The sequence below is a fragment of the Streptomyces flavotricini genome (assembly GCF_020639365.1).
GTDB lineage: Bacteria > Actinomycetota > Actinomycetes > Streptomycetales > Streptomycetaceae > Streptomyces > Streptomyces flavotricini.
Map to the genome: position 1 here is coordinate 7104211 of NZ_JAINUL010000001.1, position 55603 is coordinate 7159813.

The window sequence follows — 55603 nt, forward strand, 5'->3', positions numbered from 1 at the left end:
GGTACTGCAGGGGGGACCCTGTGGGAGAGTAGGACGCCGCCGAACAATCATTGTGGGAAAGCCCCGCACCTTATGGTGCGGGGCTTTTCTGCGTTCTGGGCCCTGCAGGGTCCTGTAGGGTCATGAGGCATCGTTCGTACGTTCAACAGTGGAGGCCCCCGGGTGGAGGTCCAGGAGACTCGGGTTCAGACGGACCGAATTTTCACCATTCCGAACATCCTGAGCATGGCTCGCCTCGCCGGCGTGCCCCTGTTCCTCTGGCTGATTCTGGAGAAGCACGACGGCTGGGCACTTGCCGTGCTCATGCTCAGCGGGGTCAGTGACTACCTCGACGGGAAGCTGGCGCGCCGCTGGAATCAGATCAGCAACCTCGGCCGGTTGCTGGATCCCGCCGCGGACAGGCTGTACATCCTCTCCACGCTCTTCGGCCTGACCTATCGAGACATTCTGCCGCTGTGGCTCACCGGGGCCCTGGTGGCCCGTGAGCTGATGCTGCTGGTCATGGTCTGGATCCTGCGCCGTCACGGCTATCCGCCGCCGCAGGTCAACTTCCTCGGCAAGGCCGCGACCTTCAACCTGATGTACGCCTTCCCCCTGCTGTTGCTCAGTGACGGTACGGGTTGGTTGGCCTGGATGGGGTCAGTTTTCGGATGGGCGTTCGCCGGATGGGGTACAACCCTCTATTGGTGGGCAGGAATCCTTTACGTGGTGCAAGTCCGCCGGCTTGTGAAGGCGGACGCCACGGCCGATTGAGCTCACTCGGCGTGCGGCTGACGCGGAGGAGTTGCGGAGTCACCGTCCGGGACGGGTGAGGTCGGCGAGAACGTCGTCTCTCAAGGAGGACTCTTCCGACATGAAGGCCGTCGTGATGGCCGGTGGCGAAGGCACTCGTCTTCGCCCCATGACCTCGAGCATGCCCAAGCCGCTCCTGCCGGTGGCCAACCGGCCGATCATGGAGCACGTGCTCAGGCTGCTCAAGCGGCATGGGCTCAGCGAGACCGTTGTTACCGTCCAGTTCTTGGCGTCACTCGTCAAGAACTACTTCGGTGACGGCGAGGAGCTCGGAATGGAGCTCACCTATGCCAACGAGGAGAAGCCACTCGGCACTGCCGGCAGTGTGAAGAACGCCGAGGAGGCGCTGAAGGACGATGCTTTCCTCGTCATTTCCGGCGATGCGCTCACCGACTTCGACCTCACCGATCTCATTCGCTTCCACAAGCAGAAGGGCGCACTCGTCACGGTGTGCCTGACCCGGGTGCCGAACCCACTGGAATTCGGCATCACCATCGTGGACGAGGAAGGCAAGGTCGAGCGCTTCCTCGAAAAGCCGACGTGGGGACAGGTGTTCTCGGACACCGTCAACACCGGTATCTACGTGATGGAGCCCGAGGTCTTCAATTACGTGGACCCGGATGTTCCGGTCGACTGGTCCGGCGATGTCTTCCCGCAGCTGATGAAGGAAGGCCGGCCGATCTACGGCTATGTGGCCGAGGGCTACTGGGAGGACGTCGGCACGCACGAGAGCTACGTCAAGGCGCAGGCCGACGTACTCGAGGGCAAGGTCCAGGTCGAGATGGACGGCTTCGAGATCTCGCCCGGCGTGTGGATCGCCGAAGGCGCCGAGGTGAGCCCCGACGCCGTGCTGCGCGGGCCGCTGTACATCGGGGACTACGCCAAGGTCGAGGCCGGCGTGGAGATCCGCGAGCACACCGTCGTCGGGTCGAACGTCGTCGTGAAGAGCGGGGCCTTCCTGCACAAGGCCGTCATCCACGACAACGTCTACATCGGGCCCCACAGCAATCTGCGCGGCTGCGTCATCGGCAAGAACACCGACATCATGCGGGCCGCCCGGATCGAGGACGGGGCCGTCATCGGTGACGAGTGTCTGGTCGGTGAGGAATCGATCATTCAGGGGAACGTGCGGGTCTACCCCTTCAAGACGATCGAGGCCGGCGCCTTCGTCAACACGTCGGTGATCTGGGAGTCACGCGGTCAGGCGCATCTGTTCGGCGCCCGCGGCGTCACCGGCATCCTGAACGTGGAGATCACCCCCGAGCTGGTGGTCCGGCTCGCCGGCGCGTACGCGACGACCCTGAAGAAGGGCGCCACGGTCACCACGGCCCGTGACCACTCCCGCGGCGCGAGAGCGCTCAAGCGGGCGGTGATCTCGGCGCTGCAGTGCAGCGCGATCAACGTACGCGACCTGGAGAACGTACCGCTGCCGGTGGCGCGGCAGCAGACCGCGCGGGGTACCGCGGGCGGGATCGTGGTGCGGACCTCGCCCGGAGTGCCGGACTCGGTCGACATCATGTTCCTGGACGAGCGGGGAGCGGACCTCTCGCTGCAGCAGCAGCGCAAGCTGGACCGCGTGTACGCGCGGCAGGAGTACCGGCGGGCGTTCCCGGGCGAGATTGGCGACCTGCAGTTCCCGGGCAGCGTCTTCGATGCCTACACGGGTTCCCTGCTGCGGCGGGTGGACACGACCGGCGTCGCCGATTCCGGGCTCAAGGTGGTCGTGGACGCCTCCAACGGCAGTGCCGGACTGGTCCTGCCCAGCCTGCTGGGCCGGCTGGAGGTGGACGCGCTGACGATCAACCCGGGGCTCGACGAGTCCCGGCCGACGGAGACCGCCGAGTCCCGGCGGGCCGGGCTGGTGCGGCTCGGGGAGATCGTCGCCTCGGCGCGGGCCGCCTTCGGGGTCCGGTTCGACCCGGTGGGCGAGCGGATCTCCCTCGTGGACGAGCGCGGCCGGATCATCGAGGACGACCGGGCGCTGCTCGTACTCCTCGACCTGGTGGCCGCGGAGAAGCGCAGCGGCAAGGTGGCGCTGCCGGTGACCACGACCCGGATCGCCGAGCAGGTGGCGGCGTACCACGGGACGCAGGTGGAGTGGACGACGACCTCGCCCGACGATCTGACGCGCGTGGGCCGGGCCGAGAACACGATCTTCGGCGGGGACGGCCGGGGCGGCTACATCGTTCCGGAGTTCAGCAGCGTCTTCGACGGGTCTGCGGCGTTCGTCCAGCTGATCGGACTGGTGGCGCGGACACAGCTCACGCTGAGCCAGATCGATGCGCGCATACCGCGAGCCCATGTACTCAAGCGGGACGTGCCGACTCCGTGGGCGGTGAAGGGGCTCGTCATGCGGCGGGTCGTGGAGGCGGCCGGGGACCGGCAGGTGGACACCACCGACGGTGTGCGGGTGGTCGAGGCCGACGGGCGGTGGGCGCTGGTCCTGCCGGACCCGGCGGAGGCGGTCACGCACCTGTGGGCCGAGGGTCCCGACGACGCGTCCGCGCAGGCGCTGCTGGACGAGTGGGCGGGCGTGGTGGACGGCGCCGGGCACTGAGCGCCCGCAGCTGATGGAACGGTCTCGTCCGGTGGGCGGGGTGCGGCGGACGTCGCTCCCCGTCCACCGGACGGGCGCATTCGGTGCGGGTGGCGCCGACATGCGACGATGAGCGGCATGTCGCAGCCGCCCCACAACCGGAGTTCGGCGCCGGCGCCTCCCGCGCGCCCGGACGCGTCCATGTCGCTGCTGACGCACGTGATGGACCACAGTCTCGACGAGGGCTATGCGGAAGCGTCGGCCCGGCGCGAGGCAGAGGGCACCGCGGGTCTGCCGCGCACCCTGAAGGCCAAGCTGGCGCTCGCCGCCGGGCTCGTGCTCGCGGCCATGGTCGTCACGCTGGGTGCTGCCCAGGCGCGGATAGCCGCACCGGTGCTGGCCAAGGAGCGGCAGGAACTGATCGACCGGGTGCAGCGGGCCGACGAGCACGCCGACGGTCTGGAGCGGGACATCGAGCGGCTGCGGGAGAACGTCGCGAGCCGCCAGCGCGAGGCGCTCAAGCAGCACGGCGGGGACCAGGGGCAGCTCGTGGCGCTGCTGTCCGGTGCGACGGAGGTCCAGGGACCCGGACTGAAGCTGGTCGTGGACGACGCCAAGGGTTCCTCTTCCGGCGGTGGCGGCAAGCCGCGCGAGAACGCCGGGTTCTCGGACACCGGCCGGCTGCGGGACCGGGACATGCAGAAGATCGTCAACGGGCTCTGGCAGTCCGGCGCCGAAGCCATCTCGATCAACGGGCAGCGGTTGACGGCATTGTCGGCGATCCGGGCCGCGGGTGACGCGATACTGGTCGACAACAGGCCGCTGGTGCCGCCGTACGAAGTGCTGGCGGTGGGGGACAAGAAGCGGCTCGGGACCTCGTTCCAGGACTCCGCGGACGGCCAGTACCTGCATGCCCTGCAGGAGAACTACGGGATCCGCGCCACCTTGTCCCCGGCGGACGGGCTGCGGCTGCCGGCCGCGTCGAGCCTGACCGTACGTACAGCTACAGCTACAGCAGAAGAGCCGAAGAAGGGTGCATCGTGATCGCGGTACTGGGCCTGGTGGCCGGAGTGGTGGTCGGGCTTCTGGTCCGGCCCGAAGTGCCGGCCGTCGTCGAGCCTTATCTGCCGATCGCCGTGGTGGCGGCGCTGGACGCGGTGTTCGGGGGCCTGCGCGCGATGCTGGACGGCATCTTCGTCGACAAGGTCTTCGTGGTGTCGTTCCTGTCGAACGTCGTGGTCGCGGCGCTGATCGTCTTCCTCGGTGACAAGCTGGGCGTCGGCTCGCAGCTGTCCACCGGTGTGGTCGTGGTCCTCGGCATCCGCATCTTCTCCAACGCCGCGGCCATCCGCCGGCACGTGTTCCGGGCGTGAGGCCGATGAGTACGAACGACAACCCGCCCGAGGAGCCGATGGGCTCGGAGCTGCCGCCGCAGGACGAGCCGGCGAAGCCCGCCGGGCCGGTGGCGGCAGGCGAAGGAGCCGAGGCGGGCCGGGCAGCCCAGGCCGCGAAGCCCTTCGAGCCCGCGAAGCCCGCCGAAGCCGCGAAGCCCGCCGAGCCCGCGCAGAGCGGTCGGCGGCGGCTGGTGGAGTCGGTGTGGCCGCCGCGCGTGAGCCGGGCCCAACTGATCGTCGCGCTGCTCCTGTTCGTCCTCGGACTGGGCCTGGCCATCCAGGTGCGCTCGAACAGCGACTCCAGCGCGCTGCGCGGGGCCCGTCAGGAGGACCTCGTACGGATCCTCGACGAGCTCGACGGGCGGACCAAGCGCCTGGAGGACGAGAAGCAGCGGCTGGAGGACCAGCGCAAGGAGCTGGAGAGCAGCTCGAACCAGGCCGAGGAGGCCCGTCGGCAGACGATCGAGAAGGAACGGCAACTCGGGATCCTGGCCGGTACGGTGGCGGCGCAGGGGCCGGGCATCACGCTGAAGATCACCGATCCGAAGGGGCAGGTGCAGTCGGACCAGCTGCTGGACACCCTTCAGGAGCTGCGGGCGGCCGGGGCCGAGGCGATCCAGGTCAACGGGGTGCGCATCGTGGCGAGCTCGTTCTTCTCGGACGAGGGCGGCGGGATCGGCATCGACGGTAAGAAGATCACACAGCCTTATGAGTTCAAGGTGATCGGGAAGCCGCAGGATCTGGAGCCCGCCCTGAACATTCCCGGCGGTGTCGTGCAGACGCTGGAGAAGGAACAGGCCACCGTCGCCGTCACACGGTCGGCGAAGATCGTTGTGGATGCCTTGCGGGCTGCGAAGCAGCCTGACTACGCTCGGTCGTCATCGTCGTGACGCGGGACGGAGTGCGGACGGGCTCACGCGGGCTGATGCCTGCGGGGGGTCGGCGCACTGAAGTCGTGCCGCGTGGTGGAAACTGTCTGGTGGTTACGGACGTTGTGAGAATGTCCGGGTCGGCAGGTGTGTGCATTCGGAGTTCGTCCTGCCCCACGGGCGGGTCTGTTTCGTTCAAGGGGAATCGCCCGTGAAGTTGTTTGAGAAGTTGTTCGGCAAGAAGAACCGCGAGGAAAGCGGTGCGCCCAAGCATCGTGCGGGACAGGGAGAAGGGGAAGGGCAGGGGGACCGGCCGCTCTTCCGTGACGAGGTCGCCGGCGCGGGGGATGTTTCGGGCGCGCCGGGCGCGTCGTCTGTTGACCCTGCCGGTTCCGGACGCATAGGTTTTGGTGAACCATCAACCTCAAGTTCGGGTGGAGGGTTTGCCCCCGACCCGTATGCCACCAATGCCTCCGCGGGGCAGCCGCGGCGCGAGGAGCCGTCCATGTCGGCCGAGCAGGTTTGCAGCAGGTGCGGACACCGCAGCGATGCGGCCAGCCGGTTCTGCTCCAACTGCGGCGCGCCGCTGCGGGCGGGCCTGACGCCGGAGCGTGCCTCGGAGACCACGTCCACCATCTCGATCTCGGGCCTCGAGGCCTACGAGGCCGAGGTGTCGGGACAACAGCACGTGTCGTCCTCGCTGTCCCCCGAGGCCCAGGCCGCGGTGGAAGCTCTGCCTCCGGGTTCCGCTCTGCTCATCGTGCGGCGCGGCCCCAACTCCGGCAGCCGCTTCCTCTTGGACGGTGAGCTGACCACGGCGGGCCGGCACCCGCAGAGCGACATCTTCCTGGACGACGTCACGGTCTCCCGGCGGCATGTCGAGTTCCGCAGGAGCCAGGACGGCGGATTCACCGTCGCCGACGTGGGCAGCCTCAACGGCACGTACGTGAACCGTGAGCCGATCGACTCGGTCGCCCTGCACAACGGCGACGAGGTGCAGATCGGCAAGTACCGGCTGGTCTTCTACGCGAGCCTGCGGGGCATCTGACCTCCTCCGGACTCCGTCCGGGGGAAACCCCCAGAGGGAAGGTCCCATGCTGCGTATCCCCACCGGCGGTGCCCCAATGAGCGGCACCGCCGGCAGCGGCTCGGCCGGGCGGCTGGTGAGCATCGGCACGGTGCTCACGCTGCTGCGCGACGAGTTCCCCGAAGTCACGATCTCGAAGATCCGCTTCCTGGAGGCGGAGGGGCTCGTCGAGCCCCGGCGCACGCCTTCCGGATACCGCAAGTTCAGCACCGAGGACGTCGAGCGGCTGGCCCGGATCCTGCGGCTGCAGAGGGACCACTACCTGCCGTTGAAGGTCATCCGCGAACAGCTGGACGCGCTCGCCCGCGGTGAACAGATCCGTATCCCCGCTCCCACGGCGCACGGGGACTCCGTCGATCCCGCGAGCCCATGCGCCGTCTACGGCGAAGTGGGCCGGGAGCGGGCCGCCGCGGCCCGGGTCGGGCGGGCCGAGCTGCTCGCCGCGGCCGAGGTGGAGGAGGCGCAGCTCGCCGAGTGGGAGTCGTACGGGCTGATCGGCGAGGCCCCGGGCGGCGGGTTCGACGCCGAGACGGTCACCGTGGCCCGGCTGGTGGCGGATCTGGGCCGGTTCGGGCTGGAGCCGCGGCACCTGCGCGCCATGAAGGCCGCCGCGGACCGCGAGGCGGGTCTGGTGGAGCAGGTCGTGGCACCGCTTCGGCGGCACCGCAACCCGCAGACGAGGGCGCACGCCGAAGCGACCTTGAAGGAGCTCGCGGGGCTGTCGGTACGGCTCCACGAGGCCTTGGTGCAGACCGCGCTCGGGGTCCGTCTGCACTGACCTCGGGCATCCCCGAGGGGGGCCCGACTACCCAAACCTGCCGGGCAGGTCCTAGGGTTGCTGTGTGAACGAGCTCGACGTTGTGGGTGTCCGGGTGGAAATGCCCTCCAACCAACCGATCGTGCTCCTGCGTGAAGTGGGAGGCGACCGGTACCTCCCCATCTGGATCGGACCAGGGGAGGCGACCGCCATTGCCTTCGCACAGCAGGGCATGGCCCCGGCCCGGCCGCTGACGCACGACCTGTTCAAGGACGTGCTGGAGGCGATCGGCGAGGAGCTCACCGAGGTCCGGATCACGGATCTGCGGGAGGGCGTCTTCTACGCGGAGCTCGTCTTCGCCAGCGGGGTCGAGGTGAGTGCCAGGCCTTCCGACGCCATAGCGCTCGCGCTGCGTACCGGAACGCCGATCTACGGGAGCGACGGCGTGCTGGACGACGCCGGAATCGCCATTCCGGACGAGCAGGAGGACGAGGTGGAGAAGTTCCGCGAGTTCCTCGACCAGATCTCCCCGGAGGACTTCGGTACCGGCCCGCAGTGAGCCGCGGCCGCGCCGCGTGTCCACGGGGAGTATCAGCCCATTCGGTTAGCCTTTCCCCGGCACAGGACACGGGAAACCACTCTCAGGGTGATTATCACTCGGCGTGCCGAGTGTGGCGATCGTTGACGCACCCCTGGTGACTGCCTACCTTCGAGGGGGCAGGTCAAGGACGGAGGGTCGGCGTGAGAGTCACGGGCGACGGTACGACCGGGGGCATCCCCGTGCGGAGTGATGGTGGGCCGTACCCGCTCCACGGCAGCGCGGCGGGTTCCGCGCGCCGTCAGCCGGACGGCCCACCGGTCGCACCGGTGGGCGCGGACACGGCACCCGAGCAGGTCGGCTACCGGGGACCGACCGCGTGCGCCGCGGCGGGCATCACGTACCGCCAGCTCGACTACTGGGCGCGGACCGGGCTGGTGGAGCCCACGGTGCGCCCCGCGTACGGCTCCGGGACGCAGCGGCTCTACAGCTTCCGGGACGTCGTCGTCCTCAAGATCGTCAAGCGCTTCCTGGACACCGGGGTGGCGCTGCAGAACATCCGGACCGCCGTCCAGCACCTGCGCGACCGCGGATTCTCGGACCTCGAGCGCATGACGCTGATGAGCGACGGCGCCACCGTGTACGAGTGCACCTCGCCGGACCAGGTCGTGAGCCTGCTCCAGGGTGGGCAGGGCATCTTCGGCATCGCGGTCGGCGTGGTCTGGCGCGACGTGGAGAACGCGCTGTCACAGCTGCACGGCGAGCGGGTCGACAGCGGCGAGACGGTCGTCGGCCACAACCCGACGGACGAGCTGGCCGCACGGCGCAACCGGGCCGGCTGAGCCCCTTCCCGGCGCGGTCCGAGGGCGCCGGGCCCGGCCCCGGCCGAATGTCAGTGTCATGAGGCAGCATCGGGGCTGTGAGAGCCGCGCCGACCATCCTGCACCTGGACATGGACGCCTTCTACGCCTCCGTGGAGCAGGCGTCGAAGCCGAGCCTGCGCGGGAAGGCCGTGATCGTCGGCGGGCTCGGACCGCGCGGGGTGGTCGCCACCGCCTCGTACGAGGCGCGGCGCTTCGGGGTGCACTCCGCGATGCCGATGGCCCAGGCGCGCCGGCTCTGCCCGAACGGCGCGTACCTCATCCCGCGCTTCCGGCTGTACCAGGCGGTCAGCGAGGTGGTCATGGGGCTGCTTCGGGAGCTCTCCCCGCTGGTGGAGCCCCTCAGCCTGGACGAGGCCTTCGTGGACCTGGAGGCGGGCGGGACCGCCTTCGACTCGAAGAGCGCCCGGGAGACGGGGGAGCGGCTTCGGGCGGACATCCGTGCCGCGACGGGGCTCAGCGGCTCCGTGGGGCTCGCGGGGTCCAAGATGCTGGCCAAGGTGGCGTCCGAGGAGGCCAAGCCGGCCGGGCTGCTGCTGATCGAGCCGGGGACCGAGCGGGAACTGCTCGCCCCGATGTCGGTGCGGACCCTGCCCGGGGTGGGGCCCGTCACGGGGGAGCACCTGCGGCGCGCCGGGATCACCACGGTCGGGGAGCTGGCCGAGGCCGGCGAGGACGAGCTGGTCCGGATGGTCGGGCGCTCGCACGGGGTCGGGCTGTACCGGATGGCGCTGGGGCTGGACGACCGGCCGGTGGTCGCCGAGCGCGACGCGAAGTCCGTCTCGGTGGAGGACACCTTCGACGTGGACCTGCACGACCGGGTGCGGATCCGGACCGAGGTGCAGCGGCTCGCCGACCGGTGCGTGCAGCGGCTGCGGGGCTCGGGGCACTCGGGGCGCACGATCGTGCTGAAGGTGCGGCGCTACGACTTCTCGACCCTGACCCGCTCGGAGACGCTGCGGGGGCCCACCGACGACCCGGCGGTGGTGCGGGAGGCCGCGGCGCGGCTGCTGGAGGGTGTGGACACCACGGGCGGGGTCCGGCTGCTGGGCGTGGGCGTGACGGGTCTGGCCGACTACACGCAGGAGGACCTGTTCGCCCAGTCGATGGCCGCGGAGGCGGAGGCGGCCGCGGGGGCCGCTGCGGAGGGCGCGGCCGCCGAGCCCCATGGTGCCCCCGAGCCCACCGGGCCGGGAGTGGCCGCAGGGCCGGCAGTGCCTGGAGGGCCTGCAGAGGCCGCGGAGCCCGCGGGGTCGACCGGGGAGCCCGGGCCGGCCCCGGAGCGGCGCTGGGCGGCCGGGAGTGACGTACTGCACGCCGTGTACGGGCCCGGGTGGGTGCAGGGCAGCGGGGTAGGGAGGGTGACCGTGCGGTTCGAGCAGCCCGGATCGGCGCCGGGCCGGGTGCGCACCTTCCGGGTGGAGGACCCCGAGCTGGAGCCCTCCGATCCGCTGCCCCTTGTCGGGCAGGACGCTGCGGATACCCCCTAGGTGTATTGATCACGAGCGTTGTTGACACTCGGCAGGTCTTGAACATGACGAAGACCTCCGGTGTGGTGGGAGCTGTCTAGGAACCCATTGCACGACGGAGGTCTTCGTGTCCCACCGTAATGCCCGGCTGACCGTCTTCGGTAGGCGCCTGCTGGTCGAACGGGTCGCATCGGGCCGCCCTGTCGCCCACGTGGCCGCCGAGATGGGCATATCGCGGGCCACTGCCCACAAGTGGATCCGCCGGTGGCGGGCCGAAGGTCCGGCCGGGCTGCACGACCGGTCCAGCCGGCCTCGCACGACACCGCACCGGACCCCGGCCGACGTCGAGGCGAGAGTGTGTGACCTGCGTCGGGCCCGCAAACTGGGCCCCGCCCGCATCGGCCCGGTCCTGGGACTGCCCGCCTCGACCGTCCACCGCATTCTGACCCGGCACGGTCTCAGCCGGCTGTCCTGGCTCGACCGTCCCACCGGGACTGTGATCCGCCGCTACGAACGCGACCGCCCCGGGGAACTCATCCACGTGGACGTGAAGAAGCTCGGCCGGATCCCGGACGGCGGCGGCCACCGCGTCCTGGGCCGCGAAGCGGGCCGTCCCATCCGCGGCATGGGCTTCGACTACATCCACTCTGCCGTCGACGACCACTCCCGCCTCGCCTACAGCGAGATCCACGCGGACGAGAAGGCCGCGACCTGCGCGGACTTCCTGACCCGCGCGGCCGCGTTCTTCCAGGCCCACGGCATCGCCCGCATCGAACGGGTCCTCACCGACAACGCCTGGGCCTACCGCAAGGGCCTGGCCTGGAAGGCCGTCCTGACCGAGCTCGGCGCCAGCGGCAAACTCACCCGCGCCTACCGGCCCCAGACCAACGGCAAAGTCGAACGCTTCAACCGCACCCTCCTGGACGAGTGGGCCTATCTGCGGCCCTACACCTCGAACCATGAGCGGACCGAAGCCCTGACAGACTTCCTCCACACCTACAACCACCACCGCTGCCACACCGCACTGGACGGACACCCGCCGATCAGCCGAGTCAACAACCCTGCGGGTCAATACACCTAGGGGGTGTCGTCCCCGTTCGCCAGGTGGCCGAAGTCCCGCTGGATGTCCGACGGGAGGGAGACGTCCAGTCCGTAGTGGTGGTAGAGCTGCAGCTCCTGTTCGGGGGAGAGGTGGCGGCCCACGCCGAAGTCCGGGGCGTCCTTGATGAGGGAGCGCTCGAAGGGGACCCGCAGGGTGTCGTCGACGACCTCGCTCGGCTCCAGCGGGACGAAGGCGTCCCGGCTGAACAGGCCCGTCCGGACGGCGGCCCATTCGGGCGCGCCCGTGGCATCGTCGAGATAGACCTCGTCGACGGTGCCGATCTTGGTTCCGTTGCGGTCGAACGCCTTGCGGCCGATCAGGCTGCGCGGATCGATGTCGGTCTGCACGGTCCCTCCATATGGTCGCAACTCCTCCGTAATGACTACAGAAGGGCATTTCCGGAGTGCAGGCCACTCGAGGCAGGTGCCGGAACCTCGCTGGTAGGCTGGGTGATGGCTGTTGACCCTGTGCGGGAGAGTCCTCCGAGTGAGTACGACGGAGGCGCCGAAGGAGCAAATCCTCCCCGGAATCTCTCAGGCATACGTACCGCACGTGACGAGGCCACTCTGGAAAGCAGGGGCGGGTACCGGGCGCGCAGTGCCGGTTCCCCTCCTCACCGACGGTGAAAGCCGGAATCCGCGGGCAACCCCCGCGACTCCGGTGAAGCTCTCAGGTTGAGATGACAGAGGGGGAGGCCGTCCGGGTGCCCGCGCCGTGGTGCCCCTCGCAGGTCGTACGACCCAGGAGGCCTCCGTACATGACCGCCAACCGCATTCCGCTCTCCCAGCTGGAGCGAGGCATCCCCTTCGAGCAGCGCCACATCGGCCCGGATGCCGAGGCGCAGGCGAAGATGCTCGCCCACGTGGGCTACGGCTCGCTGGACGAACTGACCGCCGCCGCGGTACCGGATGTGATCAAGACCGCCGAGGCGCTGGACCTGCCCGAGGCGCGGACCGAGGCGGAGGTGCTGGCCGAGCTGCGCTCGCTCGCCGACCGCAACCAGGTCCTGACCCCGATGATCGGTCTCGGCTACTACGGGACCTTCACCCCGCCGGTGATCCTTCGCAACGTCATGGAGAACCCGGCCTGGTACACGGCGTACACGCCGTACCAGCCCGAGATCTCGCAGGGCCGCCTGGAGGCGCTCCTGAACTTCCAGACCGTCGTCGCGGACCTCACCGGCCTGCCGACCTCCGGCGCCTCCCTGCTCGACGAGGGCACCGCGGCCGCCGAGGCCATGACGCTGGCCCGCCGCGTCGGCAGGTCCAAGGGCAACATCTTCCTCGTCGACGCCGACGCGCTGCCGCAGACCATCGCCGTGATCGAGACCCGCGCCGAGCCGATCGGCATCGAGATCGTCGTCGCCGACCTCTCCGAGGGCATCCCGGCCGAGGTCGCCGAGCGGGGTGTCTACGGTGTGCTCCTGCAGTACCCGGGCGCCTCCGGCGCGGTACGGGACATCAAGCCGGTCATCGACCAGGCGCACGGCCTCGGCGCGATCGTCGCCGTCTCCGCCGACCTGCTCGCGCTGACCCTGCTGACTTCCCCGGGCGCGCTCGGCGCGGACATCGCCGTCGGCACCACCCAGCGCTTCGGCGTCCCGATGGGCTTCGGCGGCCCGCACGCCGGCTACATGGCCGTCCAGGACAAGCACGCCCGCTCGCTGCCGGGCCGCCTCGTCGGCGTCTCCGTGGACGCGGACGGCAACAAGGCGTACCGCCTGGCGCTGCAGACCCGCGAGCAGCACATCCGCCGCGAGAAGGCCACCAGCAACATCTGCACCGCGCAGGTGCTGCTCGCCGTCATGGCCGGCATGTACGCCGTCTACCACGGCCCCGACGGCCTGCGGACGATCGCCCGCCGCACCCACCGTTACGCGGCCCTCCTCGCGGCCGGTCTGAAGGCCGGCGGGGTCGAGGTCGTGCACGGCTCGTACTTCGACACCATCACCGCCCGGGTTCCCGGGAAGGCCGCCGAGGTCGCCGCCGCCGCCCGCGAGGGCGGGGTCAACCTGTTCCAGGTCGACGCCGACCACGTCTCCGTCTCCTGCGACGAGACCACGCTGCGCGCCGACGTCGAGGCCGTCTGGGCCGCCTTCGGCGTGAGCGCGGACCTGGAGGCGCTGGACGAGACCACCGCCGACGCGCTGCCCGAGGGCCTGCTGCGCTCGGACGACTACCTGGCGCACCCGGTCTTCCACCAGCACCGCAGCGAGACCGCGATGCTGCGCTACCTGCGCAAGCTGTCGGACAAGGACTACGCGCTGGACCGCGGCATGATCCCGCTGGGCTCCTGCACCATGAAGCTCAACGCGACCACCGAGATGGAGCCGGTCACCTGGCCCGAATTCGGTCAGCTGCACCCGTTCGCCCCGGTCGAGCAGGCCGAGGGGTACCTCACGCTCATCACGGAGCTGGAGGAACGTCTCTGCGAGGTCACCGGCTACGACAAGGTCTCCATCCAGCCGAACGCCGGCTCCCAGGGTGAGCTCGCCGGCCTGCTGGCCGTCCGCGCCTACCACCGGGCCAACGGCGACGAGCAGCGCACCGTCTGCCTCATCCCGTCCTCCGCGCACGGCACCAACGCCGCCAGCGCCGTGATGGCCGGCATGAAGGTCGTCGTCGTCAAGACCGCCGACGACGGCGAGGTGGACGCGGCCGACCTGCGCGCCAAGATCGAGCAGTACCGCGACGAGCTCGCCGTGCTGATGATCACGTACCCGTCGACGCACGGTGTGTTCGAGGAGCACGTCGCCGACATCTGCGCCCAGGTGCACGAGGCCGGCGGGCAGGTCTACGTGGACGGCGCCAACCTCAACGCCCTCGTCGGCCTGGCCAAGCCGGGTCACTTCGGCGGCGACGTCTCGCACCTGAACCTGCACAAGACCTTCTGCATCCCGCACGGCGGCGGCGGCCCGGGCGTCGGCCCGGTCGGTGTCCGGGCGCACCTGGCCCCGTACCTGCCGAACCACCCGCTCCAGCCGACCGCGGGCCCGGAGACGGGTGTCGGGCCGATCTCGGCGGCGCCGTGGGGCTCGGCCGGCATCCTGCCGATCTCCTGGTCCTACGTCCGACTCATGGGCGGCGAGGGCCTCAAGCGCGCCACCCAGGTGGCGGTGCTCGGCGCGAACTACATCGCCAAGCGCCTGGAGCCGCACTACCCGGTGCTCTACACCGGCCCGGGCAACCTGGTCGCGCACGAGTGCATCATCGACCTGCGCCCGCTGTCGAAGGCGACGGGCGTCAGCGTGGACGACATCGCCAAGCGCCTGATCGACTACGGCTTCCACGCGCCGACCATGTCCTTCCCGGTGGCCGGCACGCTGATGATCGAGCCGACGGAGTCCGAGGACCTCGTCGAGATCGACCGTTTCTGCGACGCGATGATCGCCATCCGCGGCGAGATCGACCGGGTCGCGGGCGGCGAGTGGCCGGCGGACGACAACCCGCTCGCCAACTCTCCGCACACCGCGGCGGCGCTGGGCGGCGAGTGGAACCACCCGTACAGCCGCGACGAGGCCGTGTTCCCCGGTGGGGTCACGGCGGCGGAGAAGTACTGGCCGCCGGTGCGCCGCATCGACGGTGCCTTCGGCGACCGCAACCTGGTCTGCTCCTGCCCGCCGCTGGACGAGTACGACAACTGACACATTCGCATGACGTGACGCCATGACGGAGGGGCCGGTCCGGGAGAATCATTCCCGGGCCGGCCCCTCGTCGTTCTCTTCTGCTCCGTTCCCGTTCAGTGCTGTTGCCGACTAGGCCGCCTTCATCACCTGCGCCGCCGCGAGCGGGCGGTGCGGGGCGATGATCTGGCCGTCCGGCAGCAGCTCACCGGTGTCCTCGAAGAGCAGGACGCCGTTGCACAGCAGGCTCCAGCCCTGTTCCGGGTGGTTGGCCAACGGCTTGGCGGCCTCCCGGTCGGCGGAGTCGGCTGACGGGCACGCTGGCTGGTGCTGGCACATGGATGCGTTCTTTCGCTGCGGTGTGGTCTGTGTGCTGCGGCTCGATGCTTTGTTCATGGCCGCCCCCCGTATCAACGTCTTGGTTTGGTCAGGGTCCCAGTGTTGCCCTCCGGAGTTGCGTCCGCAGGGATTTCCCGGCAGCTGTCCTCATAGATTGATGACGCATCACTCGTGCGGGCGGTTCAGGTCAACTCCCCTGTCAATTCGGATGGTTCGGGGGTGGCCCGACTGGGCTAGGCCGAATGGGCAGTATGGACCAGCAGCGTGGAACGCACCTGCTCAGACCCGCCGCGCCGCGGTCCGGACCCCGCTCAGGCGGCCGGCGCGGCCAGCGACGGCGGGACCGGCGGGCTCGACGGAGTGAGCCGGTGCGTCATCACGGGCAGCAGTTCGGACACCGGGTGCGGCCGGTACGGAGCGATGCCGGGCGGGGCCGGAGCCAGCGGAACCAGCAGGTCCGCGGCGGCCGGCAGTCCGGCGGAGGCATCGGCGCCGACCGCCCCGTGCAGCCACAGCGTCAGCATGTACAGCTCCGGTACGGACAGTAGCCGCGGCTGGTAGCTCTTGCCGAGCGATTCCGCCTGGCGCAGGGCGCGTTCGGTGGCCGCGACGTAGGGGCCCTCGAAGAAATGGGAGAAGACCCAGCCGTCCGGCGTCAGCCGGGTGTCCGCGGCGGCGACGTAGCGGTCGCCGCTGCGGATCAGGAACCGCCAGGCGGTCAGCCGGGTGCGGGGCGGGCGGCCCCCCGCTGCCAGCTGGGAGATGTTCAGCCGGTCCAGGACGTGGACGGGCAGCGGCAGTTCGGCGGTCATCGGGCCCTGCAGCGCGCGCAGGGCCGGAGTGTGCGCCTCGTGGACGGCGGTGGGGGAACCGAGTGCCGCGAGGACGCTGCGCAGGGCGGGCGCGGGAGCCGGAGGGACATGCAGCGGCATGGTGGGTCGCCTCTCACTTGGGAGACCTGTGGAACGGGGCAGGTGCGGACGGCGCTGTCGCATTTTGGGGCCAGAGGGGGGCTGAGGGGCAATGGCCGCGCGCCAACTCTCTGCCTCGTTTGCGGAGTTTATACGACATGTGTTCACGCAGTGTTTCGGCTAGCTGTCCCGCCTATTGCCGACAAGGGGCTTACCGGTCCCGCTGACATGGCTTTCATGCCGGTTGCGCGCGAACATGTCGCGCTGACCTCGGAGGTTACCGGATGGGGGCTCGGCTGGAAAGCGTCCATTATCCGGAACCGGCAAAACCCATGCGGGATTTGCATACGACGTCTTGCCAGGTGAATGTGCCATAGCGCCCTTCGGCCAAACCGGCGCGCGCTCCCCGCCACGCACGCCCCCTCGGCGTTATCGATCTCGCCTCCGGGGCATCATCGACCGTACACGCGCGCCTGGGTGGCATGGGCCAGGCGCAATCGAGGAGGGACGCTCCGATGGGGGAGAAGGTCGTGGCGGGCGGATTCGACCTGTCCGATCGGCAGAAGTATCGGAGGAAGCTCCACGAGTGCCTGGAGGGGCTGGAGCGGCTTCTGGCGGAGAAGAGGTTCGATCGACCCAAGAACATGATGGGACTGGAGATCGAGCTGAATCTGGCGGGTTCCGACGGTTTGCCGAGAATGGTGAATGCCCAGGTTCTGGAGCGGATAGCGAGCCAGGATTTCCAGACGGAACTCGGAATGTTCAACCTTGAGGTCAACGTACTTCCGCACCGGCTCGGCGGCCGGGTATTCGACCGGCTCGCCGAGGAACTGAGCGCGGGGCTCGGCTATGCCCACCGGCAGGCCGCGGAGATCGACGCCGGCGTCGTGATGATCGGCATCCTGCCGACGATCACCCGCTCCGACCTGGTCACCGCCAACCTGTCCGCGGTGGACCGCTACTCGCTGCTGAACGAGCAGATCCTGATGATGCGCGGCGAGGACTTCCTGCTCGACATCGACGGGGTCGAGCGGCTCACCTGGAGCACCGGGTCGATCGTGCCGGAGGCCGCCTGCACCTCGGTGCAACTGCACCTGCAGGTCACGCCGGCCCGGTTCGCCGACGTGTGGAACGCGGCGCAGGCGGTGACCGCCGTACAGATAGCCGTCGGCGCCAACTCGCCGTTCCTGTTCGGGCGCGAGCTGTGGCGGGAGTCGCGGCCGCCGCTCTTCACGCAGGCCACCGACACCCGGCCGCCCGAGCTTCAGGCCCAGGGGGTGCGGCCGCGGACCTGGTTCGGGGAGCGCTGGGTGGAGTCGGCGTACGAGCTCTTCGCGGAGAACGTCCGGTACTTCCCGGCGCTGCTGCCCATCTGCGACGAGGAGGAGCCGCTGCGGGTGCTCGCCGAGGGCGGGGTGCCGAGCCTGCAGGAGCTGGTCCTGCACAACGGCACGGTCTACCGGTGGAACCGGCCCGTGTACGGGGTCGCCGACGGGATCCCGCACCTGCGGGTGGAGAACAGGGTGCTGCCGGCCGGGCCGACGGTCGCCGACGTGGTGGCGAACGCCGCCTTCTACTACGGGCTCGTCCGGACGCTCGCCGACGAGCAGCGGCCGGTGTGGACGCGGCTGCCGTTCGCCGAGGCGGAGGCCAACTTCGACGCGGCCTGCCGGTACGGGATCGACGCGCGGCTGCGCTGGCCGCGCCGGGGCCGGGGCGGCGGCCTCGCCAGCGTGTCGGCCGTACGCCTGGTCCTGGACGAGCTGCTGCCGATGGCGGCGGCCGGGCTGGACGCGTGGGGCATCGAGCCCGCCGACCGGGACCACTACCTCGGCATCATCGAGGAGCGCTGTCAGCGGCGGGTCAACGGGGCGACCTGGCAGGTGGACACCTACCACCGGGCGCTCGCGTCCGGAATGGAAAGGGACGAGGCGCTGGCCGCCATCACCCGGCGCTACAGCGAGCTGATGCACAAGGGCGACCCCGTGCACACCTGGCCGGTCGGACTGGCGGACGAGGAGGTGAGCGCGGCGGTTCCGGCGCGCCGCTGAACCGGTGCGGCGCCGCACCGCCGCGGGCCGCCGGCCCGCCGAACCGGCGGCTCCGCCCGTGTTCCGGGTCCGGTGATCCCCTTCCCCCTCAGAAGAGGCAGTATGGGGTGGACGAAGCGGAACGGCGGGACGGGAGTCGGACGTGCGGGCGGATCCGGAGCCGGTGGTCAAGGCGTTGCACGAGGACGGGCGGCGGGGGCTCCTGCGCACCGAGACGCTGCTCGTGCTGGCGCTGTCCCTGGGGGCGAGCGCGGTCTCCTCGCTGATCAGCTTCATCGGCTCGCTGACCAAGCCGGGCGGCCTCAAGGACCAGGCCGCCACGCTCAACGGCTCGTACGCCCCCGGCCGGCCCTGGCTGGACCTGGCCTGGCAGCTCTTCGGCATCGGCACCGCGCTGGTGCCGGTGCTGCTGGTCGCCCACCTGCTGACCCGGGAGGGCGTTCCGGGGCTGCGGGCACTGGGCTTCGACCGCTCCCGGCCCGGCTGGGACCTGGGGCGCGGAGCCCTGGTCGCGGCCGGGATCGGGAGCGCGGGGCTGGCCTTCTACCTGGCGGCGCGGGCGAGCGGCTTCAACCTCACGGTGGTGCCGGAGGCGCTGCCCGACGTGTGGTGGAAGTTCCCGGTACTGATCCTCTCCGCCCTGCAGAACGCGGTGGTGGAGGAGATCATCGTGCTGGCCTACCTGCTGCGGCGGCTCGACCAGCTCGGCTGGTCGCCGACGGCCGCGCTGCTGGCCAGCTCGGTGCTGCGCGGCTCCTACCACCTCTACCAGGGCATCGGCGGCTTCCTCGGCAACATGGTGATGGGCGCCGTCTTCGTCCTCGCCTACCGCCGTTGGGGCCGGGTTGCGCCGCTGGTCGTCGCGCACGCGCTGCTCGACATCGTGGCCTTCGGCGGGTACGCCCTCCTCGCGGGCAAGGTGGGCTGGCTGCCGACCCCGTAGACGGGACCGTGCGTACCCCTACGGGCGGGCCAGCAGTTCGCCGTCGATGACGGTGACCGCGTTGCCGGTCAGGAGCGTACGGTCGCCGGCCAGCCGGACCGCGACGCGGCCGGTGCGCGCCCCGCCCTGGAGGCCGACGAGCGAGGTGCGGCCCAGCCGTGCGGCCCAGAACGGGGCCAGCGCGGTGTGGGCGCTGCCCGTGACGGGGTCCTCGTCGATCCCGAAGGCCGGGAAGAAGCCGCGGGAGACGAAGTCGTACCCGCGCGAGGGGTCCTCGGCGGCCGCGGTGACGATCACTCCGCGGCGGGCGTGGCCGCGCAGAGCGGCGATGTCGGGGGTGAGCTCCCGTACGGCCCGTTCGTCCGCCAGCTCGACGAGCAGGTCGCCGATGTGCTCGGACGTGTCGTGGACGGACCTGATCTCCGCGCCGAGGGCGCCGAGCACGGCGGGCTCAGCCTCCACCGGGGTCAGCGTGGACGTCGGGAAGTCCATCGTGATGGTGCCGTCCTCGGCGGCCCGGGCCGTGAGGACGCCGCACCGCGCGGAGAACCGGATCTGCCCCGTGGCCAGGCCGCTCGTCGCGATCACGTGCGCCGTGGCGAGCGTGGCGTGGCCGCACATGTCGACCTCGGCGGTCGGGGTGAACCAGCGCAGGGCCCAGTCGGCGTCCCCGCCGGGCGGCAGCGGGCGGGCGAAGGCGGTCTCGGAGAGGTTGACCTCGGCGGCGACCTGCCGGAGCCAGGTGTCAGGGGGGAACTCGCCGTCGAGGAGGAGGACCCCGGCGGGATTGCCGCGGAAGGGGCGGTCGGTGAAGGCGTCGACGATTCGGAGGCGCATGGATCGACGGTAGGGCCGCTTCTTGATCGCCGACAAAGGCCAATCGCGGATGACTGGCCTGGTCACGCGCGCGTTCGGTACGAGTTTCCGATATATCGTTGACGCATCGCGATGGGTCAGCGATAGTTGGGGCATCGCAAGAGCGATGACGTGGAACCGAAAGACGAAAGGAGCGCAGTCATGCGTTCACACGGACAGCACGAACACGAGCACGGCCGGGGCCACGGCCACTGCGGGCCCGATCGTCGGGAGGAGTTCAAGGGGCGCCGCGCCGCCTTCGGCCCGTTCGGACCGCCCTTCGGAGGCGGCCCCTGGGGCGGGCGCGGCGGGCGCGGCGGACCGCGCGGACGGGCCCGGCGCGGAGATGTGCGCGCCTCGATCCTGGCGCTGCTGAAGGACCGGCCGATGCACGGCTACGAGATGATCCAGGAGATCGGCGAGCGCAGCGGCGGGGCCTGGAAGCCCAGCCCGGGATCGGTCTACCCGACCCTCCAGCTGCTCGAGGACGAGGGGCTCATCTCCAGCGCGAGCGAGGGCGGCAAGAAGCTGTTCACGCTCACCGACGCCGGCCGCACCGAGGCCGAGTCCGGCTCGGAGGCCCCCTGGGTCGACGCCGGGCGCGGATTCGACTTCGAGGCGATGCACGAGGTCCGCACGGCCGGGATCGGCCTTTTCGAGGCCTTCGGCCAGGTCTTCAAGACCGGCTCGCCCGAGCAGCGCGAGAAGGCCCTCGCGGTCGTCAACGACGCCCGCAAGAAGCTCTACCTGATCCTGGCCGACGAGCACTGAGCCGGCCGGCCGCACGAAACGGCGCGCCCCGCGAGTCCTCTCGCGGGGCGCGCAGCCGTATCCGGGTACCCGCCGGGGGCGGTCGGTCAGGCGATCAGGCCGGCGAGCTTGCGGAGCGACTCGTTCAGGGCGGCGGTGGCCGAGTCCTTGAGCTTGCCCGCCATGAGGGAGACGGCGGCCCCGTTGAACTCCCCGTCGATGCGGACCGTGGTGGCCGCGCCGTCGGGTACGAGGGTGTACCGGGTGAGGATGGCCACGCCCATCGGGCCCTTGCCCGTGATGGCGAAGAGGCGCTCGTCCTCCAGCTCCGAGACGGTCCAGGCGACCTCGGCCGGGAAGCCCATCATCTTCATGTTCTCCACGAAGGTCGCCCCGACCGCGAGGGTCTCGGGTCCGCCCTTGGGGAAATTGGTGTGGGTCATGCTCCACTCGCCGTACGCCGCCCAGTCCGTCAGCTGGGCCCAGACCTTCGCGGCGGACGCCTCGATGCGTGATTCCGCGGTCACTTCGGCCATGCGGCCACCCCTTCTCGTCGGGTACGTGCGGCGGAAGGTAGCCCCGGCGGGCGGAACATTCAATACTGACGACCTGTCAGAAACCATCGGCCCGGTCACTCCCGGTCTCGGATCCGTCTCAACAGGCGTCACGCCTGTGACGGTCCTGACCGGCCCTGCCATGATGGCCGGATGCAAGCGTCAGGGAAGAACGCCGGACTGGGCCTCGCGCTCGTCTCGGCCGTTGCGTTCGGTGGTTCCGGTGTGGCGGCGAAGCCGCTGATCGAGGCGGGTCTGGACCCGCTCCACATGGTCTGGCTCAGGGTGGCCGGGGCGGCACTGGTGCTGTCCCCGCTGGCCTGGCGCCACCGCTGCCTCCTGCTGCGCAAACCCCTGCTGCTCGCCGGCTTCGGCATCGTCGCCGTCGCGGGCGTGCAGGCCTTCTACTTCGCCTCCCTCTCGCGGATCCCGGTCGGCGTGGCCCTGCTGCTGGAGTACCTCGGCCCGGCGCTGCTGCTCGGCTGGATCCGCTTCGTGCAGCGCAAGCCGGTGACCCGGGCCGCCGCGGCCGGCGCCGCCGTCGCCGTCGTGGGGCTGGCCTGCGTGGTGGAGATCTGGTCCGGTCTGAGCCTGGACCCCCTCGGTGTGCTGCTCGGCCTCGCCGCGGCCTGCTGCCAGGCCTTCTACTTCGTCTTCGCCGACCACGGCGCGGACGGCGCGGCCGAGGACGCCGTGCCCGACCCGATCGGCGTGATCGCGTACGGCATGCTCATCGGCGCGCTGGTGATGACGGTGATCGCCCGGCCGTGGCAGATCGACTGGCAGGTGCTGGGCGGGTTCGCCGCGATGGGGGACATGAGGGTGCCCGCGTGGGTCCTGCTCGGCTGGGTGGTGCTGATCGCGACGGTCTTCGCTTACCTGACCGGCGTGGTCTCGGTGCGCAAGCTCTCGCCGCAGGTGGCCGGTGTCGTGGCCTGTCTGGAGGCGGTCGTGGCCACGGTGTTCGCCTGGATCCTGCTGAACGAGCACCTCTCGACCCCGCAGATCATCGGCGGTGCGCTGGTGCTGGGCGGGGCCTTCATCGCGCAGTCGGCAAGGCCCACCCCGCCGGGGGCGGCCGATCCGGAGCCGGTCGTCCTGGACCGCGAGACGACGAAGGCCTAGGGTGGCGATCGTGCATTCGACCGTGCTTCCGCCTCCCGCCGCGTAGCCGCGGGCAGCTGCCCCTGCGAAGAGGATCCGGCCCCGGGGAGTTCCCGGGCGGGTCCGCGTTGCCCGCGAAGCGATGACCTTCCCTTTCATCCTTCACGCATGCGCGGAGCACACACGTGTCGAACCTTTCGCCCGCTTCAGGGCGCAGTCTGCTGTACCTCGTCGTCGCCGGAGCCGCCTGGGGCACCGCCGGGGCGGCCGCCTCCCTCCTCTTCCTGGCCAGTGACCTCGGCCCGCTCGCCCTGTCGTTCTGGCGGTGCGCCGGCGGGCTGGTGGTGCTGCTCGGGGTGCTCGCCGTACGCCGGCCACGGGGCGCGGCGGCCGCCGCCCGGGCCGCGGCGCGGCCTTCGGTGGCCTCGCTCATCGGGACCGGGCTGATGTTCACGCTGTTCCAGTCCGCGTACTTCGGCGCCGTGCGCGAGACGGGCCTGGCGGTCGGCACGGTGGTCACCCTCGGTGCCGGGCCCGTGCTGATCGCGGTCGGGGCGCGGTACTGGATGGGCGAGCGGCTCGGCCGGGGCGGCGCGGCCGCCGTGGCCGGGGCGCTCGCCGGGCTCGCCGTGCTCGTCCTGGGCGGCGGGGGCGGCGGGGGCGGCGAGGTGCGGCCGCTCGGTGTGGGCTGGGCCCTGCTGTCGGCCGCCGGGTACGCCGGGATGACCCTGCGGGCCCGCTGGCTGGGGCGGCGCGGGGCGGGCGGGGATCCGCTGATCACCACCGCCTGGTCGGTCGCGGTGGGCACGGTGTGCCTGCTGCCGCTCGCCGCGGCGGAGGGGCTGGTCCCGCACACCGCCGAGCTCGGGCGGGTGCTGTGGCTGCTGGTCTACGTGGCCACGGTGCCGACGGCGCTGGCGTACGCGCTGTACTTCACCGGGGCCGCCGCGGTGCGGGCCGCGACCGTGTCCGTGATCATGCTGATCGAGCCGGTCAGCGCGGCCGTGATCGCCGTCCTGGTGCTCGGGGAGCGGCTGACCGGTGCCGTGGTGCTGGGCACCGTACTGCTGCTGACCGCGGTGGGTGCGCTGATCGCGGCGGAGGCGGGCAGGACCGGGGACGGCCCTGTGGGCGGGCCGGAGGTCCGGCCCGCCCGTGAGCCGCGTGAGCTAGGTGAGCTAGGTGAGCTGGGTGAGCCGCGCGAGCCGCGTGAGTCCGGTGAGTCTCGCGGGGCTCAGAGCGCTGCGAGGTAGTCCGGGGTGGCGATCCCGGGGGCCAGGTCGTCGGCCGGGATCGGGGTGCCGTGCACCGGCGCGACCGGGACCACGCCCGACCAGTAGGGCAGGCCCATGTCCTCGGGCTCGTCGTTGGGGCCGCCCGTACGGAGCTTCGCCGACACCTCGTTCAGGTCCAGGCGGATCACCGCGGTGGCGGCGAGCTCCTTGGCGTTGGCGGGCCGGGAGTCGGCCGAGCGGCCCGGGACCACGTGGTCGACGAGGGCGTCGAGGGCCATCCGGCGTTCGGCCTCGTCGGTCACCTGGTACGCGGTGCCGTGCACGATCACCGAGCGGTAGTTGATCGAGTGGTGGAAGGCGGACCGCGCCAGCACCAGGCCGTCCACGTGCGTCACGGTCAGGCAGACGGGCAGCCCCGGGTCGGCCTGGCCTGCGGCCAGCAGCGGGCGCGAGCCGGTCGAGCCGTGGACGTAGAGGGTCTCGCCCACCCGCCCGTACAGGGTCGGCAGGACCACCGGGGCGCCGTCGCGGACGAAGCCGAGGTGGCAGACGTAGGCCTGGTCGAGTATCGAGTGCACCGTCTCGCGGTCGTAGCGCGCCCGCTCGCGGGAGCGGCTCGGGACGGTGCGGGCGGTGGGCTCGTAGCCGCCGCCGGTCGTCCCGGTCGCCCCGTCCGTCTCGGGCATCTCTTGCGTGTCGGTCGTGGCGGTCATGGTGCGTTCTCCGTTGTACTAGTGCATACTCGACTTTGTGCTAGGAGAGTATCGGATCACAGGGCGTCGCGCATCGGATATCGCGGCGAGTGTCGAGGCGGGCGTCGGATCGGGCGCGCTGGCTCCCGGAGCGCTGCTGCCTCCGATGCGCGAGCTCGCGGGGGTGCTCGGGGTGAACCCGAACACCGTGGCCGCCGCGTACCGGACGCTGCGCGAGCGCGGGGTCATCGAGACCGACGGCCGGCGCGGCAGCCGGGTCCGGGGCCGGCCGGCGAGCGCCCCGCGCGACGAGCTGCGGGTGGCGGTGCCCCCGGGCGCGCGCGACGTGGCGTCCGGGAATCCGGACGTGCGGCTGCTGCCGGCGCTGGAGGCGGCCCTGGCCGGGGCCGCCCGACGGTACGCGCAGGCGCCCACGCTGTACGGGGACGACCCGGTGGTGCCGGAGCTGGAGAGGCTGGCCCGGGCGGACTTCGACGCCGACGGTGTTCCCGCCGGGCCGGTGGGGGTGACCTCGGGCGCACTGGACGGGATCGAGCGGGTGCTGGCCGCGCACCTGCGGCCGGGGGACGCGGTGGCGATCGAGGATCCGGGCTGGGGGTCCGTACTGGACCTGGCGGCGGCACTCGGGCTGCGGGTGGTCCCGGTGGCGGTGGACGACGACGGACCGGTCGTCTCCGCGGTGGAGCGGGTGCTGGCGGAGGGCGCGCGGGCGCTGCTGGTCACGGCGCGGGCGCAGAACCCGACCGGGGCGGCCGTCGGCGCCGAGCGGGCGGCGCAGCTGCGCGCGGTGCTGGCGCGGCATCCGGAGGTGCTGGTGGTCGACGACGACCACGGCCACGCCATCGTGGACCTTCCGCTGCATTCGCTGGGCGGGGTGACCCGGCACTGGGCGCTGGTCCGGTCCACGGCGAAGGCGTACGGGCCGGACCTGCGGCTGGCGGTGCTGACCGGCGACGCCGTGACCCTGGACCGGGTAAGGGGGCGGCAGCGGCTGGGCCCGGGGTGGGTGAGCCGACTGCTCCAGTACGCGGTGGTCGAGCTGTGGACCGCGGAGGCGGTGGACCGGACGGCGGTCGCGCGCTCCTACGCGGAGCGGCGGGACGCGCTGGTCGCGGCGCTGCGGGAGCGGGGCGTGCCGGCGCACGGGCGCAGCGGGATGAACGTGTGGGTGCCGGTCGCCGACGAGACGGGCGCGGTGACGCGGCTGCTGGCGGCGGGCTGGGCGGTGGCCCCGGGCAGCCGGTTCCGGGTGGATTCGGGGCCGGGCGTGCGGATCACGGTGTCGGGCGTGCAGCCCGGCGAGGTGCCGGGGCTCGCGGCGGCGGTGGCCGCGTCGGTCCGCCGCACGACGGGCGGCCGCTTCGACTGACGTACCCGGCCGCGCAGGACCCTCCCGGATCGCCGCCCGCTTCGCCAGCCTCGAAGGCTCGCCGTGTTGCTGACGCAAACGCACGTACGGGCGAAGTCGGGTCGCTCGGGAACAATCAGGGGGACAGCGTGGACGCAGGACACCCGGCTGGGGCTCCTGGCCTTCGTCGTCGCGATGCTCGACGTCGTGGCGATCCTGCTGGAGCCGTGCACGCCGTGGACCACCAACACGCCCGACGGTTCCGGGCCGATCCTCGGCGACTGCGGGTAGGCGCCCCCGCCCCGCCGGCTACCGCCGGCGGGTCTGGGTCAGGGCCGCGCCCGCCAGGACGATCGCCGCGCCCACCGGGGTGTTCCAGTGGAGCTGTTCGCCGAGGATCAGGACGCCGGCCGTGGTGGCGATGACCGGGATGAAATACGTGACCATCTGGGCCGTGGTCGGGCCGACCTCCGTCACCAGTCCGTACTGCATCTGCAGGGCCATCCCCGTGCCCAGGGCCCCCAGCGCGACCACCGACAGGGTCGGCCAGAGCGGGAAGGAGGCGGGGGCCGAGGTGAACAGGGCGCTGACCACCAGCAGCTGGAGCGTGGAGAGCATCAGCTGCGCGCCGGTCAGCGCCACCGGCGAGCCCGGGACCGAGGCCAGCGTGCGCCGGACGTAGATCCAGCCGACCGGGTACGAGAGCGAGGCGAGCAGGGCGAGCGCGGTGCCCTTGGCGTCGATGCCCGAGAAGCCCTGCCAGGCGCCGAGGACCGTCAGGACGCCGAGGAAGCCCAGGCCCAGGCCGGCGAAGCGGCGGCGCGTGGGCCGGTCCTCGGAGAGGGCCACCAGCGACAGCGCCATGCCCCACAGCGGCGAGGTGGCGTTGCAGATCCCGGCCAGGCTCGACGGGATGCTCAGCTCGGCGTACGAGAACAGCGAGAAGGGGATGGTGTTGAGCAGCAGCGCCGCCACGAACAGGTGGCCCCAGGTGCGGCGGCCCCGGGGGAGCGGCTCGCGGCGGACCAGGAGTACGGCCAGCAGGGCGAGCGCCCCGGACAGCACCCGGCCGAGGGCCACCTGGAACGGGGCGTAGGCCTCGGTGCCCACCTTGATCAGCAGGAAGCTGAAGCCCCAGACCACCGAGAGGACCGCGAAGCGGATCCGCCAGTCCACCCGGGCGGTGCGGGCGGTGGTGACCGGCGGCGAGAGGGTGGGGCCGGTGGTGGGGCGAGGGGTGGCGGGTGCGCTCATGAGGAGAACTCTGCTCTGCTCAACTACGTAGGACAAGCGAGATTTCTTCACAGTGACGGCGTAGCATCGCTTACATGTTGAACCTGGAGCGCCTGCGCACCCTCGACGCCCTCGCCCGCCACGGCTCGGTCAGCGGAGCGGCCGACGGGCTCCACGTCACCACCTCCGCGGTCTCCCAGCAGATGGCGAAGCTGGAGCGGGAGGTCGGCCAGCCGCTGCTGGCCAAGAACGGGCGCGGGGTCCGGCTCACCGACGCCGGACGGCTGCTCGCCGATCACGCCGCCCGGATCATCTCCCAGGTCGAGCTCGCCCAGGCCGACGTGGAGGCCCAGCGTGGCTGCGCCGTCGGCGAGCTGCGGATCGGCGCCTTCCCGACCGCCATGCGCGGGCTGCTGCCCCAGGCGCTGACCGCCCTGCGTGCCGGGCACCCCGAACTGCGCACCCGGGTACGGGAGCAGGAGCCGGAGGACAGCATGGCGGCGGTCGTCCGCGGGGACCTCGACCTGGCGCTGGCCATCGACTGGCACAACAAGCGGATGCCGGTCCCCGCCGAGCTCACGCGGGCGCACCTGCTCGACGACTCCTGCGACATCGCCGTGCCGGCCGGCCACCGGCTGGCCGACCGAGACCGGATCTCGCTGGCCGAGTTCGCCGACGACGACTGGATCTCCTGGAACGAGGGCCAGTTCTGCCACGAGTGGCTCGTGTACACGCTGCGCGGCACCGGCATCGAGCCGCGCATCGCGCACATCGCCGAGGAGCACCACACCCAGCTGGCCTTCGTGGAAGCTGGGCTCGGGGTGTGCGTGGCGCCCAGGCTCGGGCGCGGCCCGGTGCCGGCCGGGGTCCGGCTGCTGCCGGTGAGCGATGCCGTCCGGCGTCACGTGTACGCCGTCTGGCGGGCGGACGCGGACCGGCGGCCCTCGATCCGGGCCGCCGTGGAGGCGCTGGGGCAGGCCGCCACCGCGGTGGAGTAGGAGCCCGGCACGTCAGAGCTTGCGGAAGTCCCAGGAGACGATCGACTCCGGGGTGAGGCGGATCCAGGCGTGGCGGCCGTCGTGCGGCATCTCCTCGAGACCGAAGTTCTTGGCCGGAAAGAGCCGTTCCGCCTCGGTCAGCTCCGGACAGGGCGCGCCCGTGCGCGGGGCCTCGCCCACGAAGACGGCGCTGCCCGAGAGTTCGACCCCGCGCAGTTCGTCGTACGCCTCGCCCGCGTCCACGACCACCGAGATGCGCGGGTCCCCCCGCAGGTCCGACCAGCGCCGGCTGCGCGTGATCGAGTACAGCCACAGCGAGGTGCCGTCCCAGGCGAACCACAGGGCGCCCACGTGCGGACGGCCGTCCGCCGAGACGGTCGCCACCCGGCAGGTGCGCTGCTCGCGCAGGAAGGCGTCCACTTCCGCGTCGGTCATCATGATGCGGCGGCCCCGCCGCTGTGATCCGTCCATCCGTACCGCACCCCTTCACATCTGACTGAGTGTCAGGAATCATGCGGGATCGATCGCCGCCACGCCAGGGGGAGCCATGCCGGAACTCGATCCCGCCACCACCGCGCTGCTCACCGTCGAATGCCAGAACGGCGTCGTCGGCGAGGAGAGTGCCCTGCCCGAACTCGCCAAGGAGGCCCGGGACTCGGGGATGCTGGGGCGGGTGGCCGCGCTGGTCGACGCCGCGCGCGGGGCCGGCGTGCAGGTGCTGCACGCGATCGCCGAGCGGCGGCCGGACGGGCTGGCGGCCAACGACAACGCACGGCTGTTCCGGGCCGCCGGGAAGCTGCCCGTCCGCCAGCTGTCGGGAAGCCGGGCCGTGGAGGTGGCGGCTCCCATCGAGGTGGCCGAAACCGACCTGGTGGTCCGACGGCTGCACGGGCTCTCCCCGATCGCCGGCACCGACGTGGACGCACTCCTGCGCAACCTCGGCATCCGCACCCTCGTCGTTGCCGGGGTCTCCTCGAACATCGCGATCCCGAACACCGTCTTCGACGCCGTGAACCTCGGCTACCGCGTCGTCGTGCCCTCCGACGCCATCGCGGGGGTGCCCACCGCGTACACCGCCGAGGTCATCCGCAACGCCCTGGCGCTCGTCGCGACGATCACCACGGCCGACGCGCTGCTGAGGCAGTGGGCTCGCCCCTGAAAAATGGGGTGTCCCACGGGCCGGCCCCCGTAACCTGGGCGGATGCTGTCCGAAGTGATCGCGACCCGTTACGTCACGCCCTTGCGTGAGGGCGGCTCGCTGCCGGGAATCGTCGAGGCCGACGACCTCGGTACCTACGTCATGAAATTCACCGGAGCCGGCCAGGGGCGCAAGACCCTGGTCGCCGAGGTCGTCTGCGGGCGCCTGGCCCAGCGGCTGGGCCTGCGGGTGCCGCGGCTGGTGCAGATGCAGCTCGACCCCGTGATCGGGCTCGGCGAGCCCGACCAGGAGGTCCAGGAGCTGCTCAAGGCCAGCGGAGGGCTCAACCTCGGGATGGACTACCTGCCCGGGTCGATCGGCTTCGACCCCCTCGCGTACGAGGTGGACCCGGCCGAGGCGGGGCGCGTGGTCTGGTTCGACGCGCTGATCAACAACGTCGACCGGTCCTGGCGCAACCCGAACATGCTGGTCTGGCACGGGGACCTGTGGCTCATCGACCACGGTGCCACCATGATCTGGCACCACAACTGGCCCACCGCCCAGAGCGCCGCGGCCAAGCCGTACAACGCCTCAGACCACGTCCTGGCCCCCTTCGGCCCGGACGTCGCGGCGGCCGCCGCCGCGCTCGCGCCCCTGGTGACGGGGGAACTCCTCGAAGAGGTCGTCGCCGACGTGCCCGACGAGTGGCTGGTCGACGAGCCCGGCTTCGACTCCACCGACGCGCTGCGCCGCGCCTACGTGGACGTGCTGCTGCCGCGCGCGGCCACGATCCACGAGAGGATCTCCATGGAGGCCGAGGTGAAGCCCCGGTCGGGCCCTCCCGGCTGGATCGCCGACCGCCTCGACCCCCGCCCCCGGAAGAACAAGAGCGACAACGAGTGACCAAGCGGGACGTGTTCGAGTACGCGCTGGTGCGCGTGGTGCCCCGGATGGAGCGCGGAGAGTGCTTCAACGCCGGCGTGATCGTCTACTGCCGGGCCCGCTCGTACGTGGCCGCGCGCACCCACCTGGACGAGGCCAAGCTCCTCGCCCTGGACCCGAAGGCCGACGTGGCGGGCGTACGGGCGGCCCTGCGTGCCGTGGCGGGCGTGTGCAGCGGCGGTGAGCGGGCAGGCCAGGCGGCGGGCGACGACGCGGGCCGCCGCTTCCGCTGGCTGATCGCCCCGCGCAGCACGGTGGTGCAGCCCGGCCCGGTGCACACCGGCCTGACGGCCGACCCGGAGGCCGAGGTGGAACGGCTGCTCGATCTGCTGGTCCGCTGATCGTACGGCCATCCGTGCGGTGATCCGCACGGCGGCCGCCACGCCCTGTGGAGCCCTGACACCCAGTGCCGTTGACACCGGGTGCCAGGGCTCCTAGCGTCTCCTCAGCTGAAGCTACTAAGCGGTTGCTCACCCATGGGGAGCCGCTGACGAGGATTCCGAGGGCGAGGAGATCCACCATGTCCACCACCGAGCAGCGCGTCGCGATCGTGACCGGGGCGGCCCGGGGCATCGGCGCGGCCACCGCCGTGCGCCTGGCCGCCGAGGGCCGGGCGGTCGCCGTACTCGATCTCGACGAGGCGGCCTGCAAGGACACCGTCGAGGCGATCACGGCAGCCGGCGGGAAGGCCCTGGCGGTCGGCTGCGACGTCAGCGACGCGGCGCAGGTGGAGGCGGCCGTCGAGCGCGTCGCGAACACCCTGGGTGCGCCGACCATCCTGGTCAACAACGCGGGCGTGCTGCGCGACAACCTGCTCTTCAAGATGAGCGAGAACGACTGGGACACCGTCATGAACGTCCACCTGCGCGGTGCGTTCCTGATGTCGAAGGCCTGTCAGAAGTACATGGTCGAGGCCAAGTTCGGCCGCATCGTCAACCTCTCCAGCAGCTCGGCGCTGGGCAACCGCGGCCAGGTCAACTACTCCGCCGCCAAGGCCGGTCTGCAGGGCTTCACCAAGACCCTGGCCATCGAGCTCGGCAAGTTCGGCGTCACCGCCAACGCCGTCGCCCCCGGCTTCATCGTCACGGAGATGACCGCCCAGACGGCCGCGCGCGTGGGCATGGGCTTCGAGGAGTTCCAAGCCGCCGCGGCCACCCAGATCCCCGTCCAGCGCGTCGGCCGCCCGGACGACATCGCCAACGCGATCGCCTTCTTCACGGGCGAGGCCGCCGGCTTCGTCTCCGGCCAGGTCATGTACGTGGCCGGCGGCCCGCTCAACTGACGAGAGGCAGGCGCAGGTCATGACGGACAACAGCACGGAGCGAGCGGCGGACAGCGGCAAGGTCGCGCTGATCACCGGAGGCAGCCGGGGCATCGGCTACGGCATCGCCGAGGCGCTCGTCGCCCGCGGCGACCGGGTGTGCATCACCGGGCGCAACGAGGACGCCCTGAAGGAGGCCGTCGAGGCGCTCGGCGCGGACCGGGTGATGGGGGTCGCGGGCAAGGCCCACGACGAGGCCCACCAGGCCGTCGCGGTCGAGCGGACGATGGAAGCCTTCGGCCGCGTCGACTTCCTGATCAACAACGCGGGGACCAACCCGGTCTTCGGCCCCATCGCGGACCTGGACCTCGGCGTCGCGCGCAAGGTCTTCGAGACCAACGTGATCTCGGCGCTCGGGTTCGCCCAGCGGACCTGGCACGCCTGGCAGAAGGACAACGGCGGCGCGATCGTGAACATCGCGTCCATCGCCGGCGTCTCCGCCTCGCCCTTCATCGGCGCGTACGGGATGAGCAAGGCCGCCATGGTCAACCTCACCCTCCAGCTCGCGCACGAGATGGCGCCCCGGGTCCGGGTCAACGCGATCGCCCCCGCGGTGGTCAGGACGAAGTTCGCGCAGGCGCTCTACGAAGGCCGGGAGCAGGAGGCCGCGGCGGCCTATCCGCTCGGCCGGCTGGGGCTGCCGGAGGACATCGGCGGAGCGGCGGCTTTTCTTACATCTGCACAAGCGGAATGGATCACTGGCCAAACTCTGATCGTTGACGGGGGAATGTTCCTCAATGCCGGGGTCCACTGATCGATAATCGGACGCATTTGCCTCCCAGGGGGAGGCAAATGCGTACCTAACATGCACGAAATCGGTCAAGTGTCACATGAAACCTGCCCATTGGATTTGTGAGGCACTGCGGTAGGGTCTGCCGCACCCCTGGCTGATCGAGGAGCGTGCACGTGTTCATCCGGACCAGATGCCTGCAGATCACTGCAGCCCTTGCGTCCATATCCCTGCTCGCCGGATGCGGTCTGCTTTCGGACGACAGCAGTGACACCGCGAAGAGAATCGTCGTCGGCACGACGAGCGCCCCGAGCACCCTCGATCCCGCCGCGGCCTGGGACGGTTCCTGGGAGCTGTACCGGAACGTCTACCAGACCCTGCTGGCATTCCCGACGGGCTCCACCAAGCCCCAGCCCGACGCCGCCCAGACCTGCGAGTTCACGGATTCGGCGAACGAGTCGTACCGCTGCACGCTGAAGAAGGGCCTGAAGTTCTCGAACGGCGAGCCGCTCGACGCCAAGGCGGTCAAGCACTCCCTCGACCGGATCCGGACGATCAACTCCCAGACCGGCCCGAAGGACCTCTTCGGCAGCCTGGACAAGATCGAGACCCCGGACGCGCTGACGGTCGTCTTCCACCTGAAGACGCCGGACGCCACCTTCCCCTTCGTCCTCGGCTCGCCGGCCGCCTCACTGGTCGCGCCCAAGGACTACCCGGCCGACAAGGTCCGCGAGGACGGCAAGATCACCGGCTCCGGCCCGTTCGTGCTCGACTCGTACAAGGAGGGCAGCGAGGCGGTCCTGGGCAAGAACGCGTCCTACGACGGCTTCGCGAACCGGCGCAACGACGGCGTGACCATCCGCTACTTCGCGGACTCCACCAAGATGGTCGCCGCGCTCAAGGCCAAGGAGATCGACGCCACCTACCGCGGCCTCTCCGCCCCCGAGATCAAGGACCTGCAGACCCCCGCCGCGCACGCGGAGGGCGTCCAGGTCGTCGAGAACGTCGGCGCCGAGATCCGCTACCTGGTCTTCAACCCCAAGGACCCGCAGGTCGCCAAGTTGCCCGTGCGCCAGGCGATCGCCCAGATCGTCGACCGCGGAGCGATCGTCTCCAAGGTCTACCAGGGCACCGCCGAACCGCTGTACTCGATGGTCCCCAAGGGGGTCGTGGGCCACAAGACGCCGTTCTACGACAAGTACGGCCAGGCCGACGTCAAGAAGGCCCAGAAGCTCCTCAAGGACGCCGGGATCCCCACGCCGGTGGACCTGACCTTCTGGTACACCACCGACCGCTACGGCGCCTCCACCGCCGACGAGTTCACCGAGCTCAAGCGCCAGCTGGACGAGAGCGGCCTCTTCAAGGTCACCCTGCGCGGCCAGCCCTGGAAGGTGTTCCAGGTCGGCTACAAGAACGGCGAGTACCCGGTCTTCGGCCGCGGCTGGTTCCCCGACTTCCCGGACCCGGACAACTTCATCGCGCCGTTCGTCGGCAAGGAGAACGCGGTCGGCACCCCGTACGAGCCCAACGAGATCCTCACCGACCTGCTGCCCAAGTCCCGCCGCGAGAGCGACCGCTCGGCCGGCGTGCGGGAGTTCGAGCAGGCCCAGCAGATCTTCGCCGAGGACGTCCGGCTGCTGCCGCTGTGGCAGGGCAAGCTGTACGTCGCCGCCCGCGAGGACATCGCCGGCGCCGAGCGGGCCCTCGACCCGCAGACCGCCATGCAGATGTGGGAGCTCTACCGCAAGACCAGCTGGTAGCCGGCCCGCCCACCCTGAGCCCGCCGTACCCACGCCGCATCCGCAGGTGCCTCCGGGCGCCCGCGGATGCGGCGTTGTCAGTGGCTCCCGGTAAGTTCTGGACCTGTTGCACGACGCAGTTGCGCGAAACTTGTACCGGAGGTTGTAGACGTGACCCAGATGCTGCCCGAGTCCTGGCTCCCCGTCCTCGGCGAGGAGCTGGAGAAGCCCTACTTCGCCGAGCTCACCGAGTTCGTCGAGAAGGAGCGGGCGAACGGGCCGGTCTACCCGCCCCGCGAGCAGGTCTTCGCCGCCCTGGAAGCCACTCCGTTCGACCAGGTGAAGGTCCTGGTCCTCGGCCAGGACCCCTACCACGGCGCCGGCCAGGGACACGGCCTGTGCTTCTCCGTGCGGCCCGGGGTCAAGACCCCGCCCTCCCTGCGCAACATCTACAAGGAGATGCAGGCGGAGCTGGGCACCCCCATCCCGGACAACGGGTACCTGATGCCGTGGGCCGAGCAGGGCGTCCTGCTGCTCAACGCGGTCCTCACGGTCCGCGAGGCCGAGCCCAACTCGCACAAGGGCAAGGGCTGGGAGAAGTTCACCGACGCGGTGATCCGCGCCGTGGCCGACCGCCCCGACCCGGCCGTCTTCGTCCTGTGGGGCGCCTACGCGCAGAAGAAGCTCCCGCTCATCGACGAGGAGCGGCACGTCGTCGTCAAGGGGGCCCACCCCTCCCCGCTGTCGGCCAAGAAGTTCTTCGGCTCCCGGCCCTTCACGCAGATCAACGAGGCCGTCGCGGCGCAGGGCCATGAGCCGATCGACTGGACGATCCCGGACCTGGGCTGACGTCCCACCGCGCCTCGGCGCCAGAACCGGCGCCTCCGGTTAGCGTCGTGACGATCAGACCGGAGCAGGTCTGGCAGAGCAAGCCGGAGGCCGCCGTGACGGAGCAGCAGGAGGCGTCGGAGGACGCCGTCATGACCAGGATCGGCCAGGCCGTCATCCTGCTGCACGCCGGTGACCGCGAGGAGGCCCGCAACCGGCTCGGCGAGATCTGGAGCGAGATCGGCGAGGACGGCGACACGCTCCACCGCTGCACGCTCGCGCACTACATGGCCGACGCCCAGGACGATCCCGCCGACGAACTGGCCTGGGACCTGCGGGCCCTGACCGCCGCCGACGGGCTCGGGCGAGGGCTGCGGGACGGTCTGCCCGCGCAGCACGAGCCCCATCCGGCGGTGCGCGTGTTCTATCCGTCGCTGCACCTCAACCTGGCCGCCGACTACGTGAAGCTCCAGCGGCCCGATGCGGCCCGGCTGCACCTGGCCCGGGCCCGGGCCGCCACCGGGGCCCTGTCGGACGACGGGTACGGGAACGGCGTACGGGCGGCCATCGCCAGGCTGGAGCGGCGCTTGGCTGCGGAACCGGGCAGGGGGCACCGGCCGTTCCCGGAGCAGCACCCGTAGCGGCCCGGAGGACCGGAAGTCCGGCGGCCGCTCAGCCGTCGTGGACGCCCGCGCAGATACGGGCCTCCGGGCTGTCCGGGTGCCACCGCCCGTGCCGGCGGCCCAGCGCGCACACGTCGGCGGGCCGGACCGGCAGCTCCTTCATCAGCTGGCGCGGAACTCCGGCCTCCGTCCCTGGCCGCTCCGTACGGCCCTTCTCGCCCCCCGGGGCGCGCCGGGAGGGCCGGTGCGGCTCGGGGATGTCCGGCACCGGCGGGACGGCCCGTGAGGCCCCCTCGGCGGCCGCGCCCGACATGCCCGCCGCGCCTGCCGGAGCCTCCGCCCCGCGCGGCGCGGCCGCTGTGCCCCCGACGGGCGCCGCCGACTGCGCGGACCGCCCCGGAACGGCCTTCAGGGCCTCCAGGGCGGGTGCCTGGACCTCCACCGGCACGGCGCCCGGTCCGCCGCGCGGCTCGTGGCGCGGCGGCGCCGCGGTCCCGGGGGCGGCCGCCGGCTGCATCGGGGCGGGTGTCACATTCACGCAGCCGGAGACGGCCGAGACGGCGCAGGCGACTCCGAGCAGCAGTTTCGTCGTGGTTCGCGATGGATGCACTCGCGCAACTCTGCTGTGCGAGGACCCCGTTGCGAAAACCCGGAGCCGAAATTGACCCCGCACGGGTGACGGACATCCCCCGGACACCCGCCCGTCACCTGCGCGCCGCGGTCGGCACGGGGCCGTCGTGCGCCGCGCGTGTGGTCGGCGTGACGCCGGCGCCCGGCCCGGGTCAGTCGCCCGCGTCAGTCGCCCGTGGCGCCGTCGATCTGCTCGCGCAGCAGGTCGGCGTGCCCGTTGTGGCGCGCGTACTCCTCGATCATGTGCGTGTAGACCCAGCGCAGGCTGAACGTCTCGCCGCGGTGGTGGCTCTCGGCATCCGACACCAGGTCCAGGGAACGGCCCGCCGCGGCCTGCCGCGCCAGCTCGACCTCGGTCTGCCAGGTCCGCTCGGCCTCGGCCCAGGTGTCCCCGGGGCCGAAGTGGAAGTCCCCGTCCGGATCCTCCTGCGTGCAGTACAGCTCGGGGAGGTCCTCACCCAGCATGATCTCCCGGAACCAGTACCGCTCCACCTCCGCCATGTGCCGTACGAGGCCCAGCAGGCTCAGTTCGGACGGGGGGAGCGGGGCACGGCCCAGCTGCTCCTCCCCGAGGCCCTCGCACTTCCAGGCGAGCGTGGCGCGGTGGTAGTCGAGCCAGCCGTCCAGCATCTCCCGCTCGTTCGCGGTGGTGGAGGGCTCGGTGCGGTGGGATCCGGTGGTGGTGGTCATGACGCCATCCTCGGCGACCAGAGCCCCCGCCACCAGGGATTAAGCTGCGCAGGTCCCAGAAGGATCTACCTGGAGGTTCCCGGTGAAGGTCGGCGTCATCGGACTCGGCGACATCGCCCAGAAGGCGTACCTGCCCGTCCTCACCGCCCGCCCGGGCGTGGAACTGCACCTGCAGACCCGGACCCCGGCCACGCTGGAGCGGATCGGGGAGAGCCACCACGTCCCGGAGGCGCGTCGCCACACCACCCTCGACGGTCTCCTGGCCGAGCGCCTCGACGCGGCATTCGTCCACGCCCCGACCGCCGTTCACCCCGAGATCGTGACGCGGCTGCTCGAAGCGGGCGTGCCGACGTACGTGGACAAGCCGCTCGCCTACGCGCTCGAGGACTCGCGCGCCCTCGTGGAACTCGCCGAGGCGCGCGGGGTCTCGCTCGCCGTCGGCTTCAACCGCCGCCACGCGCCCGGCTACGCGCAGTGCGCCGAGCACCCGCGCGAACTCATCGTCATGCAGAAGAACCGGGTCGGCCTGCCCGAGGACCCGCGGACCCTCGTCCTCGACGACTTCATCCACGTCGTCGACACCCTGCGCTTCCTGCTCCCCGGCGAGGCCGACCACATCGACGTCCGGGCCCAGGTCCGCGAAGGCCTCATGCACCAGGTCGTCCTGCAGATGTCGGGCCCCGGCTTCACCGCGCTCGGGATCATGAACCGGCTGTCCGGTTCCACCGAGGAGATCCTCGAAGTCTCGGGGCAGGACACCAAGCGGCAGGTCGTCAACCTCGCCGAGATCATCGACCACCGCGGCCAGCCGACCGTGCGGCGCCGCGGGGACTGGGTCCCGGTCGCCCGCCAGCGCGGCATCGAGCAGGTCGTGGACGCCTTCCTGGAGTCCGTCGCGGCGGGCAGGACGCTGAGTGCCCGAGACGCACTGCTCACCCACGAGCTGTGCGAGCGGGTGGTGTCGTCGGCTCTGGAGCAGGCTTCCTGAGCCCGAGCGCCCTGACGCCCTCGACCGCGCAGTACCCCGCCAGCAGCGCCAGACAGGCGCCCACGGGCCAGTCCCCGAAGCGGACGTAGTACGTCGAGCCGCGGGCGAGCGGGACCTCGTACACCTGCGCCGCGCGCGCGGAGGTGGGCAGTGCCGGGCCGATCCGCTCGCCGGACGGGCCGTGCACCTCGCTGATCCCGGTGAGGGTGGCGTGCACCATCGGGCGGCCGTCCTCGGCGGCGCGCAGCGCGGCCAGCGAGGCGTGCTGCGCCGGCGCCCAGCTGTGCTGGAAGCTGGAGGTGGCCGACTGGGCGATCAGCAGGGCGGCCCCGTCACGGGTGAGGCGCCGGCTCATGTCGGGGAAGGCCGACTCGAAGCAGACGAGCGGGCCGATCCGGACTCCGGGCCGCCCCGGCAGGTTCATCAGGACCGGCTCCGCGCCGCTCCGGCGGTCCTCGCCGGCGGCCTTGCCGACCGAGGTGGCCCAGCCGAGCAGCGAGCGGGCCGGTACGTACTCGCCGAAGGGGACCAGGCGCATCTTGTCGTACCGGTCGCCGGTGGGCCCGCCGGGGCCGACGAGGACGGAGCTCTTGTAGATGCCGCCCCCGGGAGTGGCGGCCGCCGCGGCGACCGGGCCCACGGCCGGGCCCACGACGGGGGCCACGGCCGGGCCGGCCGGTCGCCGGGCGTCGACGTTGACCAGCAGTGGCGCCCCGACTTCGGAGGACAGCACGGCCAGGCGCCGGGCCAGGTCCGGGCGCGCGGCCAGGTCCGCCCCGACGCTGCTCTCGCCCCACACCACCAGGTCCACCCGCTGCCCGGCCAAGGTCCGCGTCAGCCGCTCCCCGGCGGTGAAGCGCTGCTCCGCGCTGTTCGGGCCGTCCGCCATCAGGCCGGGTTGTACGACGGCCACGCGCAGCGCGCCCGAGACCTCGGGGCGCGGCACCCACAGCCACACCGCCCCCGTCAGCACCACGCACCCCGTCACCCCGGCCACCGCCGGAACCCGGGCCGCCGGTACGGAGATCAGCAGCACCAGCGCGCAGTTCACCGCCACCACCAGCAGGCTCACCAGCCACACCCCGCCCACTGAAGCGAGCCGCAGGGCGGGCGGCACCTGCCACTGGCTGGCCCCCAGCAGCCCCCACGGCCCGCCGAGGCCCTGCCAGGACCGGGCCAGCTCGGACAGCAGCCAGCCCGCCGGTACGAGGAGCAGCGCGGCCGCGGCGCGTCCCGGATCCGGGACCCCGCCGAGGAACTCCCGCACCAGCAGGGCCCAGGGGATCCACAGCAGCCCCAGCAGGGCCGCCACCGGCAGCAGGAACACGTGCAGGCTGGGGAGCAGCCAGTGGTGGACGGCGATGATGAACCCGGCGCCGCCGAGCCAGCCCTCCAGGGCCGCGCGCCGCCCGGTCGGCGCCGACCTCAGCAGCAGCATCCACGGCACGAGGGCGACGTACGCGAACCACCAGAGCGCGGGGGCGGGGAAGGCGAGGCACGGCAGCGCTCCCGCGGCCACGGCCGCCGCCGCCCGCCGGTACCGGATCCGCTTCGCGACCATGACGCGCCTCCGCCTCCAGTGTGGAACAGGGCCGTCCGGACGGCCTTCCGGGAAAGGTCACCCCGCCTACGCGTTCATGTGCCGCCACTTCTCGCGGACGGTCACGCCGGTGAGCAGCCAGCCGCCGCCGGTCGTGCGGGCGAGGCCGAAGGTGTAGCGGCCGGCGGCCACGAAGTTCGGCGCGGTCACCGTCCCGTCGAACTCCGGCCCGGCGAGCCGCATGGGATTGAGGAAGTCCGCCCGGACCTCGGCCCGGTCGCCGGGCCAGCCGCCCCGGTCCTCCAGCCGGATCAGCCGGTTGACGATCAGGTGCTGGCGCACCGGGAAGAGCCTCATGGTCTCCGCGAGCCAGTCCGCGACCTCCGCTGCCGGGCCCTCGATCCCGCCCGCCGAGCTGTAGTCCGCCCGCCCCTCGGAAGTGAACAGCGCGCGGTACGCCGCCCAGTCGCCGTCGTCCACGGCCACCGCGTACCCCGTTACCACCTCGTCGATCGCCATCCGGTCCATGACCGTGGCGAGGTCCACACGCTGCGTCATCGGGTCAGTGTGGGGGCGCGGGGCGGCGAGGCCAAGGGGCGTGCGCGCTCCGGATCGCCGCACGGTGGATCAGTGACCGGAATGCGCCTCCCGCTGCCGCACCACGACGAGGAACGCGTCGGTGGCCAGGTCCATCACCACCTCGGCGGGCACGCCCTCGCGCATCCGCTCCGCCGCGTACTCCTCGGCGGGCCAGCTTCCCCGCGGACTTCCGGCCGGAAATCGCTCCAGCACCACTCGACCCATGGGACACCCCCTGCTGTTTGCCTTCAGGTCTCTTCAGGTCTCTTCAGGCACAACGACGCGGAGGCCGCCCGGGAACGTTCCCGAGCGGCCTCCGGTTCACGCGAAGCGGTGAGCGGCGGCGGTGTCAGCCGGCCGACTCGGCGGCGAAGGGGCTGAGCACGCCCATGCCGATCAGCACGAACAGCGCGATGCCCAGGGCGATCCGGTAGATCACGAACGGCATGAAGCTCTTGCTGGAGATGAACTTCATGAACCACGCGATGACGGCGTAGCCCACGAAGAACGCGATGACCGTGGCGAAGATCGTCGGGCCCCAGGTGATGTGACCCGGGCTCTCGACCACGTCCTTGATCTCGAACGCGCCCGACGCCAGCACGGCCGGAATGGCGAGCAGGAACGAGTAGCGGGCGGCCGCCTCACGCGTGAAGCCCAGCAGCAGACCGCCGGAGATCGTCGCACCGGAGCGGGAGACGCCCGGGATCAGGGCCATCGCCTGGCACAGACCGAAGATCAGGCCGTCCTTGACGCCCAGTTCCTTGAGCGTCTTGCGCTCGCGGGTGGCGCGGTGCCGTCCGCCCTCCTCGTCACGGGCGGCCAGCCGGTCCGCGATGCCGAGGATGACGCCCATCACGATCAGCGTGGTCGCGGTCAGCCGGAGATCACGGGCAGGGCCGGTGATCTGGTCCTTGAACGCGATGCCGAGGACACCGATCGGGATCGATCCGACGATCACCAGCCAGCCCATCTTGGCGTCCTGGTCCGAGCGCAGCGACGCCGTGAACAGGGAGCGGAACCAGGTGGAGATGATCCGCGCGATGTCCTTGCGGAAGTAGATCAGCACGGCGGCCTCGGTGCCGATCTGCGTGATCGCGGTGAAGGCCGCGCCCGGGTCCTGCCAGCCGGCGAATGCCGCGGTCAGCCGGAGGTGGGCGCTGGAGGAGATCGGGAGGAACTCCGTAAGCCCCTGGACGAGACCGAGGATTAGGGATTCGAACCAGCTCATGTCGGGGTGCGCTCGTCCTTGTGATCGTCGGGCAGTTCGGGTCCGATGCTAGGGCCCGTGGGGAGCGGCACTGACCACAGGGGGGTGCTCGGGCACCGGAGCGTGCGTTTCGCACGCCGGTACGGGCGCCAGCCGGTGCCGTTCGCGCCATCCGACGACCGCGGCCGCGACCGCGGAGACGGTGATGAAGCCGAAGGAGGCGAGGAAGGCGGGGGAGTCCGGAGAGGAGGCGCTCGCGCCCGCGACCACGTACGCGGCGGTGTTCGGGACGACGCCGATGGCCGTGGCGAGGAGGAAGGGCAGCCAGCCGCAGCGGGACACCGCCGCAAGGTAGTTGGCGGCCGCGAAGGGCAGGCCGGGGAAGATCCGGACCGCCAGCATCGAGCGGAAACCGTGCCGGGCCAGCTGGTCGTCCGCCGCCTGGAGCCAGCGGCCGCGCAGCAGCGGCCGTACGGCGTCCCGGCCCAGCAACCGGCCCAGTCCGAAGGCGATACCGGCGCCGATGACGGAGCCGCCGACCGCCGCGACCAGACCGAAGGGGATGCCGAAGACGGCTCCCGCCGCCAGGTTGAGCAGCGGTCGCGGCACCAGGGCCGCGGTGCCCACGCCGTACGCGGCCGCGAACAGCAGCACCGCCGCGCCGACCGGCAGTCCCGGGGGCCAGCCCTCCGAGAGGATGCGCTGGGGCTCGTACAGCACGACGCACACGCCGGCCGCCAGCAGCAGCACGACGAGCAGCGACAGCCGGGTCCACGGCGCGAGGAGGAGGGACATCCGGGGAGACTAGCCGACGAATGCGGCGTCGCGCCGTAATCTGGGCCTCATGCGGCCGAACGACCAGCGACCCCCGAAGGTCCCGCGCAGCGCCCTCGCGGACACCCTCGTCGACCGCCTCACCACCACCTACGCGGCGGCCGCCGACCCGGAGCAGGCCCGGTCCATGGCCGGGTACATGAAGGACGTCGCACCCTTCCTCGGCATCCGCACCCCGCTGCGGCGCGAGCTGTCCAGGGCCGTGACCGGACAGAGCGCCGAACCGGCGGAGGCGGACGTCGCGGCGCTCGTGCTGCGGTGCTGGGAGCTCCCGGAACGCGAGTACCACTACTTCGCGGTGGACTACCTGCGCCGCCACGTCCGGGTCTGCTCCTCCGGCTTCCTGCCGGTGCTGCGGCAGCTGATCGTCACCGTCCCGTGGTGGGACACCGTCGACCTCCTCGCGGCGCACGCGGCCGGTCCCCTCGTGGCCGCAGACCAGCGGCTCACGGCCGTGATGGACGAATGGATCGGCGACGAGGACCTCTGGCTCGCCCGCACCGCCCTCCTCCACCAGCTGCGCTACAAGTCCGCGACGGACACCGGACGGCTCTTCGCGTACTGCCGCCGCCAGAGCGGCCACCCGGACTTCTTCATCCGCAAGGCCATCGGCTGGGCGCTGCGCGAGTACGCGAAGACCGACCCGGACAAGGTCCGCGCCTTCGTCACGACGGAACGCGACCGCCTTTCCCCGCTGTCCGTGCGCGAGGCACTCAAGAACCTCTGACCGCGCGGTAATTCATTCGACGCGGCAGGGGCGGTCCGGCAGGATTCGCGGCATGTCCCGGTACGCCTTCACCTCAGCGCCGTCCGCAGTCGCGGACGCGCCGAAGGCTGCCGCTTTCCCCTTCGAGGCCCTTGACGGCCTCGAAGCCCTCGACGTCTTCGAGGCAACCGCCTTCGCCGCATTCGACGGCGCACGAAGCTGACCCTTCCCGGATCGTCCGGCGGACCCCCCAGGGGGAGGGTCGGTTCGTTCCAGGGGTCCCGTCTCCGGCTTCGCAAGCATTCGGGAAGACATCATGGCCAAGACGGCCTTCGTGCGGACCAAGCCGCACCTGAACATCGGCACCATGGGTCACGTCGACCACGGCAAGACCACCCTCACCGCCGCCATCACCAAGGTCCTCGCCGAGCGCGGCGGCGCCTCCTTCGTGCCCTTCGACCGCATCGACCGGGCCCCCGAGGAGGCCCGCCGCGGCATCACCATCAACCTCACGCACGTCGAGTACGAGACCGACACCCGGCACTACGCCCACGTGGACATGCCCGGGCACGCCGACTACGTCAAGAACATGGTCACCGGCGCCGCCCAGCTCGACGGGGCGATCCTCGTCGTCTCCGCGCTCGACGGGGTCATGCCGCAAACCGCCGAGCACGTGCTCCTGGCCCGCCAAGTCGGCGTCGACCACATCGTCGTCGCCCTCAACAAGGCCGACGCGGGGGACCCCGAGCTCACCGACCTGGTCGAGCTGGAGGTCCGCGAGCTGCTCACCGCCAACGGCTACGGCGGGGACGGCGCTCCGGTCGTACGGGTCTCCGGACTCGGTGCGCTGGAGGGCGACCCGCGCTGGACCGGGGCGATCGAGGCGCTGCTCGACGCCGTGGACACGTACGTGCCGATGCCGGTGCGGTACACGGACGCGCCGTTCCTCCTGCCCGTCGAGAACGTGCTGACCATCACCGGGCGGGGGACCGTCGTGACCGGCGCCGTCGAACGCGGGAGCGTCCGCACGGGAGACCGCGTGAGCGTCCTCGGAGGCGACGGCGAGCCCGTCGAGACCGTGGTGACCGGCCTGGAGACCTTCGGCAAGCCGATGGAGTCCGCCGAGGCCGGGGACAACGTCGCGCTGCTGCTGCGCGGGGTGCCGCGGGACGGCGTACGGCGCGGGCAGGTGGTCGCCGCGCCCGGGAGCGTCGTGCCCAAGCGCCGTTTCAGCGCGCGGGTGTACGTGCTCTCCGCGCGGGAGGGCGGCCGTACGACCCCGGTGGCGTCCGGGTACCGGCCGCAGTTCTACATCCGCACCGCCGACGTGGTGGGGGACGTGGACCTGGGTACGGCCGGGGCGGCCCGGCCGGGGGAGACGGTCGAGATGACCGTCGAGCTCGGACGGGACGTGCCGCTGGAGTCGGGGCTCGGCTTCGCGATCCGCGAGGGCGGGCGGACCGTCGGCGCGGGAACGGTCACGGCCGTGCTCGACTGAAGCGCCGTCCGCGCCGGCGCCGACCTCCTGACGCCCCGCCGTGGTGGCGGCGGTCCGCTTGCGCCAGACTGCCGTCACCACGGGCGTACGAAGAGGGGCGGGCCGGCATGAGCGGCGACACGGCACTGGTGCTGGGCGGCGGGGGACTCACCGGCGTCGGCTGGGAGGCGGGCATCCTGTACGGGCTCGCGGAGGCGGGCGTGGACCTGACCGCCGCCGACCTCGTCGTCGGCACCTCCGCCGGCTCGGTGGTGGGGGCCCAGCTCACCTCCGGGCTGCTCAGCCCGCGGGAGCTGTACGAGCGCCAGCTCGGCGATCCCGCGGGCGAGGTCGCCGCCCGGCTCGGTACCGGGCTCATCGCCCGGTACGCCGTCGCGATGGTGCGCTCGCGGGATCCGAAGGCCTACCGCAGGCGGGTCGGCGCCCTCGCGCTCGCCGCCGACACCGGCGAGGAGGCGGAGCGGCGCAAGGTGCTGGAGGCCCGGCTCGTCTCGCACGCGTGGCCCGGGCGCAGGCTGGTCGTCACCGCCGTCGACGCGCTCACCGGCGAGCTCGCCGCCTTCGACCGGGAGAGCGGGGCCGGGCTGGTCGACGCGGTCTCGGCGAGCTGCGCGGTGCCCGGGGTGTGGCCGCCGGTCACGGTCGGCGGGCGGCGGTTCATCGACGGCGGTATCCGCTCCGCGACCAACGCCGACCTCGCCTCCGGCTGCGCACGGGTGGTGATCCTCGCGCCGATGGCGCTCGGATCCGGACTCGTCCCCTCGCCGGCAGCCCAAGCGGCCCGGCTGCGCGAGGCGGGGGCGCGGGTGCTGCTGATCACCCCGTCCGCGCAGGCCCGCAAGGCCTTCGGGCGCAACGTCCTGGACCCGGCGCGGCGGGACCCGGCGGCGCGGGCCGGATTCGCGCAGGCCGCGGAGCACGCCGCCGAGGCGGCCGCCGTCTGGGCGGGCTGACCCGCCGCCTGCCGGACAATGGTGCGGTGAGCGACGAACAGATCCCGGTCATCCGGGACGTGGGCCAGGGCACTGCCAAACTGATGCCGGACGTGGACCGGGACCGGGCCTGGCTGCTGACCGTCGACGGCGCGCCGCAGTCGTACGTGGACCTCGACGATCCCGGGCACCTGGAATTCGAGTACGTACGCCGGCTCGCGCACGTACTCGACAGCGTGGCGGAGCCGGGGGCCGCGCTGGACCTGCTGCACCTCGGCGGCGGCGCGCTGACGCTGCCCCGCTACGCGGCGGCGACCCGGCCGGGCTCCCGGCAGACGGTCGTGGAGTTCGACGCCGCCCTGGTGGAGCTGGTCGCGGAGCACCTGCCGCTGCCGGCCGCATCGGGTGTCACCGTGCACGCCGCCGACGCGCGGGCCTGGCTGGAGGGCGCCCCCGCGGACAGCGCGGACGTGCTCGTCGCCGACGTGTTCGGCGGCTCGCGGGTGCCGGCGCAGCTGACCTCCGTGGAGTACGCGCGGGAGGCTGCGCGGGTGCTGCGGCCGGGCGGGGTCTACGCGGCGAACCTGGCCGACGGGGCGCCGTTCGACTTCCTGCGGGCCCAGCTCGCCAATTTCGGCGCGGTGTTCGGGGAGCTCGCGCTCGTCGCGGAGCCGGGGGTGCTGCGCGGGAGGCGGTTCGGGAACGCCGTGCTCCTCGCCTCGGACGCGGAGCTGCCGGTGGCCGCGCTGTCCCGGCGGTGCGCCGCGGACGCGTTCGCGGCACGGGTCGAGGACGGCGCGGCCCTGGCCCGGTTCATGAAGGGGGCGGCGCCGGTGGCGGACGCGGACGCCGTCGCTTCGCCCGAGCCGCCGGAGGGCGCGTTCAGCCTGGGCTGACGCCGCTGGACTCGGCCGCCGGGGCGGGAGCGGCGGCGGCCGGGAGCCCGGCGGCCTTCGGCGGAGCGGCCTTGCGGGTCACCCGGCGGACGTCCGGGACGAAGAGGACGGCAGCGGTGCCCAGCACGACCAGCGCGGCGCAGCCCCACAGCGCCGAGGTGCGGCCGAAGGCCGACTCGACCGGGCCGGCCACGGCGGTCGCCAGCGGGAGCATCGACACGGAGCCGAACCAGTCGTACGCGGAGACCCGGGAGAACTTCTCCTCCGGGATCTCCTGGTGCATGGTCGTCATCCAGTTCACGCCGAACACCTCGATGGCGGTCCCGCTGACGAACATCACCGCGCACAGGCCCCACACCGGCAGCGGGACCGCCAGACCCGCCGAGGGGAGGGCCAGCGGGAACACGCACAGGGTGCCGACCAGCAGCAGCCGGCGCGGTTTCCACACCATCATCAGGACGGCGCCGGCGATGGTGCCGATGCCGAAGAAGCCCAGCGCCAGGCCCCACGGGGCCGGCCCGCCCAGCTGGTCCCGGGCGACCAGAGGCCCGTACACCGCCTCCGCGGCGCCGACGACGGCGACGACCACGGAGAACTGGAGCACGATGCTCCACAGCCAGGGCCGGGTCCGGAACTCCACCCAGCCCTCGCGCAGGTCCGCCAGCAGACCGCCGCCGGGAGCCCGGTCGGCGACGTGGCCGACGTCGAGGAAGGCGCGCATCGCCCCCGCGACGGCGAAGGCGGCCGCGTCCACGGCCAGGACCCAGCCCGGGCCGATCGCGGCGATCATGGCGCCGCCGAGGGCCGCGCCGCCGATGCCGGCGCCGTTCATGGCCATGCGGAACAGGGCGAAGGCGCGGTTGGCGTGCTCGGCGGAGACGCTGGCGAGCAGCATGCCCTCGGCGGCCGGGTTGAAGAAGGCCTGGCCCGTACCGCAGAGCGCGGTGAGCAGCATCATCTGCCACAGCTGCGGCTGTCCGGTCAGGACGAGGACGGCGAAGGCGGCCTGCGAGACGCAGTTGAGGGCGTTGGCCGCGACCATCACGCGGTGGCGCGGCATCCGGTCGGCGAGCGCCCCGCCTATGAGCAGGAAGAGGACGAGCGGGAGCGTACGGGCCGCCGCCACCAGGCCCACGTCGCCGCCGGAGCCGCCCGCCTCCAGGACGGCGAAGGCCGAGGCGATGAGCGCTCCGTGGCTGCCGAGGTTCGTCACGACCGCGGCGCCCGTGAGCAGGGTGTAGTTGCGGCCCGCCCAGGCGGGCCGGCGGCGGTGTGCGGTCGTACGGGACGGTGCGGTGGGGGGAGAACTCACCCCCGGACTATCCACGCCCCGGGCCGAGAATCCAAACGGATTAGGGTCCGGGGCGCGGGGCGGGACGAATGGTGCCGAAGGGTTCGGCCCGCGGGTCAGCTGTTGCTGGCGGTGCCGTTGAGGCGCACCGAGCTGAGGATCTTGTCCATCGTCTCCTGCGGGACCTCGCCCTGGACGCCGGCGGCGCTGTAGAGGATCCAGCTGGAGAAGTCACCGTTGGCGGTCTTGAAGCTGAACGCGATGGACTTGCCGTCGGAGGAGCACTTGTTCTCCTTGGGCACGCCGATCGCCGTCGCGGTCGCCATGTGGCCCTTGAGGCCGGAGGACGTGGTGTACTCCTTCGGCTCCGAGACCTTCACGGTGCCCTTGGGCGCCTTCTGCGCGTAGGCGGCGTACGCCCAGTTGCCGGCCTCGTTCTTCACCGCCTCGGCGGTGTCCTTGGCGCCCTGGCCGCCCTTGGTGCCGGTGCCGGCGAGTCCGGTCGACTCCTCACGGCCGTCCTTGTTGGAGTCGATCTTGCACCAGTCCTCCTTGAGGAAGGCCGGCGCGGAGAAGCTGATGATCGGCATGCCGTCGTTCTTGCTGTCGTCCGTGAAGCCCGAGATGACGCCGGCGCTCGCGACGTTCCACTCCGGCGGGACGTCGAAGGCGGTGCCGTACTTGGGGTTGAGGACGACCTTCCAGCCCGGGATCACCGGCTTGACGTCGCCGCCGGAGCGCGGGTTGGCGCCGGGCGAGGCCGGGGCCTCGGACGCGGCCGGGGCCGAGGAGGACGCGGCGGGCTTGCTGTCGGCCACGTCGTTCTTCTTGTCGTCCCGGGTCAGGACGAACGCGCCGGTGCCGGCCGCCGCCACGACGACCGCGGACGCGGCGACGATGGCCACCGTCTTCGTCGAGAAGGGGCTACCGCCGCTCTTCGGCTGCTGCACGGGCTGCTGCGGCTGGCCCCAGGGCTGCGTCTGCGGTTGGGGCTGGTAGTCGGCCTGCGGGTATCCGTACCCGGGCTGCTGCTGGTAGGGGTTCGGCTGCTGTCCCGGCTGCGCCGGCTGCCCCTGCTGCTGGTACGGGTTCTGATGCGCGTCCTGAGGGTTCTGCTGTCCCCCGGGCGGCTGCTGCTGTCCTGGCCACATGGCCGGTAACGATAGTGGGCGTGCATGTCGGGAGGCACGTCCGCCCCGTGTGAAGGTCTGGCCAGGGTGTCTACTCGTGGGTAACATTGCATCTCATGAGCGCAGATCAGATGAACGTGGGCGAACTGCTCGCCGCGACGGTGCCGATGGCCCGGACCCTGAACCTCCAGTTCCTGGAGACCACCCCCGAGCGTGCGGTCGTCCGGCTGCCGGACCAGCCCGACTACCACAACCACGTGGGCGGCCCGCACGCCGGCGCCATGTTCACCCTCGCCGAGTCCGCGAGCGGCGCGATCGTCCTGGCCGCCTTCGGCGACCAGCTCTCGCGCGCCGTGCCCCTCGCCGTCAAGGCCGAGATCGGCTACAAGAAGCTCGCCAAGGGCGTCGTGACGGCCACCGCCACCCTCGGTCGCCCGGCCGCCGAGGTCGTCGCCGAACTCGACGCGGGCGGCCGCCCCGAGTTCCCCGTCACCATCGCCATCCAGCGCGAGGACGAGGCCGTCACCGGCGAGATGACCGTCGTCTGGACCCTGCGCCCCAACGCGTAACCGCGCGCCCGCCGGCGCAGCCGCCGGCCCCGGACCCGCCCGAGGACGAGAGCACCCGCGTCCTCGGGCGGGTTCCGTGTTTTCGGGGGTGGGGGCGCGGGCAGGGCTGGAGTCCGCGGGTGACGAACCGGAGGTGGCCGTGGCCAAGGTGGACATCGAGCTCGACGCCGAGCTCGTGGTGGAGGTGATGGTCCTCGCCGGGATCGGCTCGCCCCAGGACGCCGTGGAGGCCGTCGTGCGGGACTACATCGCGCGCGGGCACCGCACCGAGGCGCGCGTACGGGCGCAGGACGGACCCCGCCGCCAGGCCGATGCCGCGGAGCCGCCGCCGCAGGGCTGAACTCGGCGCGGCGGTGGCGCGTCCGGCCGGGCCCGGGCGGGGCGGCGGCGCACAGTGGGCGGCGGGAGCGGTCCGGCGCGGGCCGCTCCCGCCGACCCGAGCCGCAGCCGCAGGGAGCGCCCATGAGCGAGGCCGTGTCCAGACGCCGCGCGATCGGGCTGCTCGCGGCGGCGGGCGCCGCCCTGGGAGCCGGCGGCTGCGTGGCCGCGGTACCGACCGGCGGCCCGGGCCCCCGAAAGCCCTCGCCGTCCGCCGCGGCGACCGGGGCCGCCGCCGGCCGGCCCGGCAGTGCCGCCCGCATCGACGCCCTGCTGGAGCGGCTCACCCTGGAGGAGAAGACCGCCCTGCTGCACGGCGGCCCGGACCCCGCGCCCCTCGGGCAGGCCGGGTACGTCCCCGGCGTACCGCGCCTCGGCATCCCGGCGCTGCGGCTCGCCGACGGCCCGGCCGGGGTGCGGGTCGCGCGGCCCGCCACCGCACTGCCCGCCCCCGTCATGCTGGCCTCCGCCTTCGACCCGGCGCTGGCCCGCGAGTACGGCAGGGTCATCGGCCGCGAGGGCCGGGCGCTCGGCCAGGACGTACTCCTCTCCCCGATGGCCAACCTGATCCGCACCCCCTACGCCGGGCGGAACTTCGAGACCTTCGCCGAGGACCCGCGGCTGACCGCGGACCTCGTCGCGGAGGTGGTCCGCGGCATCCAGGACGAGGGGCTCATCGCCACCGTCAAGCACTTCGCCCTGAACAACCAGGAGCAGGGCCGCGACACCGTCGACGCCATCGCAGGCGAACAGACCCTGCACGAGACCGAGCTGCGCGGCTTCGAGGCCGCCGTCGCCGCCGGGGCCGGCGCGGTGATGGGCGCGTACAACAAGGTCAACGGCACGTACGCCTGCGAGAACAAGCCCCTGCTCGACGAACTGCTCCGCGGGCGCTGGGGGTTCGGCGGCTGGGTGATGTCCGACTGGAACGCGGCCCACAGCACGGTCGCCGCCATCGGCGCCGGCCTCGACATGGAGATGCCCGGCGGCACCCACTTCGGCTCCCCGCTCCAGCAGGCGGTGCGCGGCGGAACCGTCCACGAGGACACCGTGGACCTCGCGGTACGCCGGATCCTGACCACCATGGACCGGTTCGGGCTGCTCGCCGCACGCCCGCCGGCCCGGCCCGCCCGCGACGCCGCCGCCGGGGCCCGGGTCGCCCGCAAGGTCGCGGCCGCGGGCGCCGTACTGCTGCGCAACGAGCACGCGACCCTGCCGCTGACCGGCGCCTCGGCCCGCTCGATCGCCGTGATCGGCCCCACAGGGCAGGTGCCCTTCGTCGGCGGCGGGGGCAGCGCGCACGTCCTCGCCGACCGGGCGCCCGGCCCGGTCGACGCCATCAGACGGCGCGCCGGCAACGGCAGTACGGTGCGCTACGCGGTCGGCGAGGACCTGTACGGCCGCCCGCTCCCGGCGAAACTGCTCGACCCACCCGCCGACCTGGCCGACCGGCGTGTGGAGGCCGGGCGGAGCTGGAGCCACCAGGGCGAGTTCACGCTCACCGCGGACGAGGAGTGGACGCTCCTCGTCCACCACACCGGGAAGCGGCCCGCCGTACGCCTCGACGGCGAGGAGCTCTTCCCCGTCCGGCCCGGCGTGGCCGAGCAGTTCGCCGGCGGCCTCCTGGGCGCCGCGCCCGACGGGCTCGCCGTCCGCCGCCGCACCCTCTCCCTCACGGCGGGCACCCACCGGCTCGCCGTCTTCGCCGAGGGCGGGGCCAGAGGGCAGCGCTTCCGGCTGCGGCACACCACGAACGCGACCCGCGCCGCCGACCTGGCCGAGGCCGTGAAGGCCGCCGAGCAGGCACACAGCGTCGTGCTGTTCGCCTACGAGGACGCCACCGAGGGCACCGACCGGACCTCGCTGGGGCTGCCGGGCGGGCAGGCGCGGCTGATCGAGGCGGTCGCCGCCGCGAACCCCCGCACCACGGTCGTGCTGAACACCTCCTCCAGTACGACCATGCCGTGGCTCTCCCGCACCGGGGCGGTCCTCCAGATGTACTACCCGGGCCAGGAGGGCGCCGCGGCCACCGCAGACCTCCTCTTCGGGGACGTGGACCCGGGAGGCCGGCTCACCCAGACGTTCCCGGCCGACGAGCGGGCCACCCCGGTCGGCGGTGACGCGCTGCGCTACCCGGGGGTGGGCGGGCGGCAGGAGTACGCCGAGGGCGTGCACGTCGGGCACCGCTGGTACGACGCGCAGCGCGTGGCCCCGCTGTTCCCGTTCGGGCACGGGCTCTCGTACACGACCTGGGAGTACGAGAACCTGACCGTCCGGCCGGAGCGCGGCGGCCTGCGGGTCGGCTTCACGGTCCGCAACACCGGAAACCGCAAGGGCACCGAGGTGGCCCAGGTGTACGTCGGCCCCTCCGCGGAGCTGAAACTCGACCAGCCGGTGCGCGCGCTGGCCGGCTACCGGCGGCTCACCCTGGAGGCCGGCGAGGCCCGGCAGGTGGTCCTGGACATCGACGCCCGCGCGCTGTCCTCCTGGGACCCCGAAGCACACGCCTGGGTGCTGGGTTCAGGCCGTCGTGAAGTGTTCGCGGGCCGTTCCTCGCGCGAACTCCACCTGAGGGCAAAGGCTGTGGTCACGAGCAGATAGGCTGCCCGTTCGGCGTGTCACAGGGGACGCGCCGCCGCGATACGGGAGGACGTACCGGTGCACATCCAGGAATGGCTGGAGACGATTCCGGCGGTCAGCATCTATCTCCTGGTGGGTCTGGTCATCGGGCTCGAGAGCCTCGGCATCCCGCTGCCGGGAGAGATCATCCTGGTCAGCTCGGCGCTGCTGGCCTCGCAGCACGGCGAGATCGACCCCGTGGTCCTGGGGATCTGCGCCTCCACCGGCGCGATCGTCGGCGACTCGATCGGCTACGCGATCGGGCGCAGGGGCGGCAAGCCGCTGCTGGAGCGGCTCGGGCGCCGCTTCCCCAAGCATTTCGGTCCGGATCACGTGGCCCAGGCGGAGCGCGCCTTCGAGAAGTGGGGCATGTGGGCCGTCTTCTTCGGACGGTTCGTGGCCCTGCTGCGGATCTTCGCCGGTCCGCTGGCCGGCGTCCTGCACATGCCGTACTGGCGGTTCCTCGTCGCGAACATCCTCGGCGGGATCCTCTGGGCGGGCGGCACCACGGCCGTCATCTACTCGATCGGCATCGTCGCCGAGCCCTGGCTGAAGGGCTTCTCCTGGGTCGCGCTGGTGCTGGCCCTGGTGATCGGCCTCACGGTGACGATGGTGCTGCGCAGCCGGATGAAGAAGGCGGCCGCGGCCGCTGCCGCAACGGAGACGGCGGCCGCCGCGGCCGAGTAGCCGGCCGCGGGCCACGGGCGCCTGCGCAGGGCTACTGCGGGGGCTGGACGGCGGCGCGGTGCTGCTCGGCCAGGTCCGCGTACATCAGGGCGTTGACCTTGATGCCCTCGCGCTCCTCCTCGGTCAGCTCGCGCCGCACCTTCGCCGGCACGCCCGCGACCAGCGAACCGGGCGGGACCACCATGCCCTGCGGGACCAGGGCCTGCGCGGCGACCAGCGAGCCGGCTCCGATCACCGCGCCGTTCAGGACGGTGGCCCCCATGCCGATGAGGCAGTCGTCCTCGACGGTGCAGCCGTGCACCACCGCGTTGTGGCCGATGGAGACGCGCTCGCCGATCGAGACGGGGAACCCGGGGTCGACGTGCAGCGTGCAGTTGTCCTGCACGTTGCTGTCCGCGCCGATCGAGATCGGGCCGCAGTCGGCGCGCAGCACCGCCGAGTACCAGAGGCTCGAGTTCGGGGCCATCGTGACCTCGCCGAGGACCACCGAGGTCGGTGCGGTGAAGGCCGTGGGATCGATCTGCGGGCTCTTGCCGCCCACGCCCGCGACGAGTGCCCGGCCCCGGTCCGCGTGATACGTCATGTTCTCTTCCTCAGTCCTGTGTGCTGGAGTGCCCTGCGTGTCGCGCTATCGGCACGGTAGGGCACGGCGCCGGCCCGACCGGCGATGGGGTGAAGATCACGGCGCGCTCCGGGCGCCCGGCGCGTTACGGTGACCCGGTGCCGAAGAACCAGAACACGTTCTCATCGCAGACGGCCCTGACCGCCCTGGCCGCCCTGCGCCGCAGGCTCGCCAACCGCGCGGTCCACGCCGGCTGGCGCTGGATGCAGCAGGCCGGTGCGGTCACCGCGCAGACGCCCGGCCGGCTGCGCTTCGGCGCGATCGGGCACGGCACCCGCCTCGCCTTCCCCCAGGGCACGGTCTTCGGCGAACCGTGGATCCGCCTCGGTGACCACTGCATCATCGGCGAGCAGGTCACGCTGACCGCCGGGATGATGCCGGGCCTCGACCTCGGAACCGAGCCGGTGCTCGTACTCGGCAACGGCGTCGTGCTCGGCCGCGACACCCACGTGATAGCCGACACCCGGATCACCATCGGGGACGACACCTTCTGCGGGCCCGGGGTGTACATCACCTCCACGAACCACAGTTACGACGATCCGCACGAGCCCGTCGGCAAGCAGTGGCCGCGCAGCGCCCCGGTGGAGATCGGCCCGGGCTGCTGGCTCGGCACGGGCGCGGTGATCCTGCCGGGGGCGCGGCTGGGCCGCAACGTGGTGGTGGCCGCGGGGGCCGTCGTACGGGGCGAGGTGCCGGACCATGCGGTGGTGGCCGGGGCGCCCGCACGGATCGTGCGCCGGTGGCAGCCGGAGACGGGCTGGCAGCCGCCACTGCGGACCCCGGCGCCGGTGCCGATCCCGGAAGGGGTGACGCCGGAGCAGCTGCGCGCGGTGGCGCTGCTGACGGAGGTGGAGCAGCCCTCGGCGGAAGCGCTCTAGAAGGTCAGCCCGCGGCGAGCAGGACCGTTCCCGCGAGGGCCAGTCCGGCGCCGGCCGCCTGGACCGTCCGCAGCCGCTCCTTGAGGACGGCGAAGGCCGCGAGCGCCGTGATCACGGGGTAGAGCGAGGACAGCACGGCGGCCACGGTCACCGGTCCGTGCTGGGCGGCGACGGAGTACGTGCCGTTCGCCGCGACGTCGGCGAGGCCGACGAAGGCCAGCGCGGGCAGCAGCGCCCACAGGATCTGCGGGCCCGTCCCCGCCGGCAGGGCCGGAGCGCCGCGACGGGTCCGCACCCACAGGGCCGCGCCGCCCGCGGCGACGTTGGTGACCCGCTGGACGAACAGGGCGAGGAACAGCCCGGTGACGCTGCTCGACGCCTGAGCGATCAGGGCCATCACGGCGCCGAAGCCGAAGGCCGCGATCAGCGTGAGCACGACCGCCTGGCGCTGTACGGGCGCGCCGCGCAGCTCCGGGCCGCCCGCGAGGACGATGCCCACGACGGCCACCGCGATCCCGGCGAACTGCCCGGGCCCGGGCCGCTCGCCCAGGACCAGCCCCGCGGCGACGGGCACGACCACCCCGAGCGAGCCGAGCGGCGACACCACGCCCATCGGCCCGAGCGCCAGCGCCTTGTAGAAGCTGAGCATCGCCACCGGCCCGACCAGCCCGGCCGCGACCGCGAACCACAGCTGCGGCCCGGCCTCCCGCCAGGCCCCCGTGCCCAGGACGACCGCGCCGAGCGCGATCACCGCGAGGACCTGGGAGGCCACGACCACGGTCAGAGCCGGCAGCCGCCGGGTCAGCAGCCCGCCGCCGAAGTCGGCGAGACCCCACAGCAGGGCTGTGGCCAGGGCGAAGAGGGCGGTCATGGCAGGGGCCTCGCAGGAAGGGAAGTGCAGTCGGAACACCCAGCACGGTAGTTCAGGCGCGCCCCGCCACCGCGGACGGGTCCCGCGGGCGCCTCAGAGCGCCGGGATCTCGATGGCCGGGCAGACGTCCATCACCATCTCCAGGCCGGCCGCGCGGGTCCGGGCGCAGGCGGCCTCGTCGATCACGCCGAGCTGGAACCAGACGGCGTCCGCCCCCGCGGCCACGGCCTCGTCGGCGACGGCCCCGGCCAGGTGGCTGTTGACGAAGACGTCCACCACGTCCACCTTGAACGGGATCTCCGCGAGCGAGGCGTACCCCCGCTCCCCGTGGACCGTCTCCGCCTTCGGGTGCACGGGGACGACCCGCTTCCCGAACCGCTGGAGCGTGCGGGCCACGCCGTAGGCCGCCCGGTCCCGGTTGTTGGACAGCCCCACCACCGCCCACGTGTCGCCGAGCTCGGTGAGGATCTTGCGGATGGTTGCCGGGTCGCCGTACACGGATGCCGCCTCCTGTTGCCTTCCGGTGCGGCCCGCCACCGCGGCCCGCACCCGTGATCAACCGACGGCCCGCACGCCCGATTCCCGCCGGCCCTCCGGTCGCCGACGCGGCTGCGGCAGAGGTGGACGGTGGCCCCGGTCCCCGTCCGGCCGGGGCG

The 55603-nt window shown here is 72.1% G+C and carries 59 protein-coding genes and 1 riboswitch; of the genes, 39 read left to right on the forward strand and 20 right to left on the reverse strand.

Features of this window, described 5'->3' with window-relative positions; translation table 11 throughout:
* Positions 1-162 precede the first annotated feature (162 nt).
* The 11 genes from clsA (at position 163) to K7B10_RS32515 (ending at position 11404) form a co-directional block, all read left to right on the forward strand.
* Positions 163-753 carry a cardiolipin synthase ClsA gene (clsA, locus tag K7B10_RS32465; protein ID WP_099893875.1) on the forward strand — a complete coding sequence of 197 codons (591 nt, stop codon included), beginning with the start codon at positions 163-165 and terminating at the stop codon, positions 751-753.
* Positions 754-853: 100 nt separating this feature from the next.
* Positions 854-3349, forward strand: a complete 2496-nt coding sequence (locus tag K7B10_RS32470) for a mannose-1-phosphate guanyltransferase (protein WP_229342012.1) — start codon at positions 854-856, stop codon at positions 3347-3349.
* Positions 3350-3457: 108 nt separating this feature from the next.
* The gene (locus K7B10_RS32475) at positions 3458-4372 is read left to right on the forward strand and encodes a DUF881 domain-containing protein (protein WP_229342015.1); all 915 of its coding nucleotides are present in this window, start codon (positions 3458-3460) and stop codon (positions 4370-4372) included.
* On the forward strand, positions 4369-4701 hold the full coding sequence (locus K7B10_RS32480) for a small basic family protein (RefSeq protein ID WP_030158423.1): 333 nt from the start codon (positions 4369-4371) through the stop codon (positions 4699-4701). The genes K7B10_RS32475 and K7B10_RS32480 overlap by 4 nt, the downstream gene beginning before the upstream one ends.
* Positions 4702-4706: 5 nt before the next feature.
* Entirely contained in the window at positions 4707-5612 is a 906-nt protein-coding gene (locus tag K7B10_RS32485) for a DUF881 domain-containing protein (protein WP_229342017.1), read from the forward strand.
* A 130-nt stretch (positions 5613-5742) separates the two neighbouring features.
* The gene (locus tag K7B10_RS32490) at positions 5743-6639 is read left to right on the forward strand and encodes an FHA domain-containing protein (protein ID WP_229342034.1); all 897 of its coding nucleotides are present in this window, start codon (positions 5743-5745) and stop codon (positions 6637-6639) included.
* A 46-nt stretch (positions 6640-6685) separates the two neighbouring features.
* Entirely contained in the window at positions 6686-7456 is a 771-nt protein-coding gene (ftsR, locus tag K7B10_RS32495; RefSeq protein WP_229342037.1) for a transcriptional regulator FtsR, read from the forward strand.
* Between the two features lie 64 nt (positions 7457-7520).
* Positions 7521-7994, forward strand: coding sequence for a bifunctional nuclease family protein (locus tag K7B10_RS32500; RefSeq protein WP_030009777.1), 474 nt, complete (start codon positions 7521-7523; stop codon positions 7992-7994).
* Positions 7995-8176: 182 nt separating this feature from the next.
* Entirely contained in the window at positions 8177-8815 is a 639-nt protein-coding gene (locus K7B10_RS32505; protein ID WP_229342051.1) for a MerR family transcriptional regulator, read from the forward strand.
* A gap of 77 nt (positions 8816-8892) precedes the next feature.
* Positions 8893-10344: a DNA polymerase IV gene (locus K7B10_RS32510; RefSeq protein ID WP_229342053.1), complete on the forward strand. Its 1452-nt coding sequence runs from the start codon at positions 8893-8895 to the stop codon at positions 10342-10344.
* Positions 10345-10450: 106 nt separating this feature from the next.
* On the forward strand, positions 10451-11404 hold the full coding sequence (locus K7B10_RS32515; protein ID WP_229342056.1) for an IS481 family transposase: 954 nt from the start codon (positions 10451-10453) through the stop codon (positions 11402-11404).
* On the opposite strand, the gene K7B10_RS32520 is transcribed toward K7B10_RS32515, so the two are convergent.
* Entirely contained in the window at positions 11401-11772 is a 372-nt protein-coding gene (locus K7B10_RS32520; RefSeq protein ID WP_229342058.1) for a PRC-barrel domain-containing protein, read from the reverse strand. The two genes, K7B10_RS32515 and K7B10_RS32520, sit on opposite strands and share 4 nt — an antisense overlap.
* 113 nt (positions 11773-11885) lie before the next feature.
* A riboswitch (glycine riboswitch) is annotated at positions 11886-11984 on the forward strand.
* 198 nt (positions 11985-12182) lie between these two features.
* On the opposite strand from K7B10_RS32520, the gene gcvP reads away from it, so the two are divergent.
* Positions 12183-15068: an aminomethyl-transferring glycine dehydrogenase gene (gcvP, locus tag K7B10_RS32525; protein ID WP_229342068.1), complete on the forward strand. Its 2886-nt coding sequence runs from the start codon at positions 12183-12185 to the stop codon at positions 15066-15068.
* 111 nt (positions 15069-15179) lie between these two features.
* Here gcvP and K7B10_RS32530 read toward each other — a convergent pair whose 3' ends face one another.
* Positions 15180-15386, reverse strand: a complete 207-nt coding sequence (locus tag K7B10_RS32530) for a DUF5999 family protein (RefSeq protein WP_308284656.1) — start codon at positions 15384-15386, stop codon at positions 15180-15182.
* A 311-nt stretch (positions 15387-15697) separates the two neighbouring features.
* Positions 15698-16318, reverse strand: coding sequence for a hypothetical protein (locus K7B10_RS32535; protein ID WP_229342086.1), 621 nt, complete (start codon positions 16316-16318; stop codon positions 15698-15700).
* 494 nt (positions 16319-16812) lie between these two features.
* Between K7B10_RS32535 and K7B10_RS32540 the strand changes: the two genes are divergently transcribed.
* Positions 16813-18348, forward strand: coding sequence for a glutamate-cysteine ligase family protein (locus K7B10_RS32540; RefSeq protein ID WP_229342109.1), 1536 nt, complete (start codon positions 16813-16815; stop codon positions 18346-18348).
* Between the two features lie 142 nt (positions 18349-18490).
* Positions 18491-19291 (forward strand): CPBP family intramembrane glutamic endopeptidase, encoded by an 801-nt coding sequence (locus K7B10_RS32545; RefSeq protein ID WP_229342112.1) that lies wholly within the window; start codon positions 18491-18493, stop codon positions 19289-19291.
* An 18-nt stretch (positions 19292-19309) separates the two neighbouring features.
* On the opposite strand, the gene K7B10_RS32550 is transcribed toward K7B10_RS32545, so the two are convergent.
* Complete coding sequence (locus tag K7B10_RS32550) at positions 19310-20128, reverse strand: PhzF family phenazine biosynthesis protein (RefSeq protein WP_229342117.1); 819 nt, start codon at positions 20126-20128, stop codon at positions 19310-19312.
* A gap of 180 nt (positions 20129-20308) precedes the next feature.
* Here K7B10_RS32550 and K7B10_RS32555 point away from each other — a divergent pair, with 180 nt between their 5' ends.
* Positions 20309-20917, forward strand: a complete 609-nt coding sequence (locus tag K7B10_RS32555; RefSeq protein WP_229342120.1) for a PadR family transcriptional regulator — start codon at positions 20309-20311, stop codon at positions 20915-20917.
* An 86-nt stretch (positions 20918-21003) separates the two neighbouring features.
* Here K7B10_RS32555 and K7B10_RS32560 read toward each other — a convergent pair whose 3' ends face one another.
* The gene (locus tag K7B10_RS32560) at positions 21004-21432 is read right to left on the reverse strand and encodes a type II toxin-antitoxin system Rv0910 family toxin (RefSeq protein ID WP_229342122.1); all 429 of its coding nucleotides are present in this window, start codon (positions 21430-21432) and stop codon (positions 21004-21006) included.
* 171 nt (positions 21433-21603) lie between these two features.
* On the opposite strand from K7B10_RS32560, the gene K7B10_RS32565 reads away from it, so the two are divergent.
* Positions 21604-22575 carry an EamA family transporter gene (locus K7B10_RS32565; protein WP_229342125.1) on the forward strand — a complete coding sequence of 324 codons (972 nt, stop codon included), beginning with the start codon at positions 21604-21606 and terminating at the stop codon, positions 22573-22575.
* A 164-nt stretch (positions 22576-22739) separates the two neighbouring features.
* Entirely contained in the window at positions 22740-23807 is a 1068-nt protein-coding gene (locus K7B10_RS32570) for a DMT family transporter (RefSeq protein WP_229342127.1), read from the forward strand.
* Here the strand turns inward: K7B10_RS32570 and K7B10_RS32575 are convergent.
* Positions 23789-24475 carry a pyridoxamine 5'-phosphate oxidase family protein gene (locus tag K7B10_RS32575; RefSeq protein WP_229345578.1) on the reverse strand — a complete coding sequence of 229 codons (687 nt, stop codon included), beginning with the start codon at positions 24473-24475 and terminating at the stop codon, positions 23789-23791. The genes K7B10_RS32570 and K7B10_RS32575 overlap by 19 nt on opposite strands.
* Before the next feature lie 64 nt (positions 24476-24539).
* Here K7B10_RS32575 and K7B10_RS32580 point away from each other — a divergent pair, with 64 nt between their 5' ends.
* Both K7B10_RS32580 and K7B10_RS32585 read left to right on the forward strand, forming a co-directional pair.
* Positions 24540-25871, forward strand: a complete 1332-nt coding sequence (locus tag K7B10_RS32580; RefSeq protein WP_229342136.1) for an aminotransferase class I/II-fold pyridoxal phosphate-dependent enzyme — start codon at positions 24540-24542, stop codon at positions 25869-25871.
* 63 nt (positions 25872-25934) lie between these two features.
* Positions 25935-26141 (forward strand): hypothetical protein, encoded by a 207-nt coding sequence (locus K7B10_RS32585; RefSeq protein ID WP_229342138.1) that lies wholly within the window; start codon positions 25935-25937, stop codon positions 26139-26141.
* An 18-nt stretch (positions 26142-26159) separates the two neighbouring features.
* Here the strand turns inward: K7B10_RS32585 and K7B10_RS32590 are convergent, their stop codons facing one another.
* Positions 26160-27104 (reverse strand): DMT family transporter, encoded by a 945-nt coding sequence (locus K7B10_RS32590; RefSeq protein WP_229342141.1) that lies wholly within the window; start codon positions 27102-27104, stop codon positions 26160-26162.
* 74 nt (positions 27105-27178) lie between these two features.
* On the opposite strand from K7B10_RS32590, the gene K7B10_RS32595 reads away from it, so the two are divergent.
* Positions 27179-28081: a LysR family transcriptional regulator gene (locus K7B10_RS32595; protein ID WP_229342160.1), complete on the forward strand. Its 903-nt coding sequence runs from the start codon at positions 27179-27181 to the stop codon at positions 28079-28081.
* Between the two features lie 12 nt (positions 28082-28093).
* Here K7B10_RS32595 and K7B10_RS32600 read toward each other — a convergent pair whose 3' ends face one another.
* Positions 28094-28552, reverse strand: coding sequence for a pyridoxamine 5'-phosphate oxidase family protein (locus tag K7B10_RS32600; RefSeq protein WP_229342163.1), 459 nt, complete (start codon positions 28550-28552; stop codon positions 28094-28096).
* A gap of 76 nt (positions 28553-28628) precedes the next feature.
* Between K7B10_RS32600 and K7B10_RS32605 the strand changes: the two genes are divergently transcribed.
* From K7B10_RS32605 to K7B10_RS32640, 8 genes are all read left to right on the forward strand, one after another.
* Positions 28629-29240 carry a cysteine hydrolase family protein gene (locus K7B10_RS32605; RefSeq protein WP_229342165.1) on the forward strand — a complete coding sequence of 204 codons (612 nt, stop codon included), beginning with the start codon at positions 28629-28631 and terminating at the stop codon, positions 29238-29240.
* Positions 29241-29282: 42 nt separating this feature from the next.
* Complete coding sequence (locus K7B10_RS32610; protein ID WP_030860790.1) at positions 29283-30122, forward strand: HipA family kinase; 840 nt, start codon at positions 29283-29285, stop codon at positions 30120-30122.
* Entirely contained in the window at positions 30119-30502 is a 384-nt protein-coding gene (locus tag K7B10_RS32615; protein WP_030860788.1) for a DUF3037 domain-containing protein, read from the forward strand. Before K7B10_RS32610 ends, K7B10_RS32615 begins: the two co-directional genes overlap by 4 nt.
* 179 nt (positions 30503-30681) lie before the next feature.
* On the forward strand, positions 30682-31443 hold the full coding sequence (gene fabG / locus K7B10_RS32620) for a 3-oxoacyl-ACP reductase FabG (RefSeq protein WP_229342168.1): 762 nt from the start codon (positions 30682-30684) through the stop codon (positions 31441-31443).
* Between the two features lie 19 nt (positions 31444-31462).
* Positions 31463-32236 carry an SDR family oxidoreductase gene (locus K7B10_RS32625; RefSeq protein WP_229342187.1) on the forward strand — a complete coding sequence of 258 codons (774 nt, stop codon included), beginning with the start codon at positions 31463-31465 and terminating at the stop codon, positions 32234-32236.
* Positions 32237-32388: 152 nt separating this feature from the next.
* Positions 32389-33972 carry an ABC transporter substrate-binding protein gene (locus tag K7B10_RS32630; protein WP_229342189.1) on the forward strand — a complete coding sequence of 528 codons (1584 nt, stop codon included), beginning with the start codon at positions 32389-32391 and terminating at the stop codon, positions 33970-33972.
* A 159-nt stretch (positions 33973-34131) separates the two neighbouring features.
* Positions 34132-34800, forward strand: a complete 669-nt coding sequence (locus K7B10_RS32635) for a uracil-DNA glycosylase (RefSeq protein ID WP_229345580.1) — start codon at positions 34132-34134, stop codon at positions 34798-34800.
* A gap of 95 nt (positions 34801-34895) precedes the next feature.
* Complete coding sequence (locus K7B10_RS32640; protein WP_229345583.1) at positions 34896-35420, forward strand: hypothetical protein; 525 nt, start codon at positions 34896-34898, stop codon at positions 35418-35420.
* Between the two features lie 31 nt (positions 35421-35451).
* Here the strand turns inward: K7B10_RS32640 and K7B10_RS32645 are convergent, their stop codons facing one another.
* Complete coding sequence (locus K7B10_RS32645) at positions 35452-36012, reverse strand: hypothetical protein (protein ID WP_229342191.1); 561 nt, start codon at positions 36010-36012, stop codon at positions 35452-35454.
* A gap of 185 nt (positions 36013-36197) precedes the next feature.
* Entirely contained in the window at positions 36198-36722 is a 525-nt protein-coding gene (locus tag K7B10_RS32650; protein WP_229342194.1) for a DinB family protein, read from the reverse strand.
* Positions 36723-36804: 82 nt separating this feature from the next.
* Between K7B10_RS32650 and K7B10_RS32655 the strand changes: the two genes are divergently transcribed.
* Positions 36805-37710 (forward strand): Gfo/Idh/MocA family protein, encoded by a 906-nt coding sequence (locus K7B10_RS32655; RefSeq protein WP_229342197.1) that lies wholly within the window; start codon positions 36805-36807, stop codon positions 37708-37710.
* Here the strand turns inward: K7B10_RS32655 and lnt are convergent.
* The 5 genes from lnt to K7B10_RS32680 form a co-directional block, all read right to left on the reverse strand.
* Positions 37655-39271, reverse strand: coding sequence for an apolipoprotein N-acyltransferase (gene lnt / locus K7B10_RS32660; RefSeq protein WP_229342199.1), 1617 nt, complete (start codon positions 39269-39271; stop codon positions 37655-37657). The two genes, K7B10_RS32655 and lnt, sit on opposite strands and share 56 nt — an antisense overlap.
* Positions 39272-39337: 66 nt before the next feature.
* Positions 39338-39808 carry a nuclear transport factor 2 family protein gene (locus tag K7B10_RS32665; RefSeq protein ID WP_229342201.1) on the reverse strand — a complete coding sequence of 157 codons (471 nt, stop codon included), beginning with the start codon at positions 39806-39808 and terminating at the stop codon, positions 39338-39340.
* Between the two features lie 69 nt (positions 39809-39877).
* Entirely contained in the window at positions 39878-40054 is a 177-nt protein-coding gene (locus K7B10_RS32670) for a DUF8839 family protein (protein ID WP_099893904.1), read from the reverse strand.
* A gap of 124 nt (positions 40055-40178) precedes the next feature.
* Positions 40179-41057 (reverse strand): undecaprenyl-diphosphate phosphatase, encoded by an 879-nt coding sequence (locus K7B10_RS32675; RefSeq protein ID WP_229342202.1) that lies wholly within the window; start codon positions 41055-41057, stop codon positions 40179-40181.
* Between the two features lie 48 nt (positions 41058-41105).
* The gene (locus K7B10_RS32680; RefSeq protein WP_229342203.1) at positions 41106-41831 is read right to left on the reverse strand and encodes a TVP38/TMEM64 family protein; all 726 of its coding nucleotides are present in this window, start codon (positions 41829-41831) and stop codon (positions 41106-41108) included.
* Between the two features lie 49 nt (positions 41832-41880).
* Between K7B10_RS32680 and K7B10_RS32685 the strand changes: the two genes are divergently transcribed.
* The 5 genes from K7B10_RS32685 to K7B10_RS32705 all read left to right on the forward strand — a co-directional run bounded on the left by K7B10_RS32685 (position 41881) and on the right by K7B10_RS32705 (position 45902).
* Positions 41881-42597, forward strand: a complete 717-nt coding sequence (locus K7B10_RS32685) for a DNA alkylation repair protein (RefSeq protein WP_229342204.1) — start codon at positions 41881-41883, stop codon at positions 42595-42597.
* Between the two features lie 52 nt (positions 42598-42649).
* Positions 42650-42799 (forward strand): hypothetical protein, encoded by a 150-nt coding sequence (locus K7B10_RS32690; RefSeq protein ID WP_229342205.1) that lies wholly within the window; start codon positions 42650-42652, stop codon positions 42797-42799.
* Positions 42800-42892: 93 nt separating this feature from the next.
* On the forward strand, positions 42893-44074 hold the full coding sequence (gene tuf, locus K7B10_RS32695; protein ID WP_229342206.1) for an elongation factor Tu: 1182 nt from the start codon (positions 42893-42895) through the stop codon (positions 44072-44074).
* 107 nt (positions 44075-44181) lie between these two features.
* The gene (locus K7B10_RS32700) at positions 44182-45027 is read left to right on the forward strand and encodes a patatin-like phospholipase family protein (protein WP_229342207.1); all 846 of its coding nucleotides are present in this window, start codon (positions 44182-44184) and stop codon (positions 45025-45027) included.
* 83 nt (positions 45028-45110) lie between these two features.
* Positions 45111-45902 (forward strand): spermidine synthase, encoded by a 792-nt coding sequence (locus K7B10_RS32705; protein WP_229345586.1) that lies wholly within the window; start codon positions 45111-45113, stop codon positions 45900-45902.
* On the opposite strand, the gene K7B10_RS32710 is transcribed toward K7B10_RS32705, so the two are convergent.
* Positions 45889-47214 carry an MFS transporter gene (locus K7B10_RS32710; RefSeq protein WP_229342208.1) on the reverse strand — a complete coding sequence of 442 codons (1326 nt, stop codon included), beginning with the start codon at positions 47212-47214 and terminating at the stop codon, positions 45889-45891. The two genes, K7B10_RS32705 and K7B10_RS32710, sit on opposite strands and share 14 nt — an antisense overlap.
* A gap of 95 nt (positions 47215-47309) precedes the next feature.
* Positions 47310-48344, reverse strand: coding sequence for a DUF8017 domain-containing protein (locus K7B10_RS32715; RefSeq protein WP_229342209.1), 1035 nt, complete (start codon positions 48342-48344; stop codon positions 47310-47312).
* 95 nt (positions 48345-48439) lie between these two features.
* On the opposite strand from K7B10_RS32715, the gene K7B10_RS32720 reads away from it, so the two are divergent.
* From K7B10_RS32720 to K7B10_RS32735, 4 genes are all read left to right on the forward strand, one after another.
* A complete protein-coding gene (locus K7B10_RS32720; RefSeq protein ID WP_189973593.1) occupies positions 48440-48892 on the forward strand; it encodes a DUF4442 domain-containing protein in 453 nt (150 codons plus the stop codon).
* Positions 48893-49031: 139 nt separating this feature from the next.
* Positions 49032-49232 carry a type II toxin-antitoxin system VapB family antitoxin gene (locus K7B10_RS32725; protein ID WP_229345588.1) on the forward strand — a complete coding sequence of 67 codons (201 nt, stop codon included), beginning with the start codon at positions 49032-49034 and terminating at the stop codon, positions 49230-49232.
* Between the two features lie 122 nt (positions 49233-49354).
* The gene (locus K7B10_RS32730; protein ID WP_229342223.1) at positions 49355-51871 is read left to right on the forward strand and encodes a glycoside hydrolase family 3 protein; all 2517 of its coding nucleotides are present in this window, start codon (positions 49355-49357) and stop codon (positions 51869-51871) included.
* A 57-nt stretch (positions 51872-51928) separates the two neighbouring features.
* Positions 51929-52576, forward strand: coding sequence for a DedA family protein (locus K7B10_RS32735; protein WP_229342225.1), 648 nt, complete (start codon positions 51929-51931; stop codon positions 52574-52576).
* A 31-nt stretch (positions 52577-52607) separates the two neighbouring features.
* On the opposite strand, the gene K7B10_RS32740 is transcribed toward K7B10_RS32735, so the two are convergent.
* A complete protein-coding gene (locus K7B10_RS32740) occupies positions 52608-53159 on the reverse strand; it encodes a gamma carbonic anhydrase family protein (RefSeq protein ID WP_229342228.1) in 552 nt (183 codons plus the stop codon).
* Between the two features lie 137 nt (positions 53160-53296).
* Here K7B10_RS32740 and K7B10_RS32745 point away from each other — a divergent pair, with 137 nt between their 5' ends.
* Entirely contained in the window at positions 53297-54076 is a 780-nt protein-coding gene (locus K7B10_RS32745; protein ID WP_229342231.1) for an acyltransferase, read from the forward strand.
* 4 nt (positions 54077-54080) lie between these two features.
* Here K7B10_RS32745 and K7B10_RS32750 read toward each other — a convergent pair whose 3' ends face one another.
* Both K7B10_RS32750 and K7B10_RS32755 read right to left on the reverse strand, forming a co-directional pair.
* Positions 54081-54947: a DMT family transporter gene (locus K7B10_RS32750; protein WP_229342234.1), complete on the reverse strand. Its 867-nt coding sequence runs from the start codon at positions 54945-54947 to the stop codon at positions 54081-54083.
* 93 nt (positions 54948-55040) lie between these two features.
* Positions 55041-55445 carry a CoA-binding protein gene (locus tag K7B10_RS32755; RefSeq protein WP_229342237.1) on the reverse strand — a complete coding sequence of 135 codons (405 nt, stop codon included), beginning with the start codon at positions 55443-55445 and terminating at the stop codon, positions 55041-55043.
* Positions 55446-55603: the final 158 nt, after the last annotated feature.

Coding starts and splice junctions, on each gene's coding strand:
- K7B10_RS32740 (WP_229342228.1), bottom strand. CDS start 53,159: ATGACGTATCACGCGGACCGGGGCCGGGCACTCGTCGCGGGCGTGGGC.
- K7B10_RS32605 (WP_229342165.1), top strand. CDS start 28,629: ATGCCGGAACTCGATCCCGCCACCACCGCGCTGCTCACCGTCGAATGC.
- K7B10_RS32665 (WP_229342201.1), bottom strand. CDS start 39,808: ATGACGCAGCGTGTGGACCTCGCCACGGTCATGGACCGGATGGCGATC.
- K7B10_RS32485 (WP_229342017.1), top strand. CDS start 4,707: ATGAGTACGAACGACAACCCGCCCGAGGAGCCGATGGGCTCGGAGCTG.
- K7B10_RS32595 (WP_229342160.1), top strand. CDS start 27,179: ATGTTGAACCTGGAGCGCCTGCGCACCCTCGACGCCCTCGCCCGCCAC.
- K7B10_RS32470 (WP_229342012.1), top strand. CDS start 854: ATGAAGGCCGTCGTGATGGCCGGTGGCGAAGGCACTCGTCTTCGCCCC.
- K7B10_RS32635 (WP_229345580.1), top strand. CDS start 34,132: ATGCTGCCCGAGTCCTGGCTCCCCGTCCTCGGCGAGGAGCTGGAGAAG.
- K7B10_RS32700 (WP_229342207.1), top strand. CDS start 44,182: ATGAGCGGCGACACGGCACTGGTGCTGGGCGGCGGGGGACTCACCGGC.
- fabG (WP_229342168.1), top strand. CDS start 30,682: ATGTCCACCACCGAGCAGCGCGTCGCGATCGTGACCGGGGCGGCCCGG.
- K7B10_RS32535 (WP_229342086.1), bottom strand. CDS start 16,318: ATGCCGCTGCATGTCCCTCCGGCTCCCGCGCCCGCCCTGCGCAGCGTC.
- K7B10_RS32730 (WP_229342223.1), top strand. CDS start 49,355: ATGAGCGAGGCCGTGTCCAGACGCCGCGCGATCGGGCTGCTCGCGGCG.
- K7B10_RS32685 (WP_229342204.1), top strand. CDS start 41,881: ATGCGGCCGAACGACCAGCGACCCCCGAAGGTCCCGCGCAGCGCCCTC.
- tuf (WP_229342206.1), top strand. CDS start 42,893: ATGGCCAAGACGGCCTTCGTGCGGACCAAGCCGCACCTGAACATCGGC.
- K7B10_RS32680 (WP_229342203.1), bottom strand. CDS start 41,831: ATGTCCCTCCTCCTCGCGCCGTGGACCCGGCTGTCGCTGCTCGTCGTG.
- K7B10_RS32590 (WP_229342141.1), bottom strand. CDS start 27,104: ATGAGCGCACCCGCCACCCCTCGCCCCACCACCGGCCCCACCCTCTCG.
- K7B10_RS32720 (WP_189973593.1), top strand. CDS start 48,440: ATGAGCGCAGATCAGATGAACGTGGGCGAACTGCTCGCCGCGACGGTG.
- K7B10_RS32610 (WP_030860790.1), top strand. CDS start 29,283: ATGCTGTCCGAAGTGATCGCGACCCGTTACGTCACGCCCTTGCGTGAG.
- ftsR (WP_229342037.1), top strand. CDS start 6,686: ATGCTGCGTATCCCCACCGGCGGTGCCCCAATGAGCGGCACCGCCGGC.
- K7B10_RS32555 (WP_229342120.1), top strand. CDS start 20,309: ATGCGTTCACACGGACAGCACGAACACGAGCACGGCCGGGGCCACGGC.
- K7B10_RS32705 (WP_229345586.1), top strand. CDS start 45,111: ATGCCGGACGTGGACCGGGACCGGGCCTGGCTGCTGACCGTCGACGGC.
- K7B10_RS32530 (WP_308284656.1), bottom strand. CDS start 15,386: ATGTGCCAGCACCAGCCAGCGTGCCCGTCAGCCGACTCCGCCGACCGG.
- K7B10_RS32560 (WP_229342122.1), bottom strand. CDS start 21,432: ATGGCCGAAGTGACCGCGGAATCACGCATCGAGGCGTCCGCCGCGAAG.
- K7B10_RS32475 (WP_229342015.1), top strand. CDS start 3,458: ATGAGCGGCATGTCGCAGCCGCCCCACAACCGGAGTTCGGCGCCGGCG.
- lnt (WP_229342199.1), bottom strand. CDS start 39,271: ATGGTCGCGAAGCGGATCCGGTACCGGCGGGCGGCGGCGGCCGTGGCC.
- K7B10_RS32625 (WP_229342187.1), top strand. CDS start 31,463: ATGACGGACAACAGCACGGAGCGAGCGGCGGACAGCGGCAAGGTCGCG.
- K7B10_RS32575 (WP_229345578.1), bottom strand. CDS start 24,475: ATGCCCGAGACGGACGGGGCGACCGGGACGACCGGCGGCGGCTACGAG.
- K7B10_RS32670 (WP_099893904.1), bottom strand. CDS start 40,054: ATGGGTCGAGTGGTGCTGGAGCGATTTCCGGCCGGAAGTCCGCGGGGA.
- gcvP (WP_229342068.1), top strand. CDS start 12,183: ATGACCGCCAACCGCATTCCGCTCTCCCAGCTGGAGCGAGGCATCCCC.
- K7B10_RS32690 (WP_229342205.1), top strand. CDS start 42,650: ATGTCCCGGTACGCCTTCACCTCAGCGCCGTCCGCAGTCGCGGACGCG.
- K7B10_RS32715 (WP_229342209.1), bottom strand. CDS start 48,344: ATGTGGCCAGGACAGCAGCAGCCGCCCGGGGGACAGCAGAACCCTCAG.
- K7B10_RS32565 (WP_229342125.1), top strand. CDS start 21,604: ATGCAAGCGTCAGGGAAGAACGCCGGACTGGGCCTCGCGCTCGTCTCG.
- K7B10_RS32675 (WP_229342202.1), bottom strand. CDS start 41,057: ATGAGCTGGTTCGAATCCCTAATCCTCGGTCTCGTCCAGGGGCTTACG.
- K7B10_RS32550 (WP_229342117.1), bottom strand. CDS start 20,128: ATGCGCCTCCGAATCGTCGACGCCTTCACCGACCGCCCCTTCCGCGGC.
- K7B10_RS32750 (WP_229342234.1), bottom strand. CDS start 54,947: ATGACCGCCCTCTTCGCCCTGGCCACAGCCCTGCTGTGGGGTCTCGCC.
- K7B10_RS32650 (WP_229342194.1), bottom strand. CDS start 36,722: ATGACCACCACCACCGGATCCCACCGCACCGAGCCCTCCACCACCGCG.
- K7B10_RS32540 (WP_229342109.1), top strand. CDS start 16,813: ATGGGGGAGAAGGTCGTGGCGGGCGGATTCGACCTGTCCGATCGGCAG.
- K7B10_RS32600 (WP_229342163.1), bottom strand. CDS start 28,552: ATGGACGGATCACAGCGGCGGGGCCGCCGCATCATGATGACCGACGCG.